Origin of the sequence: Planctopirus limnophila DSM 3776, assembly GCF_000092105.1 — a bacterium.
GTDB lineage: Bacteria > Planctomycetota > Planctomycetia > Planctomycetales > Planctomycetaceae > Planctopirus > Planctopirus limnophila.
The window spans coordinates 1-57,671 of record NC_014148.1 but is presented as its reverse complement, the minus strand read 5'-3'; the positions used below and the strand labels follow the sequence as shown (position 1 = coordinate 57,671).

The 57,671-nt window shown below is 54.0% G+C and carries 40 protein-coding genes (1 of these 40 running past the window's edge); 17 read left to right on the top strand and 23 right to left on the bottom strand.

Annotated features, from left to right (window positions below; all coding sequences use genetic code 11):
- A protein-coding gene (locus PLIM_RS00230) for a DUF3419 family protein (RefSeq protein WP_013108327.1) crosses the window boundary here: on the top strand, positions 1-460 show its 3' end. 743 nt of this gene lie to the left of the window's left edge; only the last 460 of its 1,203 coding nucleotides appear in the window; its start codon lies beyond the left edge, outside the window; the stop codon is at positions 458-460.
- 270 nt (positions 461-730) lie between these two features.
- Here the strand turns inward: PLIM_RS00230 and PLIM_RS00225 are convergent, their stop codons facing one another.
- Positions 731-1,897, bottom strand: coding sequence for a BPSS1187 family protein (locus PLIM_RS00225; protein ID WP_013108326.1), 1,167 nt, complete (start codon positions 1,895-1,897; stop codon positions 731-733).
- A gap of 117 nt (positions 1,898-2,014) precedes the next feature.
- Between PLIM_RS00225 and PLIM_RS00220 the strand changes: the two genes are divergently transcribed.
- On the top strand, positions 2,015-2,893 hold the full coding sequence (locus PLIM_RS00220; protein WP_230849364.1) for a 3'-5' exonuclease: 879 nt from the start codon (positions 2,015-2,017) through the stop codon (positions 2,891-2,893).
- A 217-nt stretch (positions 2,894-3,110) separates the two neighbouring features.
- Here PLIM_RS00220 and PLIM_RS22100 read toward each other — a convergent pair whose 3' ends face one another.
- Entirely contained in the window at positions 3,111-4,457 is a 1,347-nt protein-coding gene (locus PLIM_RS22100; RefSeq protein ID WP_013108324.1) for a hypothetical protein, read from the bottom strand.
- A gap of 455 nt (positions 4,458-4,912) precedes the next feature.
- Between PLIM_RS22100 and PLIM_RS00210 the strand changes: the two genes are divergently transcribed.
- The 3 genes from PLIM_RS00210 (at position 4,913) to PLIM_RS00200 (ending at position 8,107) form a co-directional block, all read left to right on the top strand.
- The gene (locus PLIM_RS00210; protein ID WP_148226926.1) at positions 4,913-5,404 is read left to right on the top strand and encodes a thiol-disulfide oxidoreductase DCC family protein; all 492 of its coding nucleotides are present in this window, start codon (positions 4,913-4,915) and stop codon (positions 5,402-5,404) included.
- Positions 5,405-5,561: 157 nt separating this feature from the next.
- Positions 5,562-6,539, top strand: a complete 978-nt coding sequence (locus PLIM_RS00205; protein WP_013108322.1) for a 3-keto-disaccharide hydrolase — start codon at positions 5,562-5,564, stop codon at positions 6,537-6,539.
- Between the two features lie 257 nt (positions 6,540-6,796).
- Positions 6,797-8,107 (top strand): Gfo/Idh/MocA family protein, encoded by a 1,311-nt coding sequence (locus PLIM_RS00200; RefSeq protein WP_013108321.1) that lies wholly within the window; start codon positions 6,797-6,799, stop codon positions 8,105-8,107.
- A 290-nt stretch (positions 8,108-8,397) separates the two neighbouring features.
- Here PLIM_RS00200 and dnaN read toward each other — a convergent pair whose 3' ends face one another.
- The 10 genes from dnaN to PLIM_RS00150 all read right to left on the bottom strand — a co-directional run bounded on the left by dnaN (position 8,398) and on the right by PLIM_RS00150 (position 23,341).
- Positions 8,398-9,531, bottom strand: coding sequence for a DNA polymerase III subunit beta (gene dnaN, locus PLIM_RS00195; RefSeq protein WP_013108320.1), 1,134 nt, complete (start codon positions 9,529-9,531; stop codon positions 8,398-8,400).
- A 187-nt stretch (positions 9,532-9,718) separates the two neighbouring features.
- Positions 9,719-10,621 (bottom strand): N-formylglutamate amidohydrolase, encoded by a 903-nt coding sequence (locus PLIM_RS00190; RefSeq protein WP_148226925.1) that lies wholly within the window; start codon positions 10,619-10,621, stop codon positions 9,719-9,721.
- A 256-nt stretch (positions 10,622-10,877) separates the two neighbouring features.
- Positions 10,878-11,711, bottom strand: coding sequence for a BPL-N domain-containing protein (locus tag PLIM_RS00185; protein WP_013108318.1), 834 nt, complete (start codon positions 11,709-11,711; stop codon positions 10,878-10,880).
- 47 nt (positions 11,712-11,758) lie between these two features.
- Positions 11,759-12,730 (bottom strand): DUF1559 domain-containing protein, encoded by a 972-nt coding sequence (locus tag PLIM_RS00180; protein ID WP_013108317.1) that lies wholly within the window; start codon positions 12,728-12,730, stop codon positions 11,759-11,761.
- 88 nt (positions 12,731-12,818) lie between these two features.
- Positions 12,819-13,790 carry a DUF1559 domain-containing protein gene (locus PLIM_RS00175; protein WP_013108316.1) on the bottom strand — a complete coding sequence of 324 codons (972 nt, stop codon included), beginning with the start codon at positions 13,788-13,790 and terminating at the stop codon, positions 12,819-12,821.
- Between the two features lie 693 nt (positions 13,791-14,483).
- The gene (locus tag PLIM_RS00170; protein ID WP_013108314.1) at positions 14,484-15,197 is read right to left on the bottom strand and encodes a zinc ribbon domain-containing protein; all 714 of its coding nucleotides are present in this window, start codon (positions 15,195-15,197) and stop codon (positions 14,484-14,486) included.
- A gap of 305 nt (positions 15,198-15,502) precedes the next feature.
- Positions 15,503-19,108 (bottom strand): PVC-type heme-binding CxxCH protein, encoded by a 3,606-nt coding sequence (locus PLIM_RS00165; protein WP_013108313.1) that lies wholly within the window; start codon positions 19,106-19,108, stop codon positions 15,503-15,505.
- A gap of 239 nt (positions 19,109-19,347) precedes the next feature.
- Complete coding sequence (locus tag PLIM_RS00160; RefSeq protein ID WP_013108312.1) at positions 19,348-20,793, bottom strand: hypothetical protein; 1,446 nt, start codon at positions 20,791-20,793, stop codon at positions 19,348-19,350.
- Between the two features lie 94 nt (positions 20,794-20,887).
- The gene (locus tag PLIM_RS00155; protein WP_013108311.1) at positions 20,888-21,883 is read right to left on the bottom strand and encodes a DUF1559 family PulG-like putative transporter; all 996 of its coding nucleotides are present in this window, start codon (positions 21,881-21,883) and stop codon (positions 20,888-20,890) included.
- A 126-nt stretch (positions 21,884-22,009) separates the two neighbouring features.
- Positions 22,010-23,341 (bottom strand): cytochrome-c peroxidase, encoded by a 1,332-nt coding sequence (locus tag PLIM_RS00150; protein ID WP_230849363.1) that lies wholly within the window; start codon positions 23,339-23,341, stop codon positions 22,010-22,012.
- A gap of 910 nt (positions 23,342-24,251) precedes the next feature.
- Between PLIM_RS00150 and hisS the strand changes: the two genes are divergently transcribed.
- Together hisS and PLIM_RS00135 are read left to right on the top strand one after the other, a co-directional pair.
- The gene (gene hisS, locus PLIM_RS00140) at positions 24,252-25,577 is read left to right on the top strand and encodes a histidine--tRNA ligase (protein ID WP_041402515.1); all 1,326 of its coding nucleotides are present in this window, start codon (positions 24,252-24,254) and stop codon (positions 25,575-25,577) included.
- 12 nt (positions 25,578-25,589) lie between these two features.
- A complete protein-coding gene (locus PLIM_RS00135; protein WP_013108308.1) occupies positions 25,590-25,952 on the top strand; it encodes a translation initiation factor in 363 nt (120 codons plus the stop codon).
- Between the two features lie 113 nt (positions 25,953-26,065).
- Here the strand turns inward: PLIM_RS00135 and ccsA are convergent, their stop codons facing one another.
- Both ccsA and PLIM_RS22090 read right to left on the bottom strand, forming a co-directional pair.
- Entirely contained in the window at positions 26,066-29,701 is a 3,636-nt protein-coding gene (ccsA, locus tag PLIM_RS22095) for a cytochrome c biogenesis protein (protein WP_013108307.1), read from the bottom strand.
- A gap of 198 nt (positions 29,702-29,899) precedes the next feature.
- Positions 29,900-31,063 (bottom strand): hypothetical protein, encoded by a 1,164-nt coding sequence (locus PLIM_RS22090; RefSeq protein WP_148226924.1) that lies wholly within the window; start codon positions 31,061-31,063, stop codon positions 29,900-29,902.
- Between the two features lie 944 nt (positions 31,064-32,007).
- Here PLIM_RS22090 and PLIM_RS00110 point away from each other — a divergent pair.
- Positions 32,008-32,337, top strand: a complete 330-nt coding sequence (locus tag PLIM_RS00110; RefSeq protein WP_013108304.1) for a hypothetical protein — start codon at positions 32,008-32,010, stop codon at positions 32,335-32,337.
- A 108-nt stretch (positions 32,338-32,445) separates the two neighbouring features.
- On the opposite strand, the gene PLIM_RS00105 is transcribed toward PLIM_RS00110, so the two are convergent.
- From PLIM_RS00105 to PLIM_RS22085, 3 genes are all read right to left on the bottom strand, one after another.
- A complete protein-coding gene (locus tag PLIM_RS00105; RefSeq protein ID WP_013108303.1) occupies positions 32,446-33,138 on the bottom strand; it encodes a hypothetical protein in 693 nt (230 codons plus the stop codon).
- 145 nt (positions 33,139-33,283) lie between these two features.
- Positions 33,284-34,033 carry a 3-keto-disaccharide hydrolase gene (locus PLIM_RS00100; protein WP_013108302.1) on the bottom strand — a complete coding sequence of 250 codons (750 nt, stop codon included), beginning with the start codon at positions 34,031-34,033 and terminating at the stop codon, positions 33,284-33,286.
- Between the two features lie 507 nt (positions 34,034-34,540).
- Complete coding sequence (locus tag PLIM_RS22085) at positions 34,541-36,214, bottom strand: C45 family peptidase (protein ID WP_013108301.1); 1,674 nt, start codon at positions 36,212-36,214, stop codon at positions 34,541-34,543.
- A 285-nt stretch (positions 36,215-36,499) separates the two neighbouring features.
- Between PLIM_RS22085 and PLIM_RS00090 the strand changes: the two genes are divergently transcribed.
- Positions 36,500-38,080, top strand: a complete 1,581-nt coding sequence (locus PLIM_RS00090) for a sensor histidine kinase (protein WP_041400859.1) — start codon at positions 36,500-36,502, stop codon at positions 38,078-38,080.
- A 45-nt stretch (positions 38,081-38,125) separates the two neighbouring features.
- On the opposite strand, the gene PLIM_RS00085 is transcribed toward PLIM_RS00090, so the two are convergent.
- The 3 genes from PLIM_RS00085 to PLIM_RS00075 form a co-directional block, all read right to left on the bottom strand.
- Positions 38,126-39,460: an HD domain-containing protein gene (locus tag PLIM_RS00085; protein ID WP_013108299.1), complete on the bottom strand. Its 1,335-nt coding sequence runs from the start codon at positions 39,458-39,460 to the stop codon at positions 38,126-38,128.
- Positions 39,461-39,687: 227 nt separating this feature from the next.
- Positions 39,688-40,629: an FAD-dependent thymidylate synthase gene (gene thyX / locus PLIM_RS00080; RefSeq protein WP_013108298.1), complete on the bottom strand. Its 942-nt coding sequence runs from the start codon at positions 40,627-40,629 to the stop codon at positions 39,688-39,690.
- A 96-nt stretch (positions 40,630-40,725) separates the two neighbouring features.
- A complete protein-coding gene (locus PLIM_RS00075; RefSeq protein WP_013108297.1) occupies positions 40,726-41,058 on the bottom strand; it encodes an ArsR/SmtB family transcription factor in 333 nt (110 codons plus the stop codon).
- A 491-nt stretch (positions 41,059-41,549) separates the two neighbouring features.
- On the opposite strand from PLIM_RS00075, the gene PLIM_RS00070 reads away from it, so the two are divergent.
- The 4 genes from PLIM_RS00070 to PLIM_RS00055 all read left to right on the top strand — a co-directional run bounded on the left by PLIM_RS00070 (position 41,550) and on the right by PLIM_RS00055 (position 46,848).
- A complete protein-coding gene (locus PLIM_RS00070) occupies positions 41,550-43,259 on the top strand; it encodes a UDP-N-acetylmuramate--L-alanine ligase (protein ID WP_013108296.1) in 1,710 nt (569 codons plus the stop codon).
- Positions 43,150-44,028: a UDP-N-acetylmuramate dehydrogenase gene (gene murB / locus PLIM_RS00065; protein ID WP_013108295.1), complete on the top strand. Its 879-nt coding sequence runs from the start codon at positions 43,150-43,152 to the stop codon at positions 44,026-44,028. Before PLIM_RS00070 ends, murB begins: the two co-directional genes overlap by 110 nt.
- Before the next feature lie 339 nt (positions 44,029-44,367).
- Entirely contained in the window at positions 44,368-45,762 is a 1,395-nt protein-coding gene (locus PLIM_RS00060; RefSeq protein ID WP_013108294.1) for a hypothetical protein, read from the top strand.
- Between the two features lie 69 nt (positions 45,763-45,831).
- Positions 45,832-46,848, top strand: coding sequence for a D-alanine--D-alanine ligase family protein (locus PLIM_RS00055; protein ID WP_013108293.1), 1,017 nt, complete (start codon positions 45,832-45,834; stop codon positions 46,846-46,848).
- 57 nt (positions 46,849-46,905) lie between these two features.
- Here the strand turns inward: PLIM_RS00055 and PLIM_RS22080 are convergent, their stop codons facing one another.
- Positions 46,906-48,363 carry a protein kinase domain-containing protein gene (locus PLIM_RS22080; RefSeq protein WP_196349501.1) on the bottom strand — a complete coding sequence of 486 codons (1,458 nt, stop codon included), beginning with the start codon at positions 48,361-48,363 and terminating at the stop codon, positions 46,906-46,908.
- 78 nt (positions 48,364-48,441) lie between these two features.
- Here PLIM_RS22080 and PLIM_RS24930 point away from each other — a divergent pair, with 78 nt between their 5' ends.
- Complete coding sequence (locus tag PLIM_RS24930) at positions 48,442-48,696, top strand: indolepyruvate ferredoxin oxidoreductase subunit alpha (RefSeq protein WP_013108291.1); 255 nt, start codon at positions 48,442-48,444, stop codon at positions 48,694-48,696.
- Between the two features lie 124 nt (positions 48,697-48,820).
- On the opposite strand, the gene PLIM_RS00045 is transcribed toward PLIM_RS24930, so the two are convergent.
- Positions 48,821-50,128, bottom strand: a complete 1,308-nt coding sequence (locus PLIM_RS00045; protein ID WP_013108290.1) for a Gfo/Idh/MocA family protein — start codon at positions 50,126-50,128, stop codon at positions 48,821-48,823.
- Between the two features lie 404 nt (positions 50,129-50,532).
- Here PLIM_RS00045 and PLIM_RS24310 point away from each other — a divergent pair, with 404 nt between their 5' ends.
- The 3 genes from PLIM_RS24310 (at position 50,533) to PLIM_RS22075 (ending at position 54,483) form a co-directional block, all read left to right on the top strand.
- Complete coding sequence (locus PLIM_RS24310) at positions 50,533-51,666, top strand: OB-fold tRNA/helicase-type nucleic acid binding-protein (RefSeq protein WP_013108289.1); 1,134 nt, start codon at positions 50,533-50,535, stop codon at positions 51,664-51,666.
- Between the two features lie 275 nt (positions 51,667-51,941).
- Positions 51,942-52,649: a response regulator transcription factor gene (locus PLIM_RS00025; RefSeq protein WP_013108287.1), complete on the top strand. Its 708-nt coding sequence runs from the start codon at positions 51,942-51,944 to the stop codon at positions 52,647-52,649.
- A 55-nt stretch (positions 52,650-52,704) separates the two neighbouring features.
- Positions 52,705-54,483: a sensor histidine kinase gene (locus tag PLIM_RS22075; RefSeq protein ID WP_013108286.1), complete on the top strand. Its 1,779-nt coding sequence runs from the start codon at positions 52,705-52,707 to the stop codon at positions 54,481-54,483.
- A 22-nt stretch (positions 54,484-54,505) separates the two neighbouring features.
- Here the strand turns inward: PLIM_RS22075 and PLIM_RS22070 are convergent, their stop codons facing one another.
- Positions 54,506-57,058 (bottom strand): chromosomal replication initiator protein DnaA, encoded by a 2,553-nt coding sequence (locus tag PLIM_RS22070; RefSeq protein WP_013108285.1) that lies wholly within the window; start codon positions 57,056-57,058, stop codon positions 54,506-54,508.
- Between the last annotated feature and the right edge of the window lie 613 nt (positions 57,059-57,671).

Sequence of the window (57,671 nt, the reverse complement as noted above, 5' to 3'; positions counted from 1 at the left end):
CTACTTCTGGCGTGTTTACCTCACAGGCCAGTACACGCCCGAATGCTGCCCCGAGTATTTGAAGCCCGAAGGCTTCGCACAGCTCAAGGCTGGGGCCGTCGATCGAGTGAGCACACATACCAACCACATTCTCGGGTTCCTGCAGGAAACGCCGCATCAGATTTCGCGGTTCATTCTGCTCGATCACATGGATTGGCTTTCCAAAGATCCAGCCATGGCCATCCTCACTCAGGAATGGCAGGGGATCATGGACAAAGCCGCCCCCAATGCCCGCGTATTGTGGCGTTCAGCTGGCCTCAATGGTGAGTTCGTAAATCCCATTCAGGTTACTGTGAACGGCCAGAAGAAAACTCTGGGTGAAGCCCTCGAGTACAATCGTCCGCTGGCCGAAGAACTCCATGCGAAAGACCGCGTGCATACTTACGGCAGCTTCTGCATTGCGAACATCAAGAACACATAACCGCTGTTGCGGTCAATGATCGTCTTGAGACTGAACCTGCTGTCGTGGGCCCGATCGTCATAGAGCAGACTCTTCTGCAGTCATGACTTGCGTACATGTTTGCCTTACATGATCAGAGCCAAATGAACAACTGCGCGGCGGGTGGCTGGGGTTGAGTCTTCGAACCCCAGCGATCTTGGGTACTAGCTGGGGGTTCGCGAAGACGCTCAACCCCAGCCACCCCATACTAGGGAGCCCAATTGATTATTGGAATCCATATCATTCCCGTCTTTACTTCTTCCCTTTGACTTTATGTTCGAGTGTGCAATCGGCTTCTGCAGGGACTGCCGGGCCCTTCCGATCGACCGGATGCGTGAACAGGTATTTCCAGACATCCTCATAAAGGTAGACACCCTTCGAATTTTTGGGAGACGGCCCGCCCGGAACCGAAGCACCGTGAGCATTGTTGGCATCGTTCCCCACATTGGCATTCGTGACCAGACGACGGGTATTGCTGAATGGGGGTTTGGCGTCATCCACATTCACAGTCGGGCCAAAGTCATTGAGCCCCAGTAACAGCCATGACCGGCAGTAATGGTCTGCAGTCCAGCCACCATCCAGCACATGCGTAAAGCCAAAAAACCGCTCATGCGGCGTGGCTGAAGGAAGCTTGTACCAACCTTCCAATTGATCGCGCGGCCCGGAAAACATCACCACGCGATCCACCTTCTGATGGACAGCAAACCGGGCGGCTGTCGTCGAACCGTGCGAAATCCCACTCATGATGACATCTTCCCAGCGGAGATCACCCTCTTCGGTCAGGAATTGCTCCCATTTCCCCTGAGGATTTTCTTTGGCCAGCCACTTCACAAACTGACGCGAACGTTCGGCCATGCCGTCCGGAAGCGGGATCTCAATGTCGGGACTGAAGTCTTCGCCCGTCGCTGCTTCAAGGCGAATTCGCCCCAGGTAGAGTTCATCGGGTGGTGGTTCTTTGTTGAGCTTGCCAAACCAGCCATTCGCATAATGCACCTGAATGCCATGCATTCCATAGCCAGAGATCCGCTCGAACAGCCCTTGATTGTGGCCCATCAGCCAGATCACTAGCTTGCCTCGCGGTTTGACGCGCGTATCGACGACGGCATGCTGCACATCCTGCGGCTTGCCGTCTTTGTTAAAAACAAAACCAATCTCAGGATGCTCTTTGGCTCTGGGATCGATCTCACTCGCCCGGGCGGTGAGGTCGTAGCGCTTCGGTGTTTTGTCGTTGTAAGGCGGGGCAACTCGAACGGCAGCACTCTTCGTGGTATTCGGTTGTAAAGCACTGGTTCTGGAAGATTTCGACTGGGCCGCAGCTGGTTCCAGTGTGCCCAGCAGCAGCAGTCCCGACAGGCAGAAGCCAATGGTTTTCCAATCCAGAAGAGAACCCCAATGCCTCGATACTTCGCAGATCTTCATCAGCCAACACTCCTCAAATCATCAGTCTCCAGATGCAGGTTGTCATCAGGTTGTACCGGATCTTGATTCCCAAGGGGACATTCTTTTGGGAGAATCCTGAAGGTGTGAAAGCGATCCATGACCCGGCTGTTCATGGGAACTGGTGGTTTATTGCGGGAAAGAAAGTTCGCCATGGCTGATGAAAAACGAACGGCCGTCAGTTATCTCGTGTTTGATATTGAAGCGATTGCCGATGGTGAGCTGGTTTCCCGCATCCGCTTTCCCGGTGAAAATCTCTCGGCAGAGGCAGCCATTGCGAAGTACCGCGCCGAGTTGATGGAAACGACGGGAAAAGATGTTCTCCCCGTCACCTACATGCTTCCTGTCTCGGTGGCCATTGCCAAAATCGATCCCGAGTTTCGCCTGCTCGATCTGGTCGTTCTTGATGCACCGGAGTATCGCCCACACCGGATTGCTCAGCTCTTCTGGCAGGGTTGGCAGCATTATGGCTATCCCACACTGGTCAGCTTTAATGGCCGTTCTTACGACATGCCTGTGCTGGAACTGGCGGCACTGCGCTATGGTTTCTCGATCCCCGCATGGTTCTCATTAGAACTGAGATCATTCGAGCAGCCCCGCAATCGCTATAACAGTTCGTCTCACTTCGACCTGTGCGACTTTTTCTCGAACTTTGGTGCCACACGACTTTCGGGCGGGCTGAATCTCCTGGCCAACGTGCTGGGAAAGCCCGGCAAAAGTGGCATCGATGGTTCGATGGTGCAGGATTTTCATCATCAAGGACGCGACGAAGAAATCAACGACTACTGTCGCTGTGATGTGCTGGATACCTATTTTGTCTTTCTGAGAAGCCAGGTTCTGCAGGGCAAGTTGACACTTCAGCGTGAGCAACAACTGGTGGGTGAAACGAAAACATGGCTGGAAAATCAGGCAGACAATTCACCGGCCTATCAGCATTATCTCTCGCATTGGGGTGATTGGCAGCCTCCACCCGCTTAAAAGATTTATGCATTGAAAAAGGCTACGGGGTGGCTGGGGTCAAACGTCCTCGTTTGCCCCCAGGTCATGGGACTCGGATCGTTTTTAACGAACAGCGTGAAAAGTCATGAATGCATGTTGTCAGATGTATTTGTGCGGGTGACCTTGAATGACCAGGGGGCGGATGAAGACATCCGCCCCTGCCACCCACCCGTCTGAAGTGAGCAACCGGAAAAGGCTACTCCACGCGAGCCGTGGCTCGTGGTTCAAACTGCGGGATTTCTGTCTGTTGCAAGAGCGGCTGGCTTAATTGAGCACGGTCTTTAATTGGAGCTGAGCTGGATGCGACAGGCCCGGACTGCATGGCCTGTGTGGCTGCAGCAAGTGCCGCACGGGCTTCTGCCAGTCGCGGGTCAATCTTTTGAGTATTAGCGGCTACATCCTCGATCTCAGTCGTGCGGAGATTGGCCACTGGGTCAGCCGGAATATAACCCTCGTTTTGTACGATGCGACTGTTTTCGGGGCGATTGCCAGGTGCAGTCGCTGCGACAAGAACATCGGAGGTTTCAGTACGATCCAGAATGGCGACAGCCTGGCTGGTTTCTGGATTCTGGCCACGTACCCGCAAGTTATCGACGTTCGAATTAGTGGCTGATCGACGCTCGAAAGGTCGAGTCAGTGAAAATCCACGGGGTTCGCTAGCCGTACCTGGGGAATTGGAAGCGACCATCGCCAGTGGTGCAGTTGGCTGTGTTCTGGTCGCCTGGAGTTCGGATGCAGGCTGTGAATTGTTGCCAGCGAGCATTTCACCAGGTCTTGCGGGCTGCCTTGGGCAGCCAGCGAGTACCCAGCGGTCGTGTTCCTGTTCAATCTGCTCGACGTTGCTGTAGCCATAATGAGATTGCAGTGCCTGATCCCATCCTCGTTCATGAGCAGACTGGAGGAACTTGAGGTACTCCCCTTTGCTCGATTTGGCAATGAGATAATCCGCCAGCAGATAGCCTTGTGCATAGAGGGTGAGGACTTGCCGCTGATCCTGCGGATAGTTTTTCATCCCCAGAAGTGTTCTCAGAGGAATTTTGCGACGTCCACCCGTGGCTTCGATGGCGAGTTTTTCCAGCCGCATTCTTTCCGATTCGTGTTCGATGAGTGAAGCGGCGCCTTCATCGGCCCAGCGAGGAAGTGGTCGGCGAAAGTAGCAGGCGAAAATCGTGTGATTGACTTCATGCGGCAGAACCGAATCCAGGATTCGTTCGGGAGTCCCCTGAACTTCCATGTTCCAGCCATAGACTTCGCCACGATCAAAATTGAACGTGGTGGCACCACCTGCGGGGTAGTTCCCCACCTTGCAGGAAATTGGGCAAGGCTTTCCCCAGCGGGGCATTTCGCGACCTGTCCAGGAGAGGCACAAGTCCCGGCGGAACTCTTCAGCGGCTTCTCCCACAACGCGAGCGAATTCATCGGTCGGCGCTGTGACAATAAAGTTGGGAGTGCGGTAGCTGGCCGCTTGTGCCGTGAGCGAAAGCAATGAACAGTGAAGGAACGCAATCGCCAATAGAGCGATTCTGGCCCGTGTCGCATCCATGCGCAAACTTTCCGATCTATGTTGTTCGTCCGAGGCTCGGAAATCGGTTCAGGACGATTTTGAGCCGGATTTGGCACTGAGCATCCTGCTGGCGTGCCAAACTTCTGACGAGCGAATCATGCGCCACTTTGCCGTCATGCGCCTAGTCGAGTTATAACTCGATATTCTCATTGGAGTTAACCGTTACAATCACTCCGAGCAGTTCGGAAACAATTTCTATTTTTCGGCAATTTCTGCCTGTAAAAGTTTCAAGAAAGCTGCTCTGAATCGTCACAAACAGCCATTGCTAAATGATGAAGTGCGAAGTGATGAGGTCCGTGAACCAGCATTCGGAAGTAGCTGTTGGTTTCGTGATCAGGCTGCGGTTCTCATGTCAGAGCTGATGTGCTAATTCTGTTTTGCTTGTTGCCCATGCAGGGCACAAGGATCAGCGATGAAGTCGATAGGGCCAGGCCATGACGATCTCTCCCACCGAAGTGGCAACTTCACAGGCTGTCGGGCCTAACAGTCAGCCTGCCTTGAGTGAAGTGGCCAGCCAAAAAGTGCAGCCCTCATCCCGGGTAATTCTGTTCTACGATGGTCAGTGCGGGCTGTGTCAGAAGTCGGTGCAGTTTGTCTTGAAACGACAGCCACAGGGTTCAATCCTCTTCGCACCTCTGCAAGGAACCACAGCGGCTGAGATGCTCCCCGCTGCTGATCGCGAGCAACTCGATTCGATGGTCGTTGCCAAAAACGGCCAACTCTTTCGCCATTCCACCGCTGCCTTGGCCATTGCCCAGGAGTTAGGTGGCTTCTGGAAAGTGCTGGGCCATCTGGGGAGCATCATCCCCCGGCCTCTTCGCGATCTGATATATCGCTCTATCGCCCGCAACCGATATCGCATGTTTGGACAGGCCGACGCCTGCCGCCTGCCACAACCCGGAGAGCGTGAGCGATTTCTCGACTGAATTCGTTTCGCCACACCCCAATTAAGTTTTCCTGGCAAGTGGCTGACATTGCACCCCGCCAACGGATAAGCTGCTCTGGATGAGTTTGTTGCGATTCGCGCAGAGCGATGACAACCTCTGCCCTCACCACCTGATCGACCATTCCGGGAGTTTTCTCATGCGGCACATGAATTTCACTTGGCGAACAGTTCTCACGTTAGGGTTAGCCGCCGGGGCCTGCTTCCTGGTTGACAATACGGCGATGGCCGCAGACGGCCCCAAGACGGCCTATCTCGATGCGGCTGCAGCAGGGCCGGATTTTGCCATTCAAGGCGAATATGCGGCTGATGGCTGGGGCCTGCAGGTGATTGCCGATGGCGATAGCAAGTTTCGCGGAGTCCTCTACCAGGGTGGGCTCCCTGGAGCCGGCTTCGAAGGTAAGACCGACAAGTTCAAGCTGAATGGTGCCACAAAAGACGGCAAAACCTCGCTGGCTGGTAGCGACTACGAAGTGGTCATTGAAGGCACGAAAGCTGTTGTGAGGCACTCGGCCAAATCAGTCGAGCTCAACAAAGTCCAAAGAACGTCACCCACACTGGGGCAAAAACCACCTGCAGGTGCCGTCGTGCTGTTCGATGGCACAAATGTCGATCAATGGGACAAAGCTTCCATGACCGAAGACAAACTTCTGAATGTGGGGACTCGCACCAAGGAAAAGTTCGAAGACTATACTCTGCATATCGAATTTCGATCCCCTTACATGCCCTATGCCCGCGGGCAGGCTCGCGGCAACAGCGGGCTCTACCTGGGTGATCAGTATGAAACCCAGATCCTCGATTCATTCGGACTCGAAGGGGCTGATAACGAATGCGGTGGCATCTACATTAACTCAAAACCCCGAGTGAATATGTGCCTGCCGCCACTTTCCTGGCAGACTTACGATGTCGATTTCACTTGTGCCAAGTTCGACGAAGCAGGCAATGTGAAATCACCTGCCAAAACCACCGTTCGGCATAACGGAGTGGTGATACACGAAAACCTCGAACTCAAGCCCACACCCGGCGGTGGCCAGAAAGATCAGAAGCCAGGGGCCATCTTCCTGCAGAACCACGGCGATAAAGTTCACTTTCAGAACATCTGGATTCTCAAGAAATAGCCGCAGAATCGATGGAAAGACTTCATTTTCTCAGACATCAGTTCGTAATGAAGTCTGAATGATCACCGGTCGAAGGATGAGTTCGGCTTTCGCGTTCAGTTTTCCCGCGACGGCGCTTGCCTTCGGCTGCAAAGCATGATCGACTATTGATATGTTTTATCGCTGAAGATCAATGGCGGGTCGGCACCCCTATTGAGAGCATGCTCACTCATGACAGCGAAGTTTTGAATCACGAAACGACCTCCGGAGAGTTAACTATGGATCAATTGAATGGATCACGTCGGGAGTTCCTCGCGACGACCGGTATGGTGGCAGGGGCGGCCCTGGCTGCACAGGCGGGCTTGGCCACAAGTGCCTATGCTCAAGGTGATGACGTGATCCGCATTGGCCTGGTGGGCTCTGGTGGACGCGGAACAGGTGCAGCACGCGATGCTCTCTCGACCGATCACAACGTCAAGCTGGTCGCTGTGGGCGATGTGTTCGAAGATCGCGCCAATCGGGCCGTGGGAAGTATCAAGGGCGGACTGGGCGACAAGGGAAGCAAAGTCGATGTTGCTCCCGACAAGGTCTTCTTCGGCTTCGATGCCTTCAAGAAAGTGATTGATAGCGGTGTCGATCTCGTGATTCTGGCAACTCCTCCAGGCTTCCGCCCTCAGCAGTTCGAATACGCCATTAATGCCGGCAAGCATGTTTTCATGGAAAAACCAGTCGCGACCGACGCTCCCGGCGTCCGTCAGGTGCTGGCCGCCAGCAAGCTGGCCAAAGAAAAGAACCTTAAGGTGGGCTGTGGTCTCCAGAGACATCATGACATTGGCTATATCGAAACCATCAACCGCATCAAGGATGGCCAGATTGGCGATGTGATTGCCATGCGGGCCTACTGGAACAATGCCGGCGTGTGGGAACCACCGCTCAAGCGCGAAAACGCCAAGAGCGAAATGGAATACCAGATGCGTAACTGGTACTACTACAACTGGCTGTGCGGTGACCACATCGTCGAGCAGCACATTCACAATCTCGACGTCTGTAACTGGGTGAAGGGTGATTACCCAGTCCGTGCCAATGGGATGGGTGGCCGACAGGTTCGTGTCGATAAGCGATATGGCGAAATCTACGACCATCACTGCGTCGAATTCGAATACAAGGATGGTTCCCGCACTTATTCCCAGTGCCGCCATATTCCGAACACCTGGAATCAGGTCTCTGAATTTGTGCATGGCTCGAAGGGAACTTCAAATCCTTCCGGTTCGATTACAGCCGCCGGGAACGATTGGCGTTATCGCGGGCCGCGCCCCAATCCTTACGTGGTCGAGCACGACGACTTGCTCAAGGCCATTAAGGGTGGTGTTGCCTACAACGAAGCCGATAACGGCGCTTTCAGCACGATGACATCGATCCTGGGCCGCATGGCGACATACTCAGGGAAAGTCATTGAGTGGAACGATGCCCTCAACTCACAGATCAGTCTCTTCCCCAAGGAACTGAGCTGGGATGCCGACATGCCTGTGAAGCCCGATAGCGAAGGCAATTATCCCATTGCCACGCCAGGTGTGACCAAAGTGGTCTAACTCCGATATCGGATTTCCTCCTGGTGGTGAAGTTTCCGCCGGGTGAAAAATGTAAGGTCAGGGGTGATGGAGACTTTCCATGACCCCTGACCTTTTTGTTGAACTCATGAATCCTGCGGGCTGAGCCAAGTCCAAAAAACAATGCGCGGCGGGTGGCTGGGGTTGAGTCTTCGAACCCCCAGCGATTTTCGGCACGATCTGGGGATTCGCGAAGACGCTTGGGCCCAGCGCACCCCATACCAAGGAGCGTAGACGAATACTGGAATCCGTATGAAAACAGACGCGAACAATCAACTGTCGCGGCTGAGTGGCATGATTACATAGGTGTAATCGTCATCCGTGGTGAACACGCCAGGGCTTTCATCATTGATCAGCTTCAGATGGACAGTGGACGAACCCTCCAGCACACGCAGGAAATCTCCCACGAACCGAGGGTCAAAGCGAATCGTCAGTTCGCTCCCCTGATAGCCGATGGGCAATTCGATTTTCGATTGTCCAATGTCGGCGGCTTTACTGGCAAGTCTCAATGTCCCTTCAGCAAACGTAAAGTCGACGCCCCGGCTCTCTTCGTTGGTCACCACCTGTGACTGTCTCACGGCTGACAGGAAGGTCGATGCGACCAGGTCAATTTCCGCCTCATAGCGGGCGGGGATCACCTTGCGATAATCCGGGAATCGCCCTTGCACAAGCTGCGTGGTAATAGATGCACGACCAGCCCGAATGGAAATATCATTGGTATGAATCGCGAGGCAGACATTGGTCGCTTCATCACCCAGTGACTTCTCAATAAGTGACATCGCTTTTGAAGGAACCACGGGCTGCTGGCTGCCACTGACAGGTTGACCTTCCACAGAACATGCCCCGACAGCCACAGCCAACCGGCGGCTGTCTGTCGCAGCCATACGAACCTGATCCGCAGTAATCTCGACGAGCACACCACCTAAAGCATACCGCGTGCTCTCAGCATCAGTAGCAAAAAGCGTTCGCTTGATCAGCCGGCGAAAGACATCGGCAGGGACGACAAAATAATCTTCTTCGACGAATTCAGGTGCTGTCGGGAAGTCGGCTGGATCTTCGGCCGAAAGGCGAAACTCACTGCCACCACAACGCAGCCAGACAGCATCGCCATTGACTTCCAGCGAGACAGTATCGTCTGTCAGTTCCCGCAAAATCGACGTTAATCGCTGTGTGGGCAACAGGGCACTGCCACCCACTTTGCATTCCACATCTGTCAAATCAAAGCGAATACTCGTACCGTCACCATCTGTCCCTGTCAGTTGGGCCGAAGAGGTCGCTCCCGGCCCGGAAGCGACGGCATCCAGCTTGACGTTCTTCAGAATTTCTCGCGGCGTCCGGGAAGGAACCACAGCACCCACCACCGTGAACGCTGCAGACAGCACAGCACGTGGACAAACCAGTTGCATTGAACTTAACTCTCGACTTGGGAATATGTTTTTTGAATCGACAGTCCAAAAACTGTCTTACAACAGCCAGAATTGGCCCTATTCCGCAAGTGTACCTTGTCTGCAGGTCAAATGTCGGGTCGTCCTGCGAAAAAATCATCAGGTGAGATTCGCAGGCGAATTCGGCATTCGCTCGACGAGTGCCGAGCTATCGACCCGCTGGAGAGGTTCCCCCCGCAGCCGCCTGACGCTGCTCAGAGACACCGTAGTGCTCTTTCAGAAAAGGGCTGAGCCCTTTGACGAAATCTTTCGCAGTCTGTGGCAAAGCGGCAACAGAACGCAGATCCGCGCCAAACTCCATCTGAATGCAGTCGATACCACCAGGATTCTGGCTGCCATGCGCCACAACAATCTCACCCCCATTGTACTCGACTTCCTGATTGGGAGCGGCTGTCGAGGGAGGAACCACCCGTAATCCTGCGTCTTCCATGACTTTCGAATACAACGAAGCGGCATCCTTGCCCACCCGGCGGTTCAAAGCACTGATTGTCAGACCATTGCGGGTGCCCCGATAGACGGCTCCCTTCTCCTTGCTCTGACCATGCACATCAATCAAAAGCCCTGAGCCGTGCTTTTCCAGAATCGACTTTTTGAATTGCTCAATCGCACCATGGTACTCATCGTAAACCACCTGAGCCTCGGGAGATTCATAGGCGTAGTCGGCCTCGCGATTGGCATCAAGATACTTGCGTGAGACTCGCAGGATCACCAGATAAGGCCGCTGGCCAAATTCCGCTTCCAATTGATTGGCAATCGCTTCGGCCAATTCACTGGAACGGACATCGCGCACCGTCTGGAACCTGCTTCCCCCGCTTTTCCGATCTCGCGGCAACGAACCGGGTAAATCGAGTTCACCTCCATGCGGTGCCGACAAAATGACAGGCAATGTTCCCTTTTGAATCGTCACAAACTCAACTTTTTTAGGTTTTGTCGTCGCTGGCTTTTTAGAAACGGCTGGCTGATTCGATGCCGTCTGAGCTCTGGCAGCAGGAACAAATACTCCCATCGCCAAAACGAACAGAGTCGAAACCATGAATGATGAACGTAGCATACAACAACGACCCTGATTGATCATGAGCTGGCCTAGAAAGACGTTCGCGAAAAATTGAGAGCGAACTCGATGCAGTCACAAGCCAGATGAAGCACAATGATTCCGTGAAATCCCTGAGATCATCTGGTTACGATGACCTGACGTTTATTAATGTGAGCCGCTGGTTGATGAAACCAGCGGCTCACAAGTACTTATTCAATATCAAGCCTGATTCAGCAGCGGATCGAATCCGTTGCGAAAATCATGGCTATCGCAGTTAATCGACTTTCGTTGTCGAATCGGCACTTAACTTTTGTGGAGAGGCGACAGGAGCCGGTAGCTCATCAATCCCTGCTGCCCAGCGCACACCGGCTTTGATGAGATGGTGAGGACCATTCTTACCTTCGGGATGACAGCTGTAACAGATGACCCGTCCATTTCCGTAATTGACTTTGGCAATCGCACTGGTACCCACCATGACACCGGAGGGAGCACCCTTTTTCGCGATCTCTGTGGCGTAGAGTGCTAATGGTTCATATGGAGGGAGTTCTTTGGTACTTCCAGGGCTGAGCAGCGGACCCTGGCCATAATAGACACCCACAAGATCGCTGGATTCACCCAGCAACGTCTTGCCTGTTTCTTTCATCTCCAGTTCGACAGGGCCTGTGCCGCGAGCCCAGTGGGCCTTGTCGACCACCTTGGCATTCATTAAGCCGAGTGACCAGGAGTAGTCGGATGTCGCCAGGTAAGCACCAGCGCAGATACCAACATAGCCACCCCCATTTTTCACGAACTCCTTGATCTTCCCACAGCCAGCTTCTTCCAGCTTTTTCGACTGCGCACTGGCGCTCCCGCCAGGGATGATCAGCACATCTGTCTTGGTGAGGATATCGGTATCGCGGATCTCTTCCGGGCTGACACGCACACACTTAAAGCCATTTTCCTCAGTCAGAAACTTCATCAGATTTTTCGGCCCGTTAGCCGATCCATCCGAGTGATCATAGATTGACACTCGGATCGGCTCAGCAGCCTGAGCCACCGAGAGCGTCAAGCTGGATGCGGCAATACTGAATGCGACAAAGAGACAAAAGCTCGAAAACCTCATCAACATGCAAAGGACTTTCTATAAAACTGGCTATGGAATATATCTAGGCATCATCAATCCAGGCTGACAGTCAGACCATCTGCCATTCCGGAAATGCGATCGGCAATATCCAGATCAAGATTCTCGCTCAGGAAACGCACCGATCCATCGGCCATGGCAAAATGAGCCCCACCTGTATGGAAACTGCTGAAAGCGTTTCCACCGTTGGGAGAGTTAATCCGACGATTGACAGCGCCAGTGTTCGCGGGGATACAGTAGCCACAGAGCGAAAGTGCTGTATTGACGTTCGAGGTATTGTCTGACGACAAGCCCATCCAGGTGCCACCGTTAAAATTGACTGGTAATCCGGCGGAGTCGACGCGGAAAGATCCCAGTGCAATTTCACCAATCATGACAGTATTGGTGGTGCCATCTGTAATATTCTTGAATTGTGTCGAGGAGTTCGCACCGAAGATACCACGATTTCGACCAATCCAGCTCCCGCGAACGAGTGCATCGGAACCTTCGACGGTATTGTCGAAGGCGGGGCCAAAAACACCCAGGTAGTTCGATGTCGCGTAGTCTCCACGATTCGGATTCAATCGAGCACCCACATCACTCGGGCAGCGATAGGCAGCAATTGGTTGCTGGCCCAGAACCTTGATGGGCGTTCCCGCCACACCCTGAAAAGTGACAGTCGCAGTACCGTTCAAGCGATTCGCACCGACATTCAGCAGGTTATAGAGCGGGGCCTGGTCAATCTGAGGTAAAATCATCGTCTGCCAACCCCAACCGGGGCTTCCCGAGGTTGGTGTGGTGGTCGTATTCACAAATGGCCAACCGCGATAAAAACCAGCAGGAAAGCACTGGTACTGGTCATGATAGTTATGCAGTGCCAATCCCATTTGCTTGAGATTGTTCCGGCATTGCGTTCGCCGGGCCGATTCGCGCGCCTGTTGAACTGCGGGCAACAGGAGTGCAATCAGTACTGCAATAATGGCGATGACAACGAGCAGCTCAATCAGCGTAAATCCACGACGTTTCATAAAGCCCAATCACTCCTGTAAAAAACTGAGATCGCAAGATAGACATGTATAACGAATAGTGCGGTCAACATTAGGCCGATATCGTGCGTTAATACTCTCCCACGACCTCAGCAGCCTGAGCAGATAAGAGCCTGGCCATGACCGTGATGCTAATGTTCTCAGAGTTGAATCGCACACTGCCATCACCCATCAGGAAGTGAGCACCACCTGTATGGAAGCTGTAATATTCTTCATGATTGGTGCAGTTGATCGCGCATCGACCAAAATTGGTTGTGCTACTGATATTCCTGGCTCCAGTCCCAGCTGTTGACCCAGCCATGCGGACACCCTGACGATAATCAGCCCAGCCACCACCACCATCGGAAGTATTAAGCATGCCCGTTCCGGGAATCACTGCTCCAGAAGGAACACCACTATTGTATCGCAGTGGTACCCCTCCACGCTCACCCACGAAAATTGTGTTCGAGAGTCCATCAATAATGTCTCGGATACGGCAGATCTTGAAATTGTCTTCAAAAGGACCATCAGGATTGTTCACTGTCTGGGCATCGACCAGACCACTGGCCAGCGTCAGGTTAGTACTGACGCCACCATTCTCGGCATAGTCGGTCGTGGATCGCTGCAAGGTACTGTAAGTCACTGAGTCAACCGTAAAGGTCGAAGTATCCACATTCGGCGTCGGATCGGAGGGACAAGTAAAGATAGTTAATGGAGTGCGGATCGCGGGTTCGTTCACTGGGAAATACCAGTGCTGACGGAAGTCGTAAGTGTTGAAAAGGGCGGCTTGATCGATGAACGGCAACAGTCGCACTGGCATACCATGTCGCTTGGCATCGGGATTTGCGGTTAATCCCGTGGTGCGAGTCGGGTAACAACCATAAGTGCTCTCGTAGTTGTGCAGTGCGAGGCCGATTTGCTTGAGATTACTGCGGCACTGTGTCCTCCGGGCGGCTTCTCGTGCCTGCTGGACTGCTGGCAACAATAAAGCGATCAATACGGCAATGATCGCAATCACCACAAGCAGCTCAATCAAAGTGAAGCCGCGACGACGAGGGAACATATTCTGACTTTCTCTAATGACGAGGCAAAGACGGATGTACGAAAACAAGGTGGGCGGCTGACCAGAACTCGCAGGCGAACCCAAATCTCCTGCAAAAATCCAAAGCCGTGAGCTGCCGGGGACATAAGGTAAGTTTGCTGCCCAACCAGTGGGCGAAATCTGCTCCTGCACTAGGCAGTCCTGAACAGGTCGTAACTGATCAATCTGCGTGAAAACAGGCTTTCTCGAACCAGTTTAAAGAGCAACGAATCGAGAACTCATCATGAATTCACGAGTCTTTCACACGGGTTGACTTGAACGAAGGGCACCTCACCCGCGTTGACTTCATCAACAAACTCAAGAGAGGCACTGCGCTATGTTCACAGAAATGCAAGGAGCGTGCCGTTGGGAAAGAATAGCTCCGACGTCGGATCACGGACGCTGTCCAGAGACGGTCGTAGAGATCAACGGCAGGGGTGAACAGCAACCTGAACCCGGATTTCTCGACGCCCCGCTCTGATCAGATTTTATTTGCAAGCATAACAGTTGAAGTTTTCGAGATAAGTTCAAGTCTCGCCATGAATTGGAAACTGCAACCTGCACCACAAGGCGACAGCCGGGCCATGGAATGTGCAAGTCCACATGAGATAGGCGATCGAAGACAGCCTGTATCCGGATGGCGAGAAGAGAGGTTTGAAGTGCAGGCGAAGAGAATTACTCGTCTGCCTCAGCATCGAGATAAATGAGTCGTCCGCAGGAGCGGCAGAACATGGGCTTCCCTGCACGCAGTTCCATGAAGAGCTGCTGTGTCAGCTGCAGATAGCAGGCACTGCAGGAACGATTCTCAACGGGTGCCAAAGCATCCGCACCATGGGCCTGAATCTGTCGTCGGTAATCCGGGATAATATTCGCCGGCAGGCAACCTTCAGCACTGGCCAGTTGCTGAACCAGTGTCGCTTTTCTCGCTTCGAGGCCAGGTTTCTCAGCGGCGTACTCGGCTTCATACCGCACCAGTTCGGCCTGAGCAGCAGCGACTTCTTTCTCACGCTCAGCAATTTCAAGCTGACATTTATCGATCTGCTCAAGCGTTTCGAAAATTTCATCTTCAAGCACACTTTTGGACATCTCATCAGCAGCGATCTGCCCCTTGATAATGTCGTACTCGCGGTTTGAAGCCGCCGTATTCTGCTTGGCCCGATATTCGGCAATCCGGGCTTCCTGGGTCTTGAGCTGCAGATTCTTCTGATCAGCCAGCAAACGGGCTTGCTTCAGGCGATCTCTGGCAGCTTCATGATCGGCTTGCCGCTTCTGAATCAACTGTTTCTTGGCGAGAGTCTGCTTCGGGCCACGGTCAATCAAGGCCTGCACATCACGCAATGCCAGATGAATCGTGTGAAGTCCCTTAAGCTGCATGCCTGACGAATCCATACTCTCTCCTCCCAGACCATCACTTACCCATGGCTCTCAAGATATCCCGGCAGCCGCAGGCAATGTGGACTCTCTCTGTATGGATCTGATAGTACACGACTTCAGGAGCAGCAGAAAGTCAGTCCGCTCAAGTGACCTGTTTCCACAGGCATGCGCGAGCAGGCTAGACTGCGGAAGTGAGTTGAGCAGGCATGCCCCATCGACTGCAAGATAAAGCCTCAATCGTCGCACGAAACAACGCTTTGGCTGTCATCGCCCATCCCCCACCCAGGTGAGAGATGGGCTGGCCATGCTTGAAATGGAATTCAATTTCCACTTTTCTTGAGAGTCTGCAGATACTCAACGAGATCGACAAGTTCCTGGGCCGTCATCAGTTTCTGAAGATCGGCGGGCATGAGCGAAATCTTCTGCTTCGTCAATTCCTCAATGTCCGATCGTTTGACCGTCTTGATCAATCCGTCAGCACTCTTCAGAGCCACCTCCTGATCGGTCTGATTGACCAGCAGGCCAATCACACTGGTACCATCAGAGAGTTCCGCCACAAAGCTTTCGTAGTTGTGGCTGATCCCCGCACTGGGATAAAGAATCGATTCGAACATCGCCTCGCGGCTCAGCTTCGAGCCAATCTCAGTGAGTGCCGGGCCGACATCTTTGCCCTCAGAACCGACCTGGTGGCATTTCGCACAAGTCCCCACACCAAAGTAAATCTCTCGACCCTTGGTGATGTTACCTTTGTTCTTAATCAACTGTGCCAGAGGTGGCAAAGGACTGTCATTACGGGATGGTGGCGGCGGGAAGATGGCATCCACCTGCGATTTGAGTTTCGGATGATTGGCCGCCTGCACGGCAAAACCAGCAATCGCCAGCGAATCTCCCTGCAGCTTCTGTTCTTTCGCCAGATTGATGAGTTGTTCAGCTCCCTGCTGAGATTTGGCCAAACCACGAATCGCTTCCATACGGACTTCGTTAGGCTGCTTGTCATCGAGGGCCAGCTTGCGGAGGAGCTTGATCGCTTCACCACCACCAGCATTGCCAATCGCCCGCAGAATTGCGGCTCCACTGAAATCACCCGGTGCTTTCGAAACGAGAGCTGCTTCGATGAGTACTCCCTGATTCTTCGCGACCAGCACACGAGCTGCATCGACACCCAGCTGGCTATCGGCCTGGGCCTTCGCAAGTGCCAGCAGTCCAGGATATTCGGCCTGCATGTTGAAGCGATCCACCAGCGTAATATAGGCAGGTGTCCCGCGCGTTGTTTCAAGCACACGGGCCAGTGCAGCTTTGCGAGCAGGATTGCTTTCGGGATCAAACGATTTCAGTCTTCCCAGTGCTTCCGCCAGGATCAGCTTGTCGCGTCCATCAGGCATCGGCTGTGTCGCAAAAGCGAGTTGTGTAATCGCCTCATCCTTCGCGGGAGAAGTGAGGAAGTCAAACGCACGGAAGTAACGCGGCAGTTCCTCAGCGGGTGTCTTTGGATCAGAGATGATCTTCGCCAGCAGTTCCGGCGTTTGTGCAGCTCTTGATCGCCAGATGATATCCCTGCCTGCCAGCGTTTCTGCGGCGTTGGGATGAGCCTTGAGATAGGCACCCAGACAGGCATCCCAATCCCCTTCGGCACCAATGCCCAGGGCTTCCAGATACCAGCGATCGCTCCCCTGATACTGGTTGGCCAACTGAGCCCATAGTTCGGCCTTCTGGGGAATGACATGTACGCCCTTCCCGTGGACATCATCGGCTGAGGCGTGGGAGGTCGCCAGCGCGACCAGGCATTCGCGAAGAACCGCTGCGTTGGGATCGCTGACCAGCTGGCCGATCGCTTGTGTCAGTACCGTCGTGTTCTTCGAACCCGCGACCGGGCTGTAGACCTGACGGATAAGCCGCAGAGCCGCGATGCGGATGTCGGCATCGCTGTCCTTGAGAGCCTTCTGCAAGACGGCGGGATTCTTTTTCAAGAGCCCCAGGGCTCGTCCCCTCAGGCGAGGTTCTTTGGATGTTTCAAACAGTGCCAAGAGCGCGGGTTCGGCTTTGGCACCCATCTTTTCCAGCACGAGATAGGCCTGCGACCGGGCTGACAGATTGGGGCTGGCCAGTTGGGCAATAGCACCTTCAACCGTGCTGAAATCAGGCTTGGGGAATTTGTAAGGAGCACCCGGCGGAGCCACCCGGAACAAACGACCTTTTTCCACATCGCCGGCGCGGTGTCCACCAACGCCCGGATCATACCAGTCAGCAATAATCAATGATCCATCGGGAGCCACGCAGACATCGCTGGGACGGAACCACTGGTCCCGTTTGCCTTCGAGAATATTGACCATTTCCGCCGAGTAGCCGGCCCCGTCAGGTTTCGTCACATAAGCACGCACAATATTCGGGCCGGCATCACAATGGATGATCTGATTGCGAAAAATCGCAGGGAGCAGTTTGCCTTCATAAACTAGAATTCCAGTCGGTGAACCCGCACCTGTCTGTAGCAGATTGGGCATGACGCCCGGATCATTCAGGTGCCAGTGGCGAAGGGGGATCTCTGTTTCCAGATTAGTGCGTGGCTGTTGCCAGCCGGCACCTGTGAATTCGTCCTTGTAGCCGTAGTTGCCAAACTCCATCACGTAGTTAATGCGCACGCCACGGTTGCCATCATCATCGTTATCGGATTGCCACATCGAACCAAAGGAATCGACGCAGACTTCCCAATTGTTGCGGAAGTTCCAGCCCAGAGTCTCCACATGGGAACCATCCAGATCACATCGGAAGACCATCCCCTCCTGATAAGGCTTCCGATGATCGTGGACTTCACGCCCACTCAGATCAACCACGACCTTGCCATCCTTGTCTTTCAGACGGCGGCCTGAGTTACCGAAGTTAAAATAGAGCTTTCCGTCGGGGCCGAGAACAAACGCATGGATGCCGTGATCGTGCTGCTTGCCTTCGATCCCGGTGAACAGAATCTCTTTGGAACCAGGATCGGCCTTAAGATCGTGATTGCGGTCATAGAGTGAGAAAACGGTATCGCCGGCTGAGATAATGACTCGATCACCCAGCACACAAATCCCGTGAGCCGAATCGACATCGTTCCCCTGATAAAAGACGGTCGATTTGTCGGCAACGCCATCGCCATTCGTGTCTTCGAGAATGAGAATGCGGTCACCTTCGGGACGCTCGCCGTTGTGGTGGCGGTAGTTCACCACTTCGCAGACCCAGACGCGGCCCTGCGGATCGATGTCGATGTTGGTCGGGTTGAGCATCATCGGCTCACCGGCAAAGAGCGTCGCTTCGAGCCCTTCACCGGCATCCAGCTGATCCACCGCTTTGGCCAGTTCTCGGCTCCCGGCACTTCCGCCAGTTGCTTGAGTCGCTTTAGGTGATGGAGCCTGCGTGTAGACAGCGAACTTCACGGTGCTGCCACAGCCTTGATTGGCACCACCATCATCAATGGCACCCCGGGCCTGGAAGCGTGTTGTTCCTTCAGGAAGCTTGTAGGCAATCAGCGAGTTGGCGTGCGTACCAATGCCAAAGGAAGGCTGCACACCTGCAACCATGAGAGCATCACCGCCGCAACTGTGGTTGAGTTGAACCTGCCCGTAGCCCGATTCCGCGCGACTCCACTTGAGATCCGTCAGCTTGACCTGACCTTGCGAAGTGGTGAGGGTTGGTTCAATCCAGTCGGCCCAATCGCAACCAAAGCCATCACCGGCATCACTGACAACCAGGTAAAGTTCTTTCGCGCCATTCAAGGGAACATCAATGGCGACACTGTGGCCCTTCGTCTCAGCAGAGACAATCGGGCTTTCGTAAATGGGCTTGGGATCAGCAGCAAAGACCAGGCCCGCCATGAGCACAGCCGGCGTCAAGACAAGTGGTGTCACACAACGATAGCTGGCAAGAGTGTGAGCGATATGCCGAAAGGAGAACATCAGGGAGCCTCGCACAAAACGCAGGAATGAGATCGTTTCAGCAATCTACCTGAGAACGCATCAAAATGCACGAGTGTTTTGATGGGGTGAGCGATTGAAAACTGAACGAGATTAGTCTTGTTGTCCAAGAAAGAATGAGTGAATAGCTGAGGGTTCAACTCCCCAGCTATTCAACACCGTTGTGAAAGGGAGCCATGGGACGGATGACGACCATTTTTCCGTGGCCCCCACCACGATGGCTAGAGCCCGTTGGTGGTTTTCTTATATTCGAACTCGGCGAGTGGGAGAGTTTTGGCTCCTACAGCCAGGCGTTCTTTCAGACGGGCAGTCACCACAGACATTTCGGTCTCCGCCAGCCGGAAGCGATGGAGCCGGTCGGATGTGGTTTTTCCCCCAGCATAAGACGAAAGCGAACGGATCCCGCCAGGTGCCTGCTTCCCTGAGTTTTCAAGTCGATGACAGAGCGTGCATTGAGCAGCAAAGGTGGTGTGCTTGGATGTGCCGTACTCGGGAAAGAGTGCCTGCTCGTTACCACTGACAAACCGATAGGTCGGTTGACCAGCCTGTTGTGTTCCGGAGCGGGATAGGTAGTAGAGCCAGATGGTCGAACCATCCCGGGACGTGGTCTCCAGGGGATCAATCTGATCCTGCGGAGCATGCACGACACGGAAGCGGATTTCGTCAATGACAGGTGTCGCAACGGCCTGCAGATCAGGAGTAATGCCGATCAGCGACAGAATCATCGCCGTCTGCACCTGTCGATCGGGTTGCCAGTCACGTGTGGTTCCCGAAGTCGCCCACGCCTTAAGGAAGGCTTCGGTATCAGCACTGGTTCCAGCGGGATCAAGGGCTTTCATATAAATTCGCGAAGCACGCAGCGAGTGAGGGGCCACAAAGAGCTTACTTGAGCGGCGAGCGAGCTGTTGCCAGCCATCCTGTTCAGCCAGAATCTCATCAGAACTGAACCAGGGCGTCTGATAGCCCACCATTTTCGAACCAGCGAACTGGGCTTTAGCCCGTTCGTAGCCATCGGGTAAGGAGTTGAGCGTTTGAGCCGGTTGTGCAAGATCGGTAATGAGGCGGGCCAGTTCCAAAAGAACTTCGGGGGGAGTTCCTTCGGTTTGTTCCAGACGCCACCAGACACTCAGCAGATCCCACTGCAACGAGAGCTGCATCAGGGGTGCGGGCTTACGTTGAGGATTGGCCAGTGCCGTACGAAGCTCGGTTGCAAGGAGCTGCAGTTTTCCAGTGTTGTCATTGTTCCATTTAAGCAGTGGCGAGACTCGTACATCCCCGTCAAAGATCCGCTCGTCAGCAGAAGTCCCTTCACGTTTGCCGAAGTACCAAGGTCGCTTCGGATCAACCACCACCTCGGTTCCCGCGGGAGCAGGAACAACCGTCCCGATTTCGACAGGAACGAGTTTGTCTGTGAAAAGCAGATGCGTCAGAGCCGGGAAAGGATCCTGGAGATTTGCACCCTCTGACAGTCGTGAAGTCTTGTTGGCGATGGATGCCGTGTTACCTGCAGCCTCAAGTTTGTTCGTTGACGAGGGGCTGTCAACGGCAAACACATAAACCGAGGGGAGCACCAACATCGCTACAAATGACAGCAGGCTCAAGATTCTGGTGCCGGGGAATGTACGCTGCCTGGAAGGGCGGAATAGAAAACCGACAGATACAGACATGATGCAATTTTTCCGTGAGTATTGTGCAGGCGAAATTCTGGTGTCAGATGCGACTTTCCATTCGACATGAATCGAGCAACGAATGCGTCGAGCATCAGAATTCACCAAGCACTTCGTAACCTTCAATGGTAATCAAACCAGCCACGATATCGTTGCTGACATTCTCACTGAGAGAACGAACCGATCCATCGACCATCAGAATGTTTGCGCTTCCTTCATGAAAGCTGTAGATCTGGAAGTTGTTGGTGCAGTTCACCATGCATGGACCTCGAGTGTCTGTTCCATCCGACAGTGAGCCGCGCAATGCTCCCAGATTGGCTTCAGCCCAGGAGGAAATCGTAACACAATTGGCGTTTCCAACCGTCGTTGTGGCTGTGAGCATGGACTGATCGCAGTTACCAACCATGTTTCCGAGGCGGTAAATGTGAGAACGACCGGCCGATTCACAGACCATCATGGTGTTCGATGTGCCGTCAATGACATCCTTGATTTTACGACCTGGCGTACCCGGCCTGCTCGAAAACAGGAAAACTCCATCGGTATTCGTCGGGCGAGGTGTCGCCACGAATCCGTTGGTGTACTGAGTTGTCGAAATCGAAGAAACACCCATGTAATCGCTGGATGCTGCGCCCCATCCAGCGGCACCTGTGACAAATCGAAAATTCCGCCGGGTATCACCGGGAACACTTGGACAAACATGAAACGAAAGAGGCGTTTCAACGGCTGTGCGATTCACCGCGTTGTTATTTCGCTGGCGAAAATCGTAGATCCCGGAAAGTGGCGATTGATCCATATAGGGCAGGATCTGTGCACCCCATCCATGGAAAACACTGACACCATCGATGGTGCCACTGATCGTTGAAGGAAAAGCATCATAAGCCGAATGATGATTATGCAGACCTAAACCCAGTTGATGCAGATTGTTTTTGCATTGAGTGCGTCGGGATGCTTCTCTGGCCTGTTGGACTGCGGGGAGCAACAAGGCAATCAGAACCGCAATGATGGTGATCACAACCAGCAGTTCGATCAGCGTAAATGCGGATCGCAAAGAATGACGATGAGCAGCGTGAGGGCGTAATGGAGAGAGCATAGCCTGAAGTCCTGAAGAAAATGACGAGACAAAAGGATTGAGTCGAACGCGAAACGATTTATAGGAAAGCCCAAGGATCCAGTCCTCAGGTTCTCTGAGTGAGAGTACGTGTGAGACCGCCGCGTCTTACGAACTTTCATCCGCAGGTCGGCTGGCAGCTTTTTGATTGGTCAGCTCCCTCTGGGAATCAGACGCTGGAAGTTCTGGTGGTCGAATACGAATACGAGGTTCGGCCAGCGCTTCCAGAAAACTGGCCAGATCCTGAAGATCCTGGCTGTTCAAACCCAAAGGTTTCAGCAATGGGCTTTTGACTGGAAGAGGCTTAGTGCCGGAGTATTGACTGGATCGTGGTGTTTTGGAGTTGTCGTTGGCATGAGGGGTTCTGGGCATGCCGGCGTTGTACAGTGTCAGCAGTTCATCCAGTTCAAAGAGGCCGGAATGCATGTAAGGGCCAGTGGCGGTGACATTACGCAGTGACGGCGTCCGAAACAGGCCCGAATCCTGAGCAGCTCCGGTCACGTTGTAACGACCCAGATCTTCGCGTTTGTTGCCGTAATGACTGATATTCAGGCCATGCAGCTGACCATCGGAAAACGTCGGGCCATGGTGGCAATTGATACAGCGGGCTTCGCGCCGAAACAGATCGAGCCCCACAAGTGCAGAATCAGAAAGTGCCTGGCTTTGTCCATTCAGGAATCGATCGAAAGGACTGCGTCCCCCCAGAAGAGTGGTTTCGAACGCAGCAATCGCTTGCGAAACTCGATCCAGAGAAACCGATTCGCTCCCAAATGCTTCCTGAAAGAGAACGCGATACTCAGAGATATTGCCGAGCGTCGCGATCAGGTCAGCTTCTGTCGCTCCCATTTCTTTAGGGTTCAAAAGGACCTGTCTGGCCTGATCCTCCAGATTCCGGGCTCGACTATCCCAGAATAATGCAGGTTGTAACGAAGCATTGAGGATGCTGGGAGTATTGCGTGCCAGAATGGTTCGCCCCAGTCCGAAGGCCGACATGCGACCGTCAGCCCATCCCAGATCGGGATCGTGGCAGGAGGCGCAAGCCATTTCCTTCGTCCGTGAAAGTCGAGGGTCAAAAAAGAGCACTCGACCCAGTTGAATCTTCGCGGGCGATGTCGGTGCCAGTGCCGAGACTGGTGGAGCTTCGATTGTCCCGAGTTCACGCCATTTGACTCCGGCATCAACAGCAGGGGCAGGCCAGTTCGAAGTGGGAAGTTCATACTCTTTGCGTAGCCGCTGAATGTGCTGAGAGCGTTCCTCGATAGAACGAACGGCCCTGGCTTTCGGCTTAAGCGCTACAGATGGCGAAGCGGTTGTCTCGGGCTCACGATTCGTAGCGTTTACCTCACAAGTGGATGCAGTCTCCTGAGCCGATAACGATGCACCAGACCCTTGAACGATGAACAATACCAGCATCAGGAGAATGGCGACCTTTAGAATCAAATCTCGGAGAACCTCGCAAAGTTTTCGAAACCTCTTGAGCGGCAAATGGGTTTCAAAAATGTGCCATGCCCTGGTCACAGTGCCAGTGAGGTCATGATACGGTGTGAAAAGCGCGCCAGTCTTAAACTGACCGTCTCGTGTATAAAGACGTGGGGCAACTGCTGTCAAAGAAACTGTACGTTCCGAGTGAACATTGCCTGAGCAGACGCTTGGAAATACGAGACGGATCGGCATCAACAGACCTCGATTGATCATGGCCAGGTCGCAATACGACCGGCCTTGAGAATTGCTGAGTCATCGGGTGTCGAGCGCGTGCGTCTATCTTTCAATTCTGAAAGGTGTCGTCAATCCTTGGGAATCGAGTCTCCACTGAAATTATTGAATCGACACATCGTCTCAATAGCATCGAATTGAGAGTTCAAACGCAGTCTCAATATCTGCACAAATCCGAGCCTTTGTTTGCACAAAAGTCTACTACTGTTTCAATGCATAGTGACGATTTGATGACCTGATGCGCGAACATCCTCCTGATCGGTTGACTGGCTTTGCTGTTGTATCCAAGGAAAGAGTCTTAACGACTCTCTCAGGCACCGGCCAAAGGATGAAATCAGCCATACAGGCTGCCATGCCCGAACATGTCAGCAAGTTTGAAGTGAAAGCGTTCGACAGCGACTGACATGCCATGCTTTGCCGAGCTTGGTATAACAATCGGTTCGCGGGAATTGCTGTTGTCTCAGATCGGATTGGGCAAAGTTGTGAACCTGTGCTCAGGCTTGGCCTCTACTCGGTTCACAAAGGTCTCAACCCTCCGTGGGAAGTTGCCTGAGATTTTGTGCAGCCCCCTGTCGCTGACAGCAATTTTTGAATATTTGAACCTGTTGACTGCCTGAAAAGTGGATTTATGTCTGAGTTGATTACACCGCGTGTCCTGGGTGGATTTCGTGACTATCTGCCGGATGCCATGATGGCTCGTGAGCGGCTGATGGAGACGGCCCGCCGGGTTTATCGCAGCTATGGCTTCAGTCCGATCGATACCCCTGTGCTCGAATACAGCGAGATTCTGCTGGGCAAAGGTGGCGATGAATCGGATAAGCAGCTCTTTCGCTTCCGCGATAACGGCGACCGCGATGTGGCCATGCGGTTTGATTTAACCGTCCCCCTGGCACGGTTCTCTGCGATGCATGCGGGTGAGTTGGGGTTGCCCTTCAAGCGATATCATATCGCTCCCGTCTGGCGTGGCGAAAAGCCGCAGAAGGGACGCTATCGCGAGTTTGTCCAATGTGATTTCGACACGATTGGCACCCTCTCGAATGCGGCTGATATCGAAACGTTGATGGTGATTTATGATCTCCTCAGTGCGATTGGCTTTACTCAAAATGGTCAGCCACAGTTCGGTATTCGTGTCAATAACCGACTGATTCTCAATGGTGTTTTAGAGCAGTTGGGTGTCGCGGAGAAATCAGTGGGTGTGCTGAGAGCGATCGATAAGCTCCCCAAAGTCGGTCGGGAAGCCGTGTTGGCCGAGATGGTTGAAAAGGTCTCCCTTTCCAGTGATCAGGCTGCGCAGGTCCTGGATCTGCTTTCCAGCGAAGCCGATCTCGATCAACTGGAAAAACTGCTGGCGTCAAATGCCAAAGCCAGTGAAGGGGTCGCCCGGCTCAAAGAGTTGCTTTCAGCAGCCAAAGAAGCGGGAATTCCCGCCAGTGCCGTGACGATTGATCTCTCGATTGCCCGTGGTCTGGATTATTACACCGGCACCATTTACGAGACCTTTCTGACAGCCCTTCCCACCATCGGAAGTGTCTGTTCGGGTGGTCGATACGATAATCTCGCCGGGCTCTTTACGAAGGAACAATTGCCCGGGATTGGTGCCAGCCTGGGCCTGGATCGATTGCTGGCTGCCATGGAAGAACTGGGCATGATCGGGCATGCCACAACACCTGCAGTGGTCTTCGTGCCCCAGTTCGATGAATCGAAGCTGGGGGCCTATATGCATCTGGCCCGCCGCCTGCGTGCGGCAGGTATCGCGACTGAGGTTTATCCCGAAGCGAAGAAGCTGGGCAAGCAATTGCAGTATGCCGATCGGAAGGGCTTCCGACTGGCAGTCATTGCAGGGAGCGATGAATTCGCGAAGGGCGAATGGCAAGTCAAAGATCTGCAGTCGGGCAGTAAAGAAATGATTGCCGATGCGGTTCTGGAAACCCGTTTACTCGAGATTCTGGCTGCTGGAAAGTGAGTGTGACCTGCCATGACTCGTCTCTTTGCCGGAACGGCATTTGACAGGCCACCGACATGTGAGGTGTGTCAGAAGCTGGAAGACGAGTGCGCTTGCCCGCCGGTCGTCAAAGCTCCCACCTGGGCCGACCCTAAGACTCAAACGGTGAAACTGTTTGAAGAAAAGCGCAAAGGGAATCGATTTGTGACGATCGTGCGCGGTCTCAAGCGAGAGACAACAGACTTTGCTGCATTGCTGACAGGTCTGAAATCGACGTGTGGAGCTGGTGGATCGATTGAGGAAGACGATCTCATCATTCAGGGGCAGCAGCTACAGCGAATCACCGATCAGCTCAAGACCTTGGGCTATCGAATTGCCGGTGGAAAGTCGAAGTGATCTGATTGCACTGGTTATTTCTTCCCCTCATCCCGGCCTTCTCCCGTCGGAACGGGAGAAGGAGTAAGACTTATGCCCGCGTCCGCGTGGGAGAACACATCAGGCCCAACAAGTTAACGGTCGTAATAACTCAGCAGTTCCGGATGTCTCCGGGCACTCCACCAGAACCCTTTAGGAACCAGCCCCAGCATCACAACGACCAATTGCGAAAGGACGAACAGGCCCAGCCAGAAGAGGGTTCCTTCTTTGAACCCATAAGAATGCAGCCCGACACCCAGTTCGTTCACGCCAAACCACGACCAGCTCACGACGATGTTCCCCATCACAGCCAGGACTGCCAGCCCTCGTTCTTTCACGAGGCCTCCCCAGCGGGCGTGCAATGCCAGTGCATTCCACAGCACAATCATCAGGGCGCCGTTTTCTTTCGGATCCCATCCCCAGAAGCGGCCCCACGAATCGTCCGCCCACAGTCCGCCGAGCACCGTCCCGACAAAACTGAAGAAAATTGAGAAACACAACACGCCATAGGTCATACGATAAAGCTCGCGGTGCATGTTTGGAGTCAGCGAAGGCGTCAGCACGCCACGCACCAGATAGATCAGCCCCAGGAGCCCCGCGATGTAAGTGGTCGCATAGCCCAGCGTGATACACGTCACATGTGTCGCCAGCCAGAACTGTGTATCCAGCACGGCCTGCAGCACATCGAACGTATCCCCATCAGCCGCCAGACCCCAGGCAATCAGGAGTGTGGCATATCCAGCGGTCGCTCCAATCACATTGCCAATCCCATTGCGATAGATCGCCTCCAGCAAAATCCCCAGCAGTACACTGGCCCAGCCAATGAAGACCGCCGAAGAATACAGATTGGTTACGGGTGGTCGTCCCGAAATATACATCCGGCCTGCCAGCGCCAACGTATGCACAATGACGCCCAGAATCAGCAGCGCCAGTGCGGCTCTCCCGAGTGGCTTCTGCCAGAAGAGCCACGAGAGCATGGCCAGCACGAATCCCGCCAAGTACACCACAGCCGCCTGAGTAAACCAGTCGACCCGGTTGAAATAGGCTTCAAAACGTAACTTTGTCAGCGAAACATCTTTGAGGTTCTGTGTCGCCAGCCACTCCCGATAATCTGCAACCGCTTTATTAAATTCCTGAGGTTTATTGGCTGCCCACGAGGAGTAGATCGTGACCAGATAAGACAGTGCCTGGCTGTCCTGTTCTTCGCGAGAAAGAACCGAACGAATAATGCCCATCGTCCAGGCGGAAGCAAATGTCTGCCATTTGTCTTCATCTGCAGCCGGTGGGACTGCCAGTGGTGGATGACGAACTTCCAGCGCCTGCTGACGACGAATCGCTTCACGCAGATCGTTAGCCGGGTTCTCCTGACCAATCCGCGGCAATCCAAAGGCTGCAGTCAGCAGATCGAGTTGGCCAATCTGGCGCTCAAACTGCAGCAGCTTCTTCTCAAAAGCCGTTAACTCAGTCGCAGGTTTTTCTCGAGCCAGATCTGCCTGACGGGCCAGTTCCGGCAGCTTATCAGCCACTTCCATCGGGCTGTAACGAAAACCAGGGCGACGCTCCAGCCCCAAAAGTGCCAGCAGTTCAAAGTTCTCGATCCGCAACACCCGGTGATCACCACCCACTCGCGGCTGCGCCATAATATCAAGCAGCCAGCGGATGGCCGGTTGCGACTTGTCGTTGGCATCGGCATAGGTCGATTTACCACTCAAGACCTGGAGTGATGTTCTCGCCAGGGTATCGAATGGTTTGGTACGTCCTTGCGAAACGACAGGGAGTTCACCGAACGAGGCCAGATCAAACTCTGTGAAAGGTGTCGAACGCGGCATGCTCTGGCCAGCGATGTAACCTCCAAAGACCAGCACTGCGACTCCCGCTGGAATCCAGCCCCACACTCCCCACGTCTTGGGCTTGGGTTCGTCTTCAACCACAGGTCGCTTTGCAGGTCGCCGACGGGGATCATCGCTGATCTCTGCTATGCTCATCGCAGCTGGCTCAGGCTTCTGAATGCGATTGAGAAACCGCAAGAGCGTGATCATAAACTGGGCCAGCATCCCAATCGCCACGATCATGCAGCTCACATAAGGAATCATCCAGCCCTGATTCGCCACCACCGAGATCGTGGAGAACTCAGCCCCCGATTGCGGACTCTGGTGATAACCCGTCTGATACAGCGTATCCCCTGCAAATCGCAGCGGATTATTCATCCAGACCTTCACATCGCGATCGACATGTCGCGCAGGGTCGTAAATATGGAGATCCGAAGAAAAGTCTTTCGGTGTACTGGTACCGATATAGAGCTCACGCCGCACATCTTTGAGCGTGACCGAGTAAGGCTTGTAATGACGTTCAAACCTCAGTGCCAGTTGATACTTTTTCCCATCGATATCGACAGAATCGATTTCACCCGATTCCGCCAGGAGTGCTGAAACCAGATAAGTTCCCAGCGAAGTCCCGTCATTCTTGAACAGCTCAATATACGCCGCCGGCATATCGACTTTGCCACCGGCATCCGTCCCCTTGGAAGTCTCAGCGGCTATGGCACCAATTTTGAGTCCATGGCCCGCCGTCGCAGGATTTGTGGCAAACGATTTGGGATCAACAATCTGGGCATTGTTGTAAAACTTGTGAATCCGTATGCCGAAAGGTAACGCGGGGTCGGTCAACGTCTCATCAAGAGCTCCCCCTGTTGAACCACCACCCAGAAAGCCGGGGAGATAGCGCTTCCAACCCCAGGGTTCTCCCAGCAGGACATTGCTAGGAATGACCGTCACCGATTCGCTTTTGTCATTGAGCGGGTTCGAAATGGCCAGTTCAACAGTCCGCACATCCTGTACAAAGTTCTGTGTTTGTCCTTCCGAGAGCGACATTTGAGCTTCGACAGCTCGCGTGCCTACCAGGACTTCACTGAGCATCAGAAGGGCGATTCCACCATGGAGCAGCACAATCCCCGCGCGCTGACCGAAGGCCAGCAGACAGCCAGCCAGTAAGCATCCGCCCGCCAGACCTCCTTTGGTCAATTGCCAGAGAATTCGCATCGAAGAGGGACTGGGAGTTTCGCTATTCCCTGGAAAGAGCAACCAGATGATGCCCGCGATTGAAATGGCCAGACCTGTTGCCAGCAATCCCCAGGTCACAGGTTTTGAAAGTGGCACCCAGAATAAAGAGGCAAAGAGCAGCACAAACGAAGCATAGACACTGACCTTCAGGCACAGCCAGAGTTGATCGTAAAGTTGTTGATTCTCGGGCAGAATTCCACTGGCATTATCACCACTGATAATGACGACCCAGGTCATGGCTGCACCCACCAGCAGCACACCGATTCCGGAAAAAAGACGCAGCCCCTTCGCCTGAAAGGTGAAGCGAACGGTGTGAGCTGCCAGCAGGTTGATAGCCATGATCGTTCCAATCAGCCACCCCCCCGGGAAGTAAAAACCACCCGGAATTTTGGGCATATCTGGAAAGAACGAAGGGGGGAAGAATATCTGAAACTTGATCCATGCAATCGGCGTGCGGAAGTAATCACGGATCACCACCCAGATATCGTCTTCCACCTGGGCCAGCGTCCCCGCCAGCACAATAAAGATTGCCATGGCGAACAGCACGACTGTCAACTTCAACGAAGCCAGAGGCATCAAGACGGATCGAACGAGGCCCAGTAAGCCAGGTTTCGAAATGGCCGGAACATTCAGTTCATTGAGGGCTGTGCGGGGGAGAAATTCAGTGGCCATATTGCATGATCCTGGCGTCGGCCCAAGAGCCGCTGGTTTGAAAAGCTGGCGAATTCTTCAATGGTGAAAATCATGGGCAGCCGCTTCGGGCTGGAAACATAAGTCTCTCGATAATGACGACGATTTTCGGCTCAAATCGTAAGTATCAATTTTCAGGCAGATCACAAAAGCTCAATACTCCAGGGTGATCCACAACTTCTAAGGTAAGGCACTGGTCTCCAGAAACTCCAGAAACCTGGCCTTCTCCTGCTGGGCCAGTGGTGTGCTCCCCTGAAGTTTGACAAACCATGTTCGATCTCCACGAGGCAAAACAGCCCCCAGAATCGATTGTCCTTTTGAACCTTCAATCTCAATGAGCTGCGCAGGGCCATTGGCTGTCTTTACGTTTTTCAGTTCAGAAGTGAGGGCTGCAAGTTCAATCGCTGGCATTCCCACCTGGTCACGCCAGCGGTTGATGTTTTCCAGCAACCCGCCCGATTCGCCAGCCAGATCAATGACGGTGATCTCGACACGCTCATCCCCTCGCGTCACTTCATAAGCCGCCTTGCGAAAGGCATTTAACTTCCCGGGTTTCCACTCTGCGGGTGGAGTGAGCTTGATCTCTCCTTCCACCATTTTCTGCATCTCATTGACAGCCGGTGGCTTTGTCTGGCCTGATTCTGCTGCAGGCATATTCGCAGTTGAAGCAGTCCCGGGAGCTGACATACCACCCATCATCCCCTGGCCTTTCGCCCTGCTGCCCTGCATCAGCACGAACACGACCTCATCGTCACCCTGCTTTTCCGTCGTCTGAGAAACAGAAGAACTCTCCATGGGCCCGATCCCCAGTTGACCTTTCCATCGGGAAAGATTGGCATCGAGCTGTGAGTCCCACTGTTCGGGAGATCGAGGTAATGAGGAAACCGTCAACTCGATGGGGGCTCCCGCTGCATCTTTCATCACGAGTGTGGCAAATCGAAACTGATTCCCCGGGAGTTGTGACCAGCCTTCCGGAAGCGTCCATTCGGGATTGCTTCCATCGCTGAACTTTACGCTGGCGACAAACTCTTTCCATTTCGTCGCCAACCCTGCGACCGCTTCCGGAGAAGCTGTCGCTTTGAAAAACCACGCCTGGTTCCCTCGTGGCCAAATAGCTCCCCAGGTTGTCGCAGGTTCAAGTTCAACCTGCGGTGCCTGAGGAACATCCACATTTCCCCGCTCGACAAATTCTGGTCGGGTCACTTCGTACTGGCGAATTCCCGGTGCTTCGCCGCAACCTGCCAGTAAGCCCATCACCATGCAGAGAAAGAACCAGTGATAGCGCATCGGCCGATGCTCAGCCTGCAGGAGACGATAAGCCATGTTCATAGGTGTTGAATTCATGTTGCGTAGGAGTCAGGTTGGCAAGGCAGAGGACGACGGTCACTTGCCTCGGGCAAGTGAGACCGTGCGATTGTGGCAAGTTCAGGCAGGTTCAGATCACCCCCAAAATCACGCAATGCTCATGACGAGGCCTTGCGAAGAGACTAGCGGAGATTCTCATTTCTCTCAGAATTCTTATTGGCAAAAGTCTTCAGTATCTCACAACGACCTGGATGAAATTCTCATCATCCATCAGATCGACGTTTGCTGATTATAACCCTTCTTGCGGTCGCTCACCTACGGAACAAACCCGCTCAACCCGGCAGATTCTCAAGAATGGGTTGCCATCGGGACGAACTCTGGCTGGTCAAATGCCAAGCGAAATCACAAACATGAACAAAAGACCACGCCCCTAACATTCAGCCTCTCTTTGTGGGCTGTTTCTTTTGGTAAAGATGTAAAAATGGCGAATCGCGGCGCGATACAGACCGTTCATCTCTTTGAACAGTTTCTGAGTGGAACGGGCGGTATGACGTTTTTCGTCAACATCGGGTAAATGGTTGTATTGTCATTTACATCAAGGTGTTACGTACTTTCGATTATCTCCGGCTGCACCTCCAGTGTGGGTCAATGTCAACACGCTGGCATCATGCGTGCATAACGATTCATGCGTTGGGTTGCCACGCCCGACACGCGTCCAAAGCTCGCCTTTGCGTCAGTCGAAACGACGTCATCAACGACGAGGTTTGCGACCAATTTCTCTCGGACTTCAGAGAGTTCGCTCTCTTCTCGTCAATAGCTGCGCAGCGTGTGCATTGTCGGCCGGCAATCACACAACCCGTTCGTCTGATTCTTGAGGTTGTGCCCTCAGGGATCGCAAACAGCTCGCCACAGTTGTTTGCAGCAGCGTGAAAACACGCTGTGCTGGTGTCTCATCTCAACAGTTCACACAGAAAGTTTCACACATGTTTCGTAACCTGCTCAACGATGAAAACGGCGCCATCATCAGCGCTGAACTCGTTCTCGTTCTCACCATTCTCGTCATCGGCGTGATCGTTGGCCTCAGCGAAGTCGCTGTTGCTATCAACACCGAATTGAACGACCTGTCGAACGCTATCGGCCGTCTCGATCAGAGCTATTACTTCACAGGCTTCAAGGCCATTTCCCCCAAGTTCAAGAGTGCAACCGCTGGTTCACGCTACAACGACGAAGTTGATGATTGCGATCTCAACGGCACATGCGAAATCGTTTGCGGCGCTTCGACCGTTGCTACAACCGAAGGTGGTTCAATCTAGTTGAATCGCCTCTTCCTGAGGCGGCTTACTGGAACATCGGAATCCCCTGCCAGACAATTGTCTGGCAGGGGATTTTTCGTTTGATGACGCATTCTGTGCAAACATGAATCACGTGGCAGATCGATCCCTGCGTGCATAGCGCACAGCAATCCACTGGCTCAATGTTCTCACAGGCCGCAGACGTGAATGATGCCAGGCTCCCTCATGCAGCCAGCCGAATCCAAACAAGCAACCGATTACACAAAACACGATCAAACCGCTCCGTAAGGTCTGATCTGTGGCAAATCGTTCGATCCAGAACTCTCTCCATGTCTGCGCGGGTGGGACTGGCAGTTGGGGAGCAGGTGGTTCCAAGGGATATGCCAATAGCAGATTTTCAGGAAGTGGATAACGCTCTTCGTTATTGCCAATTCCACCCAGTTGAGAACGGGCCAGCTCCGCTTGAAAGCGCTCATCGTGCTCCAGCGCCTTGGCAATTTCCCGGAGAGATCGCGTCTGTTCCTGGAGAATGACCAATTCCCAAAGGCTCTGCTGATACTGTTTTGTAAGCACTTCCCGTCGATGCAGCTTGGGAGAGAGCACCAGTGTGGCAAACGAGAGGCTCACCAGTGCCAGCAGAATCCAGAAGGCAAACGACATCAGAATGGATAACGCTCGCGGAGCTTCCAGGGTCGCCCCGCTATTAGATTCATCGAGAGTGGTTCCACGATGCAAATGATCTGCCTCAACCTTTGCAGCCGATCCAGGCTCCACAGGTTGAGGCAGATTTTCTGCAGATATGGTGGCCTCAATGGTGCTCATTGGCAGACTGCTCGGCGAATTCGAGCAGTCTGCATGAGTTCAATTGACAGGCGTAGACATCACTTGCAGCGAATGTTGTGCAATGTGTCTTCTGGGAAAAGTTGACCGTCTGGCCTGACTCTAGTTTTGGTCGTCAGGCTGGTCTTTAGGGCAATTCGCGGATCCGGATGTTGCGGAATTCTACGGGAGCCCCTTCCGATTCGAGGCAGAGAAATCCTGTCGCGGGTTCGCACTTTTCACCGCCCGAAACTTCCTCGCCATTCACCCACAGGCGGATCTCGCCATTAATGGCCCGCACATAGTAGTGGTTCCACTCGTTGATCCCTTTGCTGAGGTTTTTCCTCGGGAACGAACGCTGGCCATTGGGGGCTGTGGGTGGAAAAGGCTTCATCTTCGATGAACCTACAGGGAAGACATCCCCATGCGAAGTAAACCAATCGGCCTTTTTGCCAGTCGATTTCTCGTATTGTTCGGTATAGCCATGATCGAGGACCTGCACTTCAATACCGCCCGGGGGAAGCTGTCCAGGCTTGATGCTGTTCAATGCCTGTTCGCTGGCCCAGACAAAAATTCCCGAGTTCCCACCGGCACGCAGGTGCTGCCACTCAGCCACCAGCTCAAAATTCGTGTAAGGCTTGATCGAGCGAATGACACCCACCGGCTTGCCCGTGCATTTGACCAATGAACCATCCCAGGTCCAGGTATCCTCGTAGCAATTCACGTTGGTAAAGTCGTCTTTGCCCAAAGCCCTCCAGCCGGGCCCAACGCCATCGATCTTCGCCACGACACCAGTGGCGGCAGCGGTCTCTTCAGCCACGACCGCTGGCAGATCCGAAAACATTATCCAGCCAGCCGCCATCATGGCACAGCGACCAATCACACTTTGAATAATCATGCTGCGAAACCAGGGTATATTTCTCACAAACTGCCTATCTTGTCTGAGACCCAGGTGCCACAAGAAAACCCAATCAGGCCCATGGAACAAAACCGATAGAAGGTGGCTCCAGACTTCTCGGTCCGCGGGAATCTCGACTCGATTGATAATCGAGCGAGACTGGACAGACAGACTGCCACACCTCGTGGACTAGAGCAAGAGGATTGATAAATTTAGTGGCAAAGTGAGGCTGGTTGAGCAGAAATGTCGCCACCTCGAACACCACAGAGCAGAGTTCCCATTAGTACGGATTCCAATCAACAACTGCACTGCGAGTGGCTGGGGTTGAGCCTTCGAACCCCCAGCGATTTTCGGCACGAACTGGGGGTTCGCGAAGACGCTCAACCCCAGCCACCCCATACTATGGAGCGAAGTTGAATCTCGGAAACCGAACAAGTTCACTGGCCCCAAAACACTAAATGTTTCAAGGCTTGTTAGAAGCAATACTTTCCATCTCACCGAAAGTTTTCACTCGCTCGTGGCGCTGGTGGCAGGAACTGGCGGATTCAAAGGCGTGGCTGGCACGACAGGGACACTCCCGGGAGCCGGGAAAAGTTTTTCGGCTTGCCGCACCGCCTCCTGCAGAGCGGTCAAACCCTGCTCGGCTGACTGCACATGGATCATCTGCTGAGAGATCGGGCTGACCCCTTTGGCACGCCACTGCGCGAGCAGTCGCTCGACACGTTCAATCACTTCATCTTCCTGATTCCAGACCGACTCCCAGATCGGCTTAAGCCCGGTCGTTTCAATCCCACTGATCCCGGAACTGACGGCACCACTGCTGCTCGATGCCCCTTCCTCGCGTTCAGATTCTTCGCCGCGTTCGGCAGGTTTGGCATCACTCGCCGTCTGCGATCCACTGACTGCCGATGTTACCGCTGTCGATGAAGTCGAAGTCGATGCCGCGACCGGAGTGTCGTTGGCCGTTGTCTGCTGGCGATAGTAGACCTGGCGCAGTTGACGGGCTGCGACGCCCACTGGCCCGCCTTCTTTTTCACCTCGCAGATCGACACTCACTTGTCGCATGCCCACCCAGCAGGGGACAGCAATGGTGAACTTGGGATCGCCCAATCCTGCCCACATGGTCGTCAGCAGCGGGTTTTCTCCAGGCTTCACACCATGAAATACGACAAACGAAACAGTCGTCGTCCTGCTGATCGTATTTTTTGTTTCAATGAATGGAGGAAGTTCTTCCTCGGGCGAATTCACACTGCCCGCACACGGTGTTCCTGCAGCATCAGCGAGATCGCGGGCGACGTGCCGCAACAGATAACGCACATCGAGAGGACCACTCTTCTGATCGTCATGACCCTTGAAAGGTTCCTCCAGGAGTTCGCGTGCACGAAAGTATCGCTCAGCTGAATAAACATCCGAAAGGTCCGCCCGTGAGGGATGGTCGCTTAGTGTTGGGCCGGTGGCTCCTTCGCTTTTGAGCGCTGCATTTTTGCCCGTGATGGAAAAGTTAGACCGCACAACAAACCCGTGGGGGGCGACCAGTGGATCATTCGCATCGAATTTGCGATAGCTGGCCCTTGCTGTTTCAAACAGCACAGCGCCGCCCTGGGCATCGATCACACCAAAGTTTGCCGCTGTCGAACGACCCGACTGATTCGTCTCTTCCAGAAGCTTCTCGACATCTGCGACCGTGGCACAGTCACGCAAGACTTTGAGCATGAAGCTGCCATTTCCCAACCCCTTGGCAGTCTTGGGAAATGCCAGATCATTCGTGACCGAATTCTCGATGCACAGCCCGGCACTGTTGACCCCCATCCAGATCGATTGACGGGCACCGGCATTCACCACAGCCAGCACCTTGTACCGGCCATCTTCGATGAAAACGAGCTCATTACGGAAATTCGGGGCATCGCGGTTCTTCCACAGAAGTGGTCGCCCATCGCGTGTCGCTTTCCCGCTAATCACTGCCGTCGTGCAGGCCAGTGCTGTGGTTTTAGGCAAAACTGTCGCCAGGAGCAGCACGCTTAATGAGAGCCCGAGCCATCTCGTGAATCGACCCATTCCCGCATCCCGGAGAGCCACTGGATTCAGGTGACTGTTCAATCGCCCACCTTGATGCCGACGGAAAAATTCAATTGCTGGAGATTTCAACAATTCCCAACTCAGATACTCAATTCCTGACGGCATAGAGGCCTCGATTGGTGTGGCAGTATTTCAATGCAGAATGATGTATTTGTTCATATTCCAAATGGAACCATTCACAACAAATAGACCGCAGCAAGGATTGTTCCACTTTCTTGGACATAGCAAAGTTGCGTAGTTCTCGATCTCGATGATTCACGTTTGGCATCTGATCAATTTCTCAATTTTTCTGGATCCTCACTCTGCAAACTTGGCATGTCTGGCGGAGGCGTGAAACAATGCACCTAGAGCATATTTCCCACGACTACACTTAAGCCAGGCAGCACGATTTTGGCCAGCTTGCCGATCAATTCCAGCCCCTCAGATACAGCCACGAAAGATCGTGCTGAATTCCGAGGAGACTCGCTTTCACCCACTCCTGACACTCAGCCCAGAGAATCGGTGCAGTGGCAACTTCTTAAACCACTTCTGGCAGTTCTTATCACGGGATTTTTTCTCGCCTCACTGACGAATGCCTGGCTGGCGATTGCGACTGCCAGAGCCAACGAATCGACCCGTATCAACGAACTCAGTGCCAGTCTGCAAAGAGCGTCATTTCCACTCAATGCCAGCGTCTTCAAACAATTGGAGGAACTGACTGGAGCCCGATTTGTCGCTTTAGCTGCTCCCTCGTCCTCACAAAACTCGATCACCTATCAAAGCTCACAACTTTCCCTCGAAACCAGTCAATTGATGATGGCTTCCTTTCCCTCAATTGGGACTCCTTCGCGACCCCAAAACATCCATGCCGGAGGCGAAGACTGGCTCACCCGTACGATCGAGCGGTCTGTCGGCCTCCCTCAAGGCCCTGCCTCTCGGCTGATTATTCTTTTGCCGGTCGAGAGCTGGCAAAGTCTGTGGTGGCGAACTGCACTCCCTCCTGTGCTTGCTGGGACTTTGGCCGCCTTTGTCTGTGTGGTGATTGTCATCTGGATCTCGAGGCGACTCACTGGCCCGCTGTTGGACGTGGCCTCCCAAACAACCCAGATCGCGCGGGGAAATTTATCATTACTCCCAGTTCCCCGCCGCAATGATGAAATCCGCGATCTCATCGTCAATGTGAACTCGATGTCCCAGGAGTTAGTACAACTGCATCAATCGATTCGTCATGGCGAACAGCTCAGAACATTAGGGCAACTGGGGGCAGGCTTTGCTCATCAGTTGCGAAATGCCGCTCTCGGGGCTCGTATGGCTCTTGAATTCAGTGAGCGTGGCGATTCGTCATCCAGTGATCATGAATCCGTCCAGATTGCTCTGGCTCAGCTGCAGCGGATGGAGTTGTATCTGGATCGCTTTTTGAGACTCAGTCGGCCCGATCGAGTTCACTCCACAGACAAAAACTCGGGCCATGTTTCGCCCAGTCAGACCATGATCCGACTCAGTGGACTGGCAGACGGAGTCCTGCAACTCATTGAACCTCTGGCGAGACACCGGCACGTGGAGCTGCATAAAGACACTTCAACATTCTGGGAAGTTGAAGTCCGAGGTGATCTCGTCTCGCTCGAGCAAATGCTGTCGAATGTGGTGATCAATGCTCTGGAAGCCGCCAGTTCGCTGGAATTGACTTCAGAAGCGAGTGACCAGCTTCCTGCTTCATTAAAGTTCAAACCCACGGTGGTTCTCAAATGTCTGACCACTGATCACGAAGTGGAACTTTCTGTCTGTGATAATGGACCCGGGCCACAGGCGAATGTTCAGGAAACACTCTTTCAACCATTTGTCACCACACGTCCTGAAGGCTGCGGACTGGGCCTGTCTGTGGCTCAGGAAATCGCGACGGGTCATGGCGGTGAGATCACCTGGAATCGGCAACAGGAACCCGATGGCACCATGTGGACCATCTTTCGCATTCGCCTCAAGAAGCAAAGATAAACCTCTCCCGCGAAAGCCTTTCATGCGGGGTAAATTGAAGCTGACTTAGCTCGCTCGCGAGGCGGCAGCAAGCTCGTCTTCCAGACCTGCCAGATCCTTCAATATCGGTTTCCAATCGGCTTTCACAAACAGTCGCACACGTTTGACGAAATCATCAAACTGCGTTCGCGCCAGAGCATCGACCACGGGCGAAACTTCCTGCAAAGGCTGGTAAGTGCCCGTTTTGGGCGACCAGATCGTCACTCGAAATTCGACTTCTTTATGCACAGGCGGGGCATCCAGCAGCAGATCTGTCGGGCCGAATGCCTGACCAGTTTTTGCAGAAAGCCTGTCTGTCAGCCTCTCCATCACCTGCACCAGTTCTTCGTAGGGCCTGCCGGCCAGCATCCGATACAGCTCAGGGGATTGATGCTCGCTGAATTCCAGCACACGCTTGTGCAATTGCCGCCTTGGACCAAAGACACCTTCCATCAGAGGTGCCACAATGGTGCCTTTGGCTTTCGACCGTAATTCCTGAGTCACTTCCCATTCGCTCTTCTCAAAAAATGCAGCCAGATCGAGCTGATGTCTCAGTTCATAAAACGAGCGGCTGAACATGCACGTCGCCGACCTGACGGCATGGTGCCAGTAAACCTCACTGAACATCACATACCGCGCAAAGACCATCAGTTCGGCAGCCGTCCGGCCTTTGGCACTGATTGCCAACCCATCGCCTGCCTGGTTAACAACTAAAGAGCGGATCAATCGTTGCCGATCAAAGTTTCGCCCATAAGGGACACCGGCATGCAGACTGTCCCGCTCCAGGTAATCCATCTTGTCGATATCGACCGGGCCCGAAAGAATCGATCGGAGTAAATTGAGTGCCGGCTCATCGGTCCTTTTGACCAACAGATCGAGCACCTCTTCGGGTTCGATCTTCCACTGATTGAGCAGGACCTGCCCGATCTCTCGATCGCGTGAGAGAAACTGAGCCGCAAAATGCTCATGATGGGGAATATCCGGCAGGTCGAGATCTTCAATCGGGTGGCAGAATGGCCAATGCCCCAGATCGTGCAGCAAGGCGGCTGCCAGCAACATCTCGGCATGCCGGGGCGTGACAATCGCCTGAAAACGTTCATCTCGACCGAGTTGCCACAGGTACTCCAGTGCGTTCTGGAAGACTCCCAGAGAATGCTCAAAGCGAGTGTGTGTGGCTCCCGGATAAACCAGCGATGAAAGCCCCAGTTGTGAGATATGTCCCAGTCGCTGAAACTCGGTGGTATCAACGAGCGCACGGACTCGATCCGTAAAAGGGACATCCTGCTGCATCGGGATACGAACCAGCGGCCCACTTCCATGAAGCCCTGCCAGTTCGGGAATGTCGAGATAAGGATGCCGCATGGTCAACGATCACCTGAAATTCCCGAGGCGGCATACGTCCATTTGTAGGGTGCATGCAGTCCTCGGAATGCACCATGTATTGCTAGCAAGTAGGGCAGGCTCCCGCCTGCCGATGATCGGTATTTCAACAGTTGTGAACGTGAGGGAAGTGAGAATTGGTGGATTGGCATGCACCCTGCTTTTCTTGATCAACTTGACCGGCATGCAGGAGCCTGCCCTACATCTCTCTACTCAACCGCCGGTTGGACAATCCCCATCTCGACCAGTTTTTCGAGGCATTCATCACGCTCTCGGCTGCGTGTTAATCCGGCCCATGTAGGATCCTGCACGGCCAAAAAATCTGCTTGTGAATAGGGAGGGACTAACTTCATGGCACTGGCCCGTTCGGCTAACCGCTGAATCATCCCCACTTCCAAACGACTGAGGAACATCCCCTCAAAGCGATAGTCGAGAAATGCTTCCCATGCCACAGGAAAGAGCGGCCGAATAATCTGCTCGCCAATCGTTTTGGCAAAAGTCCGGATTTCATACTGTGCATGAGAATCCATGCGTAATGAAAGAAAGCCCAGCAGATTGTGCAGATCGACTTTCCAGTAGGCCTCGGTGTAAGTGCAGAGCGGCAGATCTTTGCGGGCCTGCTCGCGGGCGACACCCTGGGCGAGCCGGGATTCGTAGAGCTCACGAGCCGCAGTCTGGAAACGTTCTTCGGCGGCGGTGAGTTCCGCCCCGATTTCGTTCGGCAGAAAGCCCGCGCTCCCCTGCCGGTTGGAGGTCGACTGGCTCCGCCATTCACCAATGGGTGTGCTCTGGGCCGAATCAATCGCGACCGAATATCTTGTGCTGTATTCGTTGACATTGGCTGTCCGATGACGGATCCACTGTCTCCAGCAATCCATCGGGACTCGCACCAGCAGTTTCACTTCAGCCATTTCGAACGGTGTCGAGTGGCGGTGTCGCATGAGGTAACGAATTAGAGTCCGGTCGTCTGAAACCCGCTTGGTTCCTTCGCCATAGCTCACGCGGGCGGCCTGCACAATCGAGGAATCGTCGCCCATCACATCGACAAGGCACACAAACCCGTCATCGAGGACCGGAAACTTCTTCCAGCGGAGTTCTTCCAGAAGTGCCGTTCTCGAAATCTCTTCGGGGGCTTGATCGCTGTTCGCCATGAGTCTATCTCTCCGCAATTGAAAACCTGGTTGCGGGAGTATGGCGAATCAGTCCGGGATTTTCATGCAGAGCAGGTCGTCATTTCCCCGCCCATGCTATTCCGCCGAAAGAATGGTCTCGGAGACGCCGAAGCGGCCTTCAACACATTTCAACAGGTCTTTCAAGTGTGGCTCGATGACGTGATAAAACACTTTGCGCCCCGATTTTTCACTCGTCAGAAAACCACACCTTTGCATCAACCGCAGATGTTCCGAGGCCATCGCACTGGGCAAATCACACGCCTGGGCCAGTTCGCTCACCGTAAAATCTTTCTGCAAAAGCATTTGCAGAATCCGCAGGCGATGAGGATGGGCCACAATCTTGAGGCACTCGGCGGCCTCAGCCAATGCATCCAGCGGAGTGAGTTGAAGCGGAGACTCAAGGGCCATGAGCAGGGCCTTCCATGAAATCACACAAAAGTAAGTGTTGAAACGTATACAGTAAAGAGGGCTTTTTCCAGCCATTGAGTTCGAATTGAGGACGGGTATTTGCAAACAATTTCTTCGATCCGGTTTTCACCGAACACCTGGCTCATCTCTTCAGCACTTCAAATCTCTGCCCATCGGTCACCCCAGCACAAAAAAGGAACTGTAACTATTTATTATTTAGAGACTTGAGAGATACAGACGACCCTTTCGCCTTGTTGCCATTTCCTCAGTTGTTCGACCTAGCCAAAATCTCATTTTTCATCGATAACCCAATCGGGCCGCCCATGGTGCATAACTCATTGTTCATGCTCACATCTGTTCATTCCCCGGACCGAACGATGTCATGAGTCAAATGCTGATCGTGGCTCTCACTTAGTAATTCTCTTAGCAGCGTCGCAATCTTTCAGGCCGTTTCCAAAATGTCTGCCCGCGAGTGGGCCTGGTAACACTTTTTGACCAATTCATCGCACATCACCGAGAAACTTCTGGCGAATCCATGGGGAAAGCATGGTTCGCCAGTCTGGATTCACCTGATCGGTGTTTGCGGCAGTGGTTTGCGCTCGTTGGCAGAGTATCTGCTGGCCCGGGGTTTTTGTGTGACCGGTACCGATGAGCAACTGCCGACAGCCGGGCTGAGTGAACTGTTTCCACGAGGTCTGGTTTATACCCGCCAGAAAAACTTGCCCCGGGCTGCCATTCATTCGCCAGACGCTACTGCGCTAGAGTCTGGCTTTTCCTTTCCCGAATTGTCGCGACTCACTTCCAATCCGGAAAACAGGCTCCGTCAATCAATCGCTGCTGTCCCTGATCTAATCATTCACAGTGCCGCAATTCCGCCAGCGGATGCCGGCTTGCAGGCCGCCCGGCTGGCCGGGATCCCGGCTATCCCTTACCACATTGCGCTCGCTCACCTCATCAACTCCAGTCGCAGCCTGTGCATTGCCGGTACTCACGGGAAAAGCACCACCACAGCCATGGTTGCCTGGATGCTCTCCAGTTCGCTGGCACCTGAGATTACAGATTCAATCGTAAATACTAATCATCCATGGCGAGCATCCTTCATTATGGGTGGAGAACTGATCGCACCTCTACCTCTATCAAAGCCTGATCAGGCCATGGCCACCTTGCATAGATCTGGCAGTTATGTTGAAGGGGACTGGCTGGTCGCTGAGGCTTGCGAGTACCGCCAGCATTTCCTCGCTTACGAACCCGAACTTGCAGCAATACTTTCTTGTGAGCCCGATCACTTCGATTGTTTTGCCAGCGAGGCCGAATTTGGCGATGCTTTTTCGAAATTTGCTGCCCGTGTGAAGCCAGATGGCAGGCTCGTCACAGCGGCGGATTCTCCAATGGCACTTCAGGCGGCCGAGAACGCGCAAGCACAAGTCGAAACGTTCGGCCTCTCGATGGGGAATGCAAAATACCCTCACTGGCAGGCTCGCCAGATTCAACGACTTGGTGCCAAGAGTCGGTTTGAGTTGTTTTATTGCGGAAAACACCGGGCGAGCGTCCAATTACAGATTCCCGGCAGGCACAACATTCTCAACGCACTGGCAGCACTGGCTCTCACTGAGCAGACGGGTTGTCCACTACCGCATCGCATCCAGGCACTTGCCAGCTTTCAAGGGATTCGCCGACGGTTCGAATGGAAGGGCCTCTGGCGTGGTATCCACCTGATCGACGACTACGCACACCATCCGACGGCTGTCATCGAAACTTTGCGAACTGCCCGGCAGATCTTCGGCTCCCGGAGAATCGCTCTCGCTTTTGAACCTCATCAGGTTTCCCGCCTGCAGGCACTGCTCCCCGAGTTTGCTCAGTCACTGGCTCTGGCAGATCAGGTGTTCATTGCCCCGGTTTTTGCAGCCAGAGAAGGCAATTCCGCACTTAAGCACACTTTGATTCAAGACCTTGCCCAACGTGTCCGTTCGGCAGGAATTCCTACGGAAGTCTGCGGCACACTTGACCATCTGCGGTCATCCGTAGAGCATAAGGCGGGCACAATCGATGTGCTGATTACTGCGGGCGCTGGCCATATCGACCGGATTCACTATGAGCTTTCTCGAAGAATTCCACGACATTCTCAAACGCGACGAGCCACTGGCTCCTTACACCTGGATGAAACTGGGTGGCCCGGTGCAGTACTTTCTCGAACCGCGTAGCGTCGAAGAACTCGTCGCTGTGGTCAAAGCCTGTGCTGCCCAGCAGATCACAGTCCGTGTTCTCGGCGGTGGCTCGAATCTTCTCGTACGGGATGAAGGCGTCAGTGGAGCAGTGATCAAGCTCACACATGAAGCTTTCCAGCACATTAAAATCGAAGGCACAACGCTGGTCGCTGGTGGTGGAGCACTGCTCTCCAATGCCATTTCGCAGGCCGTCAAAGCCAGCCTTGCCGGGTTTGAAAATCTCGCGGGAATTCCGGGAACAATTGGCGGCGCTCTGCGTGGTAATGCCGGTGGCCGCAATGGCGATATCGGCCAGTATGTCAGTTCAGTCAAAGTGCTGACGATCGACGGTGAAATCATCGACCGCTCGGACGATGAACTCTCTTTTGGCTATCGTCAGAGCAATCTTACGGAACTCATCATTCTCGAAGCCACGTTCCAGCTCATTGCCGATGCCCCGGATGAGATTGTCCGCCGCCTGCGAAAAACGTGGATTATGAAAAAATCATCTCAACCACTCGCGGCTCAATCGGCAGGCTGTATCTTTAAGAATCCACGCGGTCTTTCGGCGGGTTCATTGATTGAACAAGCCAACCTGAAGGGAACTCGTGTCGGTGGAGCCGAAATCAGCGAGCGGCACGCCAACTTTATCGTCTCGAATGGAAATGCCTCCTCCGCAGACGTCCTGCGACTGATGGATCTGGTACGAAGCAAGATTTCTGAACAGTTTGCAGTCGATCTGGAGTCAGAAATCCAAATCTGGTAAATCTTCGTGGCTTTAGCAGTCGATGCGTGGACAGGCGTATGTTTTCATCAGCAGTTTGAATACGCCTGTCGGTTGCCTGACATTGACGACCATTCTTCGTCGAGAGATTTGTTTCGGCAGATTCTGCCACTGCTCTGCCTCTACGATTGAGCAGTCAGACTTTGCCGAGAATGAGCGTTTAACGTACAGCTCAGGTTGGAAGACTTCAGGCCAGAACACATAGTGAGCGGAAATCGCTGTGCCAACATGAAGTTTGCCAGCATGGGAACAATTTAGACTCGGGTTCGCGAGAATAAAAGACTCAGGTTCGAGAGAACAAAGACTCAGGGAGGAGTCGGTATGGGAGTTTCCCAACCATGGATGGCAATCACCTCAGCCATGGCTCAGCATTGGGTTGACCTCTGCATGGGCCGATGGGCAGCCAGCCTGTTGGCGGCCAGCCTGTCGGGTGCGATCGTCTTCCAGCAGCTTCCCGGTCTGTGTGCTCAGGAGCAGATTCCGAGTCACGAGCCTCCCGTCTCGGCATTAAGTATCGAGAACAACAGCTCAGCACCCCGTCGTCTCATGGGCCACGAATCGTTGATTCCCCAGCCGGCAACAATCATCACCGCCTCGGGTGCAGCGCCGACGACTCCCGCAAAAACCCGCCATTACATCTTTCAGGTCCAGGTCATTGAGGTGGATGAGCAGGGCGTACAAACTGTTGTGGCGACGCCCCGCATTCAAACAACAGGAACCCCCTCTGGCTTTGTCACCGAGAAGCCCGATGGCCAACGCTTTGAGTTCACTGTCGCGGTTTCCAACTCATTCAATCGCCCCGCTGAAGTTTCGACATTGCCAGCCGCCATACCACCTGCAGTAACTGCTGCACCTGCGGGAACCGCTCAGGCTCCCCGATCGCTGGGTGGGACGGCTGAGCAATACGCCGCCATGCCTCAAATTGGTGGTGCCCCGACTCTTGATGCCAATACCAGTCTCGAAACAGAACGTAATCAGGCCAAAAATCTCGCGTTTCCCGATCTCTCTGATCTGCCACCTTCTCCGGCCACCGCTGCCAATAGTCGCCCCAGGGCTTTCATTCCCAATGATCAGGTGGCACCACTGGCTTCGACCTCACTAACTTCCAACAACGCGATGGGAAGTTCCGCCTCCAGCGTGAATTCGGGCAGTCGTGCTCCAGCGGGCCAAACCGAACCGGTGATCACTTCCGAAACAGTTCTTGATCGCCTGTCGAAAAAGATCACTGTCAGCCTTACCAACGAAACCCGCCGCTCGGCTCTCCGCAAAGTGGCTGAAGAAGCCGGAGTGAATATTGTCATCGACCCTGCGGCACTGGTTTCTTCCCGGCCAAAGCTTGACGACACCGTCACGTTGAACATTGCCAATCAACCCGCCGATGAAGTGATCGAACAACTTGTCGCAGCGGCTGAACTGGCCTACGCCGTCAAACATGAAATCGTGTTGATCGGCCATGCAGAGCAACTCCGGCCAAAACCTGAAGATTACTTCGTGAAGACCTATCCCGCGGGAGAGCTTGCTCCGCTGGTGAATGGCCAACCCGATTTCGATGCACTGGTCAGTGAGATTCAGGCCAGTGTCCAGCCGAAATCATGGAAAGGCCCCAACAGTGGCAGTATCCGTGTGTTTCAATCAACCGGAGCACTCGTCGTTCGACAGACAGAAGCGGGCCATTACGCACTCGAGAAATACTTAAAGAAACGGGCGATTCGCTGATAACCGTCGCCATGTGATCCGTGAGTCAAGTGATCTGATCGACACGATTCTTTCCGCAAGGTGCTGGGAATGTCACGCGGGAACATACAGTCTGCTGCCACCAATCCACCGCGATGGAACATTGCCTTGCTGGCCGGTGGTGATTCTGACGAGCGGTCAATCAGTCTCAGAAGTGGCCAGGCCGTTTGTCAGGCTTTGCAGGAGCGTGGCCATTTCATACTGCCGATCGACCCCGCCATCGTTTCACTCAAGGGAATGGATTGGAATGGGTTTGATGCAGTCTTTATCGCCCTGCATGGACGGTTTGGCGAAGACGGCGGTGTGCAGACATTGCTCGAAGAATCCGGAATTCCTTACACGGGGAGCAGCAGTCAGGCTTCCCGTTTAGCGTTTGATAAACGCATTGCCAAACAGAATTTTGATCGCATGCAGGTGCCGACTCCCGCATGGTGCGAACTTTCACCTCACGAGTCTTTCGACAGTTTGCTGATGAAAGCAAAGGAACTGGGCTGGCCTGTGGTCATTAAACCCGCATCGCAAGGCTCGAGCCTGGGCGTCTCGATTGTCCGCCAGCCAGAGCAACTTCAATCCGCTTATGAAAGGGCACGCCATTACGACGAGGCCCTCATTATGGAAGCGGCAATTGTGGGCAGCGAATGGACTGTCGGACTGCATGACGACGAGATCTTGCCACCGATCTGTATCGAGACAGACCGCGAGTTTTTCGACTGGGTCGCGAAATACGAAGACGACCACACACGTTACATCTTCGATAAACCTCTCCCGGCAACATGCCGACAGAAGCTGGAAACTGCCTGCCGGGGAGCCGTCCATGCTCTGGGTGTGACTGGAATCTCCCGGGTCGATCTGATGCTCGATTCGGAAGGGAACCCCTGGGTTCTTGAAATCAACACCATTCCCGGATTAACCGATCACAGCCTCGTCCCCAAGGCGGCTCAGCAAGCCGGTTGGTCTTTGGGAGAATTGTGCGAAGAGTCGATTCACCGCGCCATCCAAAGACGCCCCCGCAGACCGCACTTACTCAGACGTGCTTCGTTTTCGACACAGGCTCGGCAAAGGCCTTAATGGTCTCAGACGAAACCACCCGCCACAAAGTCTTGAGCGGGAGGTCAATGATGAGCTCTAACCTCTCATGCCATCGAGGAGTTCAGCAATCGACTGAGGGCGATCCCTGACGGCTTTCTTGAGTGCTCGGTTGACGACTTTCGCCAACCTGGTTTCTTCGGCAGTGGTTTGTGTTTCCTTAATGACGACATTTTCTTCATCAAGCGTATCGACAATCGATTGCTCGATTTTCTGGTGTGGCCCCCTGCCAAAAAGTAGATAGAACGCGAGAGCCCCGAGGGCATAGATGTCTGTCGCTGGGCTGATGTTTCCAAAGGCGGTCGAAATCTGCTCAGGTGCAGCAAAACCAATTGTTCCGCCGGGCGAGATGAAGTTTAAGTCTGCGTGATCGTTCTCTGTTTTTGAATAGCTTTGCGTGGCAAACCCGAAATCAGTGACAACGACACGACCATCATGCGCAATCAGGATGTTGGCGGGTGTGAGATCACCATGAATGACACCTGACTGATGAGCTGCTGCCATTGCGTCGCAAATGTCAATGAACCGCTTCCATCGAGTTGGAGCATCAGCGATTGAGCACTTCGTCAATGCGGAACCATCAATGTATTCGCTTAAAAGATAGGGCCCGCCGTGAGGAGACCTTCCCCAGCCAAGATATCTGATGATGCCCGGATGATGAATCTTTGAAGCGAGATCAATTTCCCGGAGAAAGGAATCCTGCGACTCAGGTTGTTTCCATAGATCGCGGTGCATGAATTTCACAGCCATCAATTGACCGTGTGGCTGCCATCTGGCTCGATAAACTTTTCCAAGAGCCCCTCTCCCGACCAGCTTTCCAAGTACAAATTGTCCATAGGTGATCTGAGGTAGCGAAATCGTTGGACTGAATCGTAGTTCTTTGGTGGGGAATGAAAACTCACCTGCCCACTGTTCGGCGATCAGGTTCCGCAAAGCCATTAAGCGCCGGCGAATGGTCCTCTCATCGACAGCGCATTGCTGTGCAATTTCTTTCTGAGTCGCATTTTGCAGGAGAAGTTCAAGAAGCTGTGATTGGCTATCGTCCAACTGTGAGCGGAGATCAATCAGCAGTTCCTCAAGTTCCTGAGAACCGGGCGAAACTGGGAAACTGTGTTCGAACTGCTCTAATGAGTATCGCTTCCAGTGACCACCTCTTTTGCTGGCGCTTTCTCGTTCGATCGCTCGGGATAACTTGCGGCGGGCGAAGAGAGCGAGAAGATCCCAGACAGATTTCGTTGATGTCGGAATGACTGAACGTTCTGTTTGATGGCGAGCCGTACGGAAGAAACTCACCAGTGCTGACTGCACAACATCTTCTGTCGCGATTCGATGGCGATACTGCGCCGATAAGCGAGCACTGATCATGGCCATAAGTCGAATCTGATACCGCGCAACCAGTATTTGCGCAGCGTCTTGATTCCCTGAAGCCCAAAGTTTGACCAGTTCCACACCAGATTGATCGTGTAGATCGATTTTCAGATTTTCTGGTTCAGGCATGTCCGCTTTTTCGTCCAGTTTCTCATCTCCTGAGCAGACGGCTTCCAAGTCCCGAAGTTCGAATCGGAGAAACTCCCCATGACGATGGTAGTGACTGAACCTTGCAGAGGTTGCAAAGACAAAGCCTGCCTTGTGGTTTGCCCATGCGACTGTTTCCATGAAGATGCGGAAATGGTCTACATCAACCCGGAAGAATGCATTGATTGTGATGCGTGCGTCAGCGAATGTCCCGTCTCGGCGATTTTCCACGAAGACAATGTGCCCGCACAATGGCAACACTTTGTGGAATTGAATGCTCAGCGGTCACGAGTCTGTCCACCTGCTCAACCGTGACCAGATTCACAAATGGAAAGAACTCGACCCATGTGGCCGGGTTGCAGTCATACAGTCAAAAGACAGAGAGGCCCGACCAATCAGGCCGGGCCTCTCTCGAATTGCACTGATCATCACCATCCGTTTACAGCGTCCAGCCTTCGCGGTAAGGGCGGTTGATGATGGCGTCGGCTTCTGGGGTGCCGGGGCACTTGAGATTGACGGCATCCCAGGCAATGGGCTTCTGCATGCGATAAGCGAGGCAGCCCAGCAAGACGGTCTCTGTCAGTGGCCCGGAGTAATCGAACGAGCAGGTTGTTGGCTCGCCCGTTTTACAGGCCCTGATCCATTCCTGATGATGTCCAATGGAGCGAGGGATTGTGGGTGCGGGGGGTTTGAAATCGGCAAACTTCTCTTCGGGATAAAGCTTGTAACTGCCGTAATCGGCGAACATCTCCCCTTCACTTCCCACAAACATCACACCCGAACCAGGCACTTTACGACCACGAACTTCCTTAGGCGTCATCGTGCCGTCGTACCACTTGAGTTTGCAGGCGGGCTGACTGCCTACCGCAGGGAATTCATACTCGGCTGTCATGCCAATCGGTGCTGTCTGCAAATTCAGCGCTGGTCCTTCGGCTGTGATCTTTGTCGGGTGCTTCAGCCCCAGTGCCCAGAAGGGAAGATCCATGTAATGGCAGCCCATATCGCCGAGCGTGCCGTTACCAAAATCCCACCAGCGGCGCCAGTTCGCTGGAACATAAGTGGGGTGGAATTCTCGGAAAGGTGCCGGTCCGACCCACGAGTTCCAATCGAGCCCTTCGGGAACAGGCGGAAACTCTTGGGGAAGTTCTCCACCACCCCAGCCCTTACCCACCCAGACATGCACTTCGGTCACCGGGCCAATGGCACCACTGCGGATGATTTCGACCACACGCCTGTAGTTTTCACCGGCATGAATCTGCGTTCCCATTTGTGTGGCGACTTTGGCGGCGGTAGCCGTCTCCTGCAAAGAGCGGGCTTCAAACAACGAGTGGGTTAACGGCTTTTCTGTGTAGACGTGCTTGCCTTGCTTCATGGCAATCGAGGTGGGTGCTGCATGTGTATGGTCGGGTGTGCTCACCACCACTGCGTCGAAGAAATCGGGCGTATCAAAGAGTTTTCGATAGTCGGAAAACTTCTTGGCATTCGGGAAGAGTTCGAAGGCTTTAGCAGCGCGACGGAAGTCGGCATCGACAATCGCGACGATGTTTTCACTGGAGACACCCATGAGGTTCTCGTGCCCGCGTCCGCCCGGGCCAATGACGGCGATATTGAGCTTTTCATTCGCAGAGCGAGAGGCTGAGAAAGCCGGGCGGGCGGTGACAAAACAACCCGCTGCCAAGGCGGCAGACACCCCGAGAAACTGGCGTCGGGAAGATCGAACCGATGGATTCATGGATGGCGAAGTCATGTACTGTGTCTCCAGAGGTGATGGCGGGGTGTTCATTTTACGGGCGGGCAGAGTTGTCGGATGACAACCGCTTAAGCAGCTGGCGGGTAGTACAACGAAGTGCCGGCACAAAGTTTCTGATTCGCTGTGCTTGGAGAATCCTCAGGTTTGTAGACCTCAAAGTCAACAACTCTCTTGACGATTTACGACAAACAAACCCATCGCACCAGATCGTGCGGGAGCTTCATTCAGGCTTCAGGATCGACAGCTATCCTCTATTTCCGTTGGGGCGACGGGTGCCCTTTGTCAGAGTTTTGTGATTCTGGCAATTGAGGTTGATTAGTGAAGTTTTTCACCAACACCTCCGCTCAACTTTGGTGTTGAGGAAAGATGACCCCTCCGATTGATTCCTGGAGAAACATCCGATGAGAAAATGGGCAGCTTCAATTCTATTGCTGACAGGCTTGGCAGTTAGTCTACCGCTGACAGGCGTTTCGAATGTCTGGGCTCAACCACCCGGCGATGATCCACGTCCCGCCGGTGATCGTCCTGCTGGAGATCGTCCAGGACGCCCTCGCCCGGAAGGTGACAATCCTGATCGACCACGTCCGGAACGTGGCGGGCCAGAACGTGGCGGGCCAGAACGGCCCCGCGGTGAACGTCCTGAAGGACGCGGACCTGAAGGCAGGGGACCAGAGGGCAGAGGGCCAGAAGGACGTGGACCAGAGGGACGAGGCCCCGAAGGCAGGGGTCCGGAAGGGCCGCACAGGCCACAGGGAGAGGCCGTCACTGTCAAAGGCGAAGTGGCCCGGATTTCGGAAAACATTCATGGCGACGTTGATGGCGTGATCCTCAATGATGGGACTCGCATTGCCTTCCCGCCGCATGTGGGAAATCGACTGAAGGAGCGTCTGGCAGTCGGGACGCTGCTCAAGGTCGATGGACACAAAGAACGCACACCACGAGGAACGGAGCTGGTCCTGGCTCGTGCTCTGACTCCTGGTGATGGTGAAACCATTCAGTTACCACATCCCCCAACACCTCCTGGTCCTCCAGGTCGTGGACCGGAAGGAAGAGGCCCGGAAGGACGTGGGCCTGAGGGTCGCGGGCCTGATGGACGTGGGCCGGGACCGCGTGCTGAAATGGATGGCCCTCCTCGTGGCCCACGTGATGGCGGGCCCGAAGGACGTGGGCCCGAAGGACGTGGCCCGGAAGGACGTGGGCCTGAGGGTCGCGGGCCTGATGGACGTGGGCCGGGACCGCGTGGTGAAATGGATGGCCCTCCTCGTGGCCCACGTGATGGCGGGCCCGAAGGACGTGGGCCCGAAGGACGTGGCCCCGAAGGACGTGGCCCCGAAGGACGTTGGCCAGGGCCTCGCGATGAAGCCGGTGGCCCACCCCGTGGTCCACGGGAAGGTGGACCGCGCGAAGAACGTCCCGGCCCTCGTGATGGTGGTCCGGAAGTGAGACGTCCCGAGCGACCCGGTCCATCCACCGCAGAACTGCTCGAACAGATCGAACTTCTGCGAAAAGAAGTTGCTGAACTGAAAAAACGCTAACCAGGCCCACTATTCCAGCCCACTGTCATGCCAGACATCCACCCTGAAGGAAATCGTTTCTCGAAGGAGTGACAGCCGATGCCAGAATGTCGGTGGGTGGGAATCGTTCACTTTATCTGGATGCCATGTTGCATTGGTTCAACAGTTTGCCGGCTGATGGGTGTTGATCAAGAACTGCTGGCGGCCACTTTCCGCGTGTCGCCAGCAGTTTTTCTGTCACCCGCCCAAGGGAACCTCTGCAACACATCCATGACCAGCCAGGAAGTTATCGCCGCATGCGTGCCTTGATTGTTGAAGATCAGCCAGATCTGCTGTTTGCACTTCGAGGAATGCTGGAAGATGAAGGGTACGCCGTAGATACGGCTGCCGATGGTGAATCGGGGCTGCATCGTGCACTTGTCTGGGAATACGATGTCATTGTGCTTGATTGGATGCTCCCCCGGCTGTCCGGTTTTGATCTGCTGAAACAACTTCGCACGAAGAAATCAACACCCGTGCTCATGCTCACAGCCCGTGATGGTGTGGCTGATCGAGTGCAAGGTCTCGATCAGGGGGCCGATGATTACCTCGTGAAGCCTTTTGATCGTGGCGAACTTCTGGCCAGACTGCGGGCGTTAATCCGGCGGGCAGCCGGTGAATCCGAATCATTGCTCGAACTGGGTCAGGGAGTGACGATCAATCTCATTCATCGCAAAGTCTTCCGGGACGATGTCGAGATTGTGCTGACAGCTCGCGAATACTCGATTTTTGAATATCTGGCACTGCATAGGGGTCGTGTCGTTCCCCGTACCGATTTGTACGATCACATCTTCGATGAAAATGACGAATCTCTCTCGAACCTGCTGGATGTGCATATCTCGAATCTCAGGCGGAAACTTGGCCGTGATGTGATTGAGACCCGTCGTGGCTTGGGGTACATCATTCATAGTCAGGCATCTTCTGCAGAACTGGTGGATGATGCATCCCACGATTCTGCTTCGTAAACGACGATTGTTCTCAAGGCCCGGGTCTCAAAAATTCTGCGCTGGATAATCTGTTGTGGTCGAATTGACTTCCAAACGATGGCTCAGCATTCCCAACTTATGGAACAAGTTCGCTTCGCGGTCGATTCGCGGCAGTCTCGTCGTCTGGGTCACGCTTTTGCTGGGCGCAGTGCTGCTCTTCTTCGCCGTAGTGCTGTACGAAACCAATCGACGATTAACAATCGAACGCATCGAAAGTGAGCTGAGATCGTTTGGCTTCTCGGTGCTGGCCAATGGCCGATTTGGCAATCGATTTCCCACAACCGATGGAGGAAATCGAGGTGATCGAGATCGCCATGGGCGTGATGGATTTGAACGGGATCGGCCGATTGGCGAACCAGGCCCTCCCGGCACGAACCCTCCTGAGCGAAATCCACTGGAAGCCGGTCGAGAGGCAGGGAATCCGCCTCAGCTACTCCTGGCCGACCAAATTCCCTTGGAGCAACCCGAGAGAAGAAATGATCGCAATGGACCCAATCCACGGGGAGGGGGAAGGAATGATTTTCCACCGGGAGAGCCTTTTCAGAGGAATGGCGGGCCGCCCGACTTTGATCGTCGTGGCCCCCCTGAGCGGATGTATTTTTTTATCCGCCGGGAAGATACTGGTGAGATCATCGATCGGTCATTTGATCTGCCCGAAGATGCACTGGCTCCTTTTCCTGAATCGAAACTGCGAGGCCCAGCCGCCATTCACGATCCGACCCAATCCCGCTCAGTGAATGGTCGCTGGGAAGTGAAAATTTTCGATCCCAGCCGGTCGCGTTCGATTGTCGTGGGCCGGTGGATTCAGCGCGAATGGGATGACTTGCAGCGTCTGCTGCTGCGAACCGGCTTGATCGCGCTCCTTTCGCTGATCATCGGTATTGCCGGGACATGGCTGCTGGCCAGGCGCGTGCTTTCCCCGCTCGACGATATCTCCAAGACGGTCGATAAACTGACCGCCAGCACACTCAATCAACGGATTGACGTGGCCCCACTGAAAACGGAACTCCAGGCACTGGCCGAAGTCCTGAATGCCACCTTTGATCGATTGCAGGCCGGCTTTGAACGGCAGGTTCGATTTACTTCGGATGCCTCGCACGAATTGCGGACGCCGATTGCTGTGGTCCTGGCACAAACGGAACATGCACTGGCTCGCGAACGCTCTGCACAGGAATATCGTCAGGCACTGAGTGCCTGTGGTCGCTCTGCTTCCCGCATGCGCACTCTGGTGGAAAGTCTGCTGGCTCTGGCGAGAGCCGATTCGGGTCGATTACAACTCAATTGTCAGCCCATCGATCTGTTGCCGGTCGTGGAACATGCGATTGAGTCGATCAAACCCAAAGCCGAAACCAGCCAGTTAAAGCTGGCGGCGCAGCTCACTTCGGCCACTGTTTTTGGTGATGCTGTGTTTCTGGGTCAGGTCGTTACGAACCTGCTCAACAACGCGATTGAATACAATGCTCCCGAGGGGATGATCTTCGTCACTCTTACCTCGGATACAGACTCGGCCCGCATCTCCGTCGTGGACACCGGACGTGGGATGTCGGCTGAAGAACGTTCTCATTTATTTGAAAGATTCTTCCGGGCGGATGCCGCTCGTTCGGCGTCAGGTTCGACAGGCCATGGCCTGGGCCTGGCCATCTGCCGAGAGATTGTCGAGCTGCATGGTGGAAAGATCGATGTCTCCACAGAACTGGGTCGCGGCAGCACCTTTTGTGTCGTGCTACCTCTGTACCGCGAAGAAGCTGCAGAGGTCTCGACTGAAGTTGCAGCAGATCCAGAGTTGAACAACTCTCTGACTTCAAGTGAATGATTCGGGATGGATGCAAAAGCGTTCAACTGGCCAGAAGCTGTTGTTCGAGGGTGTCCATCAGTTCGCGAATGTTCCAGTCTCGTCCACCCAGATGAAGCTCGCTGTTCGAATCGAGCCATTCGCCCACTTTTTTCTCGGCAGCCATCACGGTGCTGTGATTCCGCCCGCCAAAATGCTGGCCAATTTCCTGATAAGCTGACTGCGTATGTTTTCTTGCCAGAAACATCGCGAGCATTCGCGGCTGACTCACTGTGCGGGCCCGGCTGGATGATTTCAGTTCACGAGGCCGCACGCCAAAGAGCGTACAGATCGTCTGCTCGATATCGGTCAGCCTGACGATCTTCAGACAATCACGCTCAAGGTCGGCCAGAATCTGCCGTGCCGTGGCCAGACCGACCCGCCGTTCGCTCATTGTGTACCACGTGTGGAGGCAGTTGAGAGCCCCTTCGAGTTCCCGCACATTGTTGCGGAATTTTTGCGCCACCCACATCAGTGCTTCTTCACTGATATCGGTACCCATACGGGCCGCTTTCATCTGCACAATCCGTTCACGCGTGGCCTGATCAGGTGCTTCCACTCGACAGATCAGCCCTGACATGAACCGAGTGACCAGTTCATCCCCCAGTTTCGAGAGGAGTTTAGGGTGCCGATCAGCCGTCAGCACAATCGCCCGTCCACGTTCTGCGAGTTCGGTAAATGTATGTAGAAACTCTTCGCGTATCACCCGCGTATTATCGAGAAAATCCACATCATCAATGAGGAGAGCATCGACATTGCGAAACTTCTGCCGGAATGAAGGCAACGTTTTGTCACGCAGTGCCTGGGTAAAACAGTTGGCGAACTGTTCGGCGGTCATCATCAGTACATTGAGCCCGGGATGCTGCCTGCGCAATTGCCGGGAAATTCCTTCCAGCAGGTGGGTCTTGCCAATTCCCACGTTTCCAAACAGATAGAGTGGATTGAATGGAGCCGGTACTTCGTCGCAAACTTTGCGGGCCGCTGCCAGAGCCAGTTCATTCCCTGTACCGACGACGAGATCACTCAGTTCCATCGGGCGACGCGACATTTTCGCAGCGTTTGTTCTCCCCAGATGAGCCGGAGCTGAATGATGAGATGCCGCTCCTGAATTGGAACGAGATTCGTGAGATGCTGAGGAGAAACCAGACGCCTGGTTTGTTGGCGCCTGGGCCGTTGGCACTTGGTTCGTTGATCCGAAGGCCGTCGATGCGACATATGCCCCCCGGCGAGGACCTGCCATCTGAGAGACCAGCGGATTTCTGCCTGCTGCGCTGGCGACAACCTGATCATCAGCGACTTTATTCCCAGCCGCCAATTGGCTTTTGGCCAAGGGCGTGGCAGCCAGTGGCAGGTTCTGGGAAGCAGGATTATGGGCAGATTCAGATTGCATCACGTCGAGATTGGCTCCCGGAAAATCACTGACTGGAAGAACTCTCGACGATTTGTTGGCACCTGGTTTGTTGGCACACTGTCTATCAATACGCTGTTCAGCAGCACCAGAAGACTGATCTGCTGCATGATGCTCAGCCGGTTGGTCCGGGGAGGGGATTGTGGAGATTGTGGCTCCCAACTTCAAGTCAGAGACAGCCGACTTTCTCGGGTTCCGAGAAGGCATGTGATTCTGTGCGGGAAGCTGTGCAATCACTCCAGTATTTGTTGTGGAAATCTTTTCAGAGGGATTCCGTGATATCGTTGTTTGGTGATCCGTCGTGTGAGATGGTGTGATCTTCGCAGAGGATACGCTTTGACCAAGTGACGCATCTTCACTGAATAAAATCGTACTTCCCTGCAGACACTCACGAGCCAGTCGCTCCAGCAGGGGATGGTATTCGCGCCTCAGCCAGTTTCGTAAGAACTCGTCTTCAATTCGCAGTACCAGTCGCCCCGCCTGATGATGAGACGTTGTGGCCGCCACTTGCTGCCAGTCGAAAGTGACTTTTCGAGCAAAGAGCATCTCATATCGAGATGACCCAATGGCCTCGATCAATGCTTCTTGAAAGATCTGCAAGGCCCCTACATCAGATATTGGTGCCGTATTGAACAATAATGCTTTGGCAGAATCCGGTGCCCCCTTTGTCAGGTCCGGCGAAACACTGGCCGTGGCGGCGGATCGTTTCACAGGCGCCTGGTTCGCAACGATCGACGAAACAGAGACATCGCGGTCATCTGCTGATTGCAGCGATCCGTTCGTTCGGCTGGAAGTGGCGTGACAAAGACCTGCCTTAATCAGGACAGATCCTAAGGAAGCCGCTTCCTGCGGAAGTTTGGCTCTCGTGGGAAGAGAGTGCTGTTTCCCGGCATGCTGTACTGGATGACGCTGTACTGGAAAACGCTCTGCTGGAAGGTGTCCAGTCAGAGCATTCTGCCTGACGAGACCCTCATTGAGCCGTGCCCGCTCAGCAGCGGTCTGAACATCAGATTCAATCTGTCCATCGGCGTTCTGAGATATGAGCTGTGGCACGCCTCGTACCTGGGCGGCGGGAGCCTGAACTGTCTGTTGTTGATCTCGTTCATCATGATTGATTCCGGGGTTCGCCAGCATCATGCCGGGTTGCATCGTGCAGACCCTCCCATGCCCGTGCCACTTTGTCAGGACGTACTTTCAGACGGCTGGATGGAATAGATTCCATCAACTGTGAGAAAGTCAGGCTTGAAAAGGGGAAAGAGCAGGCCGCCGTGGATTGTGGGGGACTCGTGGATTCCTGACTCGCTGAAGTGCTTCTTCCGGTTGCATATTCCGTAAGAACCACTGGCAAAGAGTCAGGGGCCTCGATGATTCAGAAAACTTCTCATGGTTGAACCATGAACGAATACGAATTCAAACAAACAGGTTGCATTTCGTGCGGCGAACTGGCCTGCAGTCTACGACTTATCACAGAGCCAGGAGGCCCCCTGATGACATGCCATCACCACAACCAATGAACTTGTTAATCTGACTTCGAACAAAGTGTTGAGCAATCGAGAAGACTGATCTCCACCCGCCCTGAATCATTCAAAGCAGGTGCGATGCTACCCCCCGCCAGCGGGGAGTCAAACCCAAAGGGTTCATAAAAAATTGGCAACTCGCAGCCTCGTGCAGAACAGTCCGGATTCCACAGGAAAACTCATGTTTTGCCCGCCGAGCGCTGCCAAAAATGAACTCATTTCGACCGACAGACAATGTTCAAAAG

What these genes read in the sequence shown, in the direction of transcription:
- PLIM_RS00165 (WP_013108313.1), bottom strand. Translation starts at nt 19,108, where the DNA reads ATGTTCTCCTTTCGGCATATCGCTCACACTCTTGCCAGCTATCGTTGT.
- PLIM_RS00025 (WP_013108287.1), top strand. Translation starts at nt 51,942, where the DNA reads ATGCGTGCCTTGATTGTTGAAGATCAGCCAGATCTGCTGTTTGCACTT.
- PLIM_RS22080 (WP_196349501.1), bottom strand. Translation starts at nt 48,363, where the DNA reads ATGCCTGAACCAGAAAATCTGAAAATCGATCTACACGATCAATCTGGT.
- PLIM_RS00225 (WP_013108326.1), bottom strand. Translation starts at nt 1,897, where the DNA reads ATGAAGATCTGCGAAGTATCGAGGCATTGGGGTTCTCTTCTGGATTGG.
- murB (WP_013108295.1), top strand. Translation starts at nt 43,150, where the DNA reads ATGAGCTTTCTCGAAGAATTCCACGACATTCTCAAACGCGACGAGCCA.
- dnaN (WP_013108320.1), bottom strand. Translation starts at nt 9,531, where the DNA reads ATGCAACTGGTTTGTCCACGTGCTGTGCTGTCTGCAGCGTTCACGGTG.
- PLIM_RS00110 (WP_013108304.1), top strand. Translation starts at nt 32,008, where the DNA reads ATGTTTCGTAACCTGCTCAACGATGAAAACGGCGCCATCATCAGCGCT.
- PLIM_RS00220 (WP_230849364.1), top strand. Translation starts at nt 2,015, where the DNA reads ATGACCCGGCTGTTCATGGGAACTGGTGGTTTATTGCGGGAAAGAAAG.
- PLIM_RS00175 (WP_013108316.1), bottom strand. Translation starts at nt 13,790, where the DNA reads ATGTTCCCTCGTCGTCGCGGCTTCACTTTGATTGAGCTGCTTGTGGTG.
- PLIM_RS22070 (WP_013108285.1), bottom strand. Translation starts at nt 57,058, where the DNA reads ATGCAACCCGGCATGATGCTGGCGAACCCCGGAATCAATCATGATGAA.
- PLIM_RS00100 (WP_013108302.1), bottom strand. Translation starts at nt 34,033, where the DNA reads ATGATTATTCAAAGTGTGATTGGTCGCTGTGCCATGATGGCGGCTGGC.
- ccsA (WP_013108307.1), bottom strand. Translation starts at nt 29,701, where the DNA reads ATGGCCACTGAATTTCTCCCCCGCACAGCCCTCAATGAACTGAATGTT.
- PLIM_RS24310 (WP_013108289.1), top strand. Translation starts at nt 50,533, where the DNA reads ATGAGAAAATGGGCAGCTTCAATTCTATTGCTGACAGGCTTGGCAGTT.
- PLIM_RS22090 (WP_148226924.1), bottom strand. Translation starts at nt 31,063, where the DNA reads ATGAATTCAACACCTATGAACATGGCTTATCGTCTCCTGCAGGCTGAG.
- PLIM_RS00200 (WP_013108321.1), top strand. Translation starts at nt 6,797, where the DNA reads ATGGATCAATTGAATGGATCACGTCGGGAGTTCCTCGCGACGACCGGT.
- PLIM_RS00180 (WP_013108317.1), bottom strand. Translation starts at nt 12,730, where the DNA reads ATGAAACGTCGTGGATTTACGCTGATTGAGCTGCTCGTTGTCATCGCC.
- PLIM_RS00185 (WP_013108318.1), bottom strand. Translation starts at nt 11,711, where the DNA reads ATGTTGATGAGGTTTTCGAGCTTTTGTCTCTTTGTCGCATTCAGTATT.
- PLIM_RS00210 (WP_148226926.1), top strand. Translation starts at nt 4,913, where the DNA reads ATGACGATCTCTCCCACCGAAGTGGCAACTTCACAGGCTGTCGGGCCT.
- PLIM_RS00075 (WP_013108297.1), bottom strand. Translation starts at nt 41,058, where the DNA reads ATGGCCCTTGAGTCTCCGCTTCAACTCACTCCGCTGGATGCATTGGCT.
- PLIM_RS00105 (WP_013108303.1), bottom strand. Translation starts at nt 33,138, where the DNA reads ATGAGCACCATTGAGGCCACCATATCTGCAGAAAATCTGCCTCAACCT.
- PLIM_RS00205 (WP_013108322.1), top strand. Translation starts at nt 5,562, where the DNA reads ATGCGGCACATGAATTTCACTTGGCGAACAGTTCTCACGTTAGGGTTA.
- PLIM_RS00190 (WP_148226925.1), bottom strand. Translation starts at nt 10,621, where the DNA reads ATGCTACGTTCATCATTCATGGTTTCGACTCTGTTCGTTTTGGCGATG.
- PLIM_RS00155 (WP_013108311.1), bottom strand. Translation starts at nt 21,883, where the DNA reads ATGCTCTCTCCATTACGCCCTCACGCTGCTCATCGTCATTCTTTGCGA.
- PLIM_RS00045 (WP_013108290.1), bottom strand. Translation starts at nt 50,128, where the DNA reads ATGACTTCGCCATCCATGAATCCATCGGTTCGATCTTCCCGACGCCAG.
- PLIM_RS22100 (WP_013108324.1), bottom strand. Translation starts at nt 4,457, where the DNA reads ATGGATGCGACACGGGCCAGAATCGCTCTATTGGCGATTGCGTTCCTT.
- PLIM_RS00135 (WP_013108308.1), top strand. Translation starts at nt 25,590, where the DNA reads ATGACTCGTCTCTTTGCCGGAACGGCATTTGACAGGCCACCGACATGT.
- thyX (WP_013108298.1), bottom strand. Translation starts at nt 40,629, where the DNA reads ATGGCGAACAGCGATCAAGCCCCCGAAGAGATTTCGAGAACGGCACTT.
- PLIM_RS00055 (WP_013108293.1), top strand. Translation starts at nt 45,832, where the DNA reads ATGTCACGCGGGAACATACAGTCTGCTGCCACCAATCCACCGCGATGG.
- PLIM_RS00085 (WP_013108299.1), bottom strand. Translation starts at nt 39,460, where the DNA reads ATGCGGCATCCTTATCTCGACATTCCCGAACTGGCAGGGCTTCATGGA.
- PLIM_RS00060 (WP_013108294.1), top strand. Translation starts at nt 44,368, where the DNA reads ATGGGAGTTTCCCAACCATGGATGGCAATCACCTCAGCCATGGCTCAG.
- PLIM_RS00160 (WP_013108312.1), bottom strand. Translation starts at nt 20,793, where the DNA reads ATGTCTGTATCTGTCGGTTTTCTATTCCGCCCTTCCAGGCAGCGTACA.
- PLIM_RS22085 (WP_013108301.1), bottom strand. Translation starts at nt 36,214, where the DNA reads ATGCCGTCAGGAATTGAGTATCTGAGTTGGGAATTGTTGAAATCTCCA.
- PLIM_RS00170 (WP_013108314.1), bottom strand. Translation starts at nt 15,197, where the DNA reads ATGGATTCGTCAGGCATGCAGCTTAAGGGACTTCACACGATTCATCTG.
- PLIM_RS24930 (WP_013108291.1), top strand. Translation starts at nt 48,442, where the DNA reads ATGACGATGGTAGTGACTGAACCTTGCAGAGGTTGCAAAGACAAAGCC.